Origin of the sequence: Paenibacillus tarimensis, from assembly GCF_021532315.1 — a bacterium.
Classification (GTDB): Bacteria; Bacillota; Bacilli; order Paenibacillales; family Paenibacillaceae; genus Paenibacillus_I; species Paenibacillus_I tarimensis.
This window is the reverse complement of record NZ_JAKGAO010000012.1, coordinates 1-57,671: the sequence shown is the minus strand read 5'-3', so window position 1 is coordinate 57,671 and position 57,671 is coordinate 1. Positions and strand designations below refer to the sequence as shown.

General features: G+C 52.5%; 53 protein-coding genes and 2 pseudogenes (1 of these 55 running past the window's edge). 46 read left to right on the top strand and 9 right to left on the bottom strand.

Annotated features, from left to right (window positions below; translation table 11 throughout):
- On the bottom strand, positions 1-1,026 hold the 5' portion of the coding sequence (locus tag L1N82_RS13390; protein ID WP_235287930.1) for a ParB/RepB/Spo0J family partition protein. Its footprint begins 153 nt before the window's first position; the window shows 1,026 of its 1,179 coding nt (coding positions 1-1,026); its start codon is at positions 1,024-1,026; the stop codon falls past the left edge of the window.
- A 580-nt stretch (positions 1,027-1,606) separates the two neighbouring features.
- On the opposite strand from L1N82_RS13390, the gene L1N82_RS13385 reads away from it, so the two are divergent.
- The 27 genes and pseudogenes from L1N82_RS13385 (at position 1,607) to L1N82_RS13255 (ending at position 28,891) form a co-directional block, all read left to right on the top strand.
- Positions 1,607-2,206 carry a TerD family protein gene (locus tag L1N82_RS13385; protein WP_235287928.1) on the top strand — a complete coding sequence of 200 codons (600 nt, stop codon included), beginning with the start codon at positions 1,607-1,609 and terminating at the stop codon, positions 2,204-2,206.
- A gap of 25 nt (positions 2,207-2,231) precedes the next feature.
- Complete coding sequence (locus L1N82_RS13380; protein ID WP_235287927.1) at positions 2,232-2,813, top strand: TerD family protein; 582 nt, start codon at positions 2,232-2,234, stop codon at positions 2,811-2,813.
- 120 nt (positions 2,814-2,933) lie between these two features.
- Positions 2,934-3,512, top strand: a complete 579-nt coding sequence (locus L1N82_RS13375) for a TerD family protein (RefSeq protein ID WP_235287925.1) — start codon at positions 2,934-2,936, stop codon at positions 3,510-3,512.
- Positions 3,513-3,550: 38 nt separating this feature from the next.
- Complete coding sequence (locus L1N82_RS13370) at positions 3,551-4,129, top strand: TerD family protein (protein WP_235287924.1); 579 nt, start codon at positions 3,551-3,553, stop codon at positions 4,127-4,129.
- Between the two features lie 57 nt (positions 4,130-4,186).
- Positions 4,187-5,431, top strand: coding sequence for a TerD family protein (locus L1N82_RS13365; protein ID WP_235287922.1), 1,245 nt, complete (start codon positions 4,187-4,189; stop codon positions 5,429-5,431).
- Positions 5,432-5,488: 57 nt separating this feature from the next.
- Positions 5,489-6,286 (top strand): TerC family protein, encoded by a 798-nt coding sequence (locus tag L1N82_RS13360; protein WP_235287920.1) that lies wholly within the window; start codon positions 5,489-5,491, stop codon positions 6,284-6,286.
- A gap of 115 nt (positions 6,287-6,401) precedes the next feature.
- Positions 6,402-7,607, top strand: coding sequence for an HpcH/HpaI aldolase/citrate lyase family protein (locus L1N82_RS13355; protein ID WP_235287918.1), 1,206 nt, complete (start codon positions 6,402-6,404; stop codon positions 7,605-7,607).
- A pseudogene (locus L1N82_RS13350) lies at positions 7,537-8,850 on the top strand (phosphoribosyltransferase family protein); the annotation flags it as partial. The gene L1N82_RS13355 and the pseudogene L1N82_RS13350, both read left to right, overlap by 71 nt.
- Before the next feature lie 69 nt (positions 8,851-8,919).
- Entirely contained in the window at positions 8,920-10,044 is a 1,125-nt protein-coding gene (locus L1N82_RS13345) for a cysteine protease StiP family protein (protein ID WP_235288217.1), read from the top strand.
- Positions 10,044-10,850: an HAD family hydrolase gene (locus L1N82_RS13340; RefSeq protein WP_235287916.1), complete on the top strand. Its 807-nt coding sequence runs from the start codon at positions 10,044-10,046 to the stop codon at positions 10,848-10,850. The genes L1N82_RS13345 and L1N82_RS13340 overlap by 1 nt, the downstream gene beginning before the upstream one ends.
- Before the next feature lie 32 nt (positions 10,851-10,882).
- The gene (locus L1N82_RS13335; RefSeq protein WP_235287914.1) at positions 10,883-11,896 is read left to right on the top strand and encodes an ATP-grasp domain-containing protein; all 1,014 of its coding nucleotides are present in this window, start codon (positions 10,883-10,885) and stop codon (positions 11,894-11,896) included.
- Positions 11,897-11,954: 58 nt separating this feature from the next.
- Complete coding sequence (locus L1N82_RS13330; RefSeq protein WP_235287912.1) at positions 11,955-12,662, top strand: hypothetical protein; 708 nt, start codon at positions 11,955-11,957, stop codon at positions 12,660-12,662.
- A 15-nt stretch (positions 12,663-12,677) separates the two neighbouring features.
- Positions 12,678-13,766: a toxic anion resistance protein gene (locus tag L1N82_RS13325; protein ID WP_235287911.1), complete on the top strand. Its 1,089-nt coding sequence runs from the start codon at positions 12,678-12,680 to the stop codon at positions 13,764-13,766.
- A gap of 229 nt (positions 13,767-13,995) precedes the next feature.
- On the top strand, positions 13,996-14,568 hold the full coding sequence (locus L1N82_RS13320; protein ID WP_235287909.1) for a hypothetical protein: 573 nt from the start codon (positions 13,996-13,998) through the stop codon (positions 14,566-14,568).
- Positions 14,569-14,752: 184 nt separating this feature from the next.
- The gene (locus L1N82_RS13315; RefSeq protein WP_235287907.1) at positions 14,753-15,718 is read left to right on the top strand and encodes a DUF1861 family protein; all 966 of its coding nucleotides are present in this window, start codon (positions 14,753-14,755) and stop codon (positions 15,716-15,718) included.
- A 149-nt stretch (positions 15,719-15,867) separates the two neighbouring features.
- On the top strand, positions 15,868-16,074 hold the full coding sequence (locus tag L1N82_RS13310) for a hypothetical protein (RefSeq protein WP_235287906.1): 207 nt from the start codon (positions 15,868-15,870) through the stop codon (positions 16,072-16,074).
- A 166-nt stretch (positions 16,075-16,240) separates the two neighbouring features.
- Positions 16,241-17,284: a sugar phosphate nucleotidyltransferase gene (locus L1N82_RS13305; protein ID WP_235287904.1), complete on the top strand. Its 1,044-nt coding sequence runs from the start codon at positions 16,241-16,243 to the stop codon at positions 17,282-17,284.
- Positions 17,281-18,444 (top strand): glycosyltransferase family 4 protein, encoded by a 1,164-nt coding sequence (locus tag L1N82_RS13300; protein ID WP_235287902.1) that lies wholly within the window; start codon positions 17,281-17,283, stop codon positions 18,442-18,444. The genes L1N82_RS13305 and L1N82_RS13300 overlap by 4 nt, the downstream gene beginning before the upstream one ends.
- Before the next feature lie 13 nt (positions 18,445-18,457).
- Positions 18,458-19,567 carry a glycosyl transferase gene (locus L1N82_RS13295; protein ID WP_235287900.1) on the top strand — a complete coding sequence of 370 codons (1,110 nt, stop codon included), beginning with the start codon at positions 18,458-18,460 and terminating at the stop codon, positions 19,565-19,567.
- Between the two features lie 255 nt (positions 19,568-19,822).
- Positions 19,823-21,778, top strand: a complete 1,956-nt coding sequence (gene pulA, locus L1N82_RS13290; RefSeq protein WP_235287898.1) for a type I pullulanase — start codon at positions 19,823-19,825, stop codon at positions 21,776-21,778.
- 47 nt (positions 21,779-21,825) lie between these two features.
- The gene (locus L1N82_RS13285; RefSeq protein ID WP_235287896.1) at positions 21,826-22,716 is read left to right on the top strand and encodes a PhzF family phenazine biosynthesis protein; all 891 of its coding nucleotides are present in this window, start codon (positions 21,826-21,828) and stop codon (positions 22,714-22,716) included.
- Positions 22,717-23,023: 307 nt separating this feature from the next.
- Positions 23,024-23,320 carry an antibiotic biosynthesis monooxygenase family protein gene (locus L1N82_RS13280; RefSeq protein WP_235287895.1) on the top strand — a complete coding sequence of 99 codons (297 nt, stop codon included), beginning with the start codon at positions 23,024-23,026 and terminating at the stop codon, positions 23,318-23,320.
- Positions 23,321-23,467: 147 nt separating this feature from the next.
- Positions 23,468-23,836, top strand: coding sequence for a phasin family protein (locus tag L1N82_RS13275; protein ID WP_235287893.1), 369 nt, complete (start codon positions 23,468-23,470; stop codon positions 23,834-23,836).
- Positions 23,837-23,867: 31 nt separating this feature from the next.
- Positions 23,868-25,544 (top strand): ABC1 kinase family protein, encoded by a 1,677-nt coding sequence (locus L1N82_RS13270; RefSeq protein WP_235287891.1) that lies wholly within the window; start codon positions 23,868-23,870, stop codon positions 25,542-25,544.
- 93 nt (positions 25,545-25,637) lie between these two features.
- On the top strand, positions 25,638-26,063 hold the full coding sequence (locus L1N82_RS13265; protein ID WP_235287889.1) for an organic hydroperoxide resistance protein: 426 nt from the start codon (positions 25,638-25,640) through the stop codon (positions 26,061-26,063).
- 231 nt (positions 26,064-26,294) lie between these two features.
- Entirely contained in the window at positions 26,295-28,331 is a 2,037-nt protein-coding gene (locus L1N82_RS13260; RefSeq protein WP_235287888.1) for a beta-lactamase family protein, read from the top strand.
- A gap of 218 nt (positions 28,332-28,549) precedes the next feature.
- The gene (locus L1N82_RS13255) at positions 28,550-28,891 is read left to right on the top strand and encodes a hypothetical protein (RefSeq protein WP_235287886.1); all 342 of its coding nucleotides are present in this window, start codon (positions 28,550-28,552) and stop codon (positions 28,889-28,891) included.
- Between the two features lie 103 nt (positions 28,892-28,994).
- On the opposite strand, the gene L1N82_RS13250 is transcribed toward L1N82_RS13255, so the two are convergent.
- Positions 28,995-29,177 carry a hypothetical protein gene (locus L1N82_RS13250; protein ID WP_235287885.1) on the bottom strand — a complete coding sequence of 61 codons (183 nt, stop codon included), beginning with the start codon at positions 29,175-29,177 and terminating at the stop codon, positions 28,995-28,997.
- Positions 29,178-29,369: 192 nt separating this feature from the next.
- Positions 29,370-29,636: a GlsB/YeaQ/YmgE family stress response membrane protein gene (locus tag L1N82_RS13245; RefSeq protein ID WP_235287883.1), complete on the bottom strand. Its 267-nt coding sequence runs from the start codon at positions 29,634-29,636 to the stop codon at positions 29,370-29,372.
- Positions 29,637-29,836: 200 nt separating this feature from the next.
- On the opposite strand from L1N82_RS13245, the gene L1N82_RS13240 reads away from it, so the two are divergent.
- The 3 genes and pseudogenes from L1N82_RS13240 to L1N82_RS23260 form a co-directional block, all read left to right on the top strand.
- Positions 29,837-30,142, top strand: coding sequence for a hypothetical protein (locus L1N82_RS13240; RefSeq protein WP_235287881.1), 306 nt, complete (start codon positions 29,837-29,839; stop codon positions 30,140-30,142).
- 116 nt (positions 30,143-30,258) lie between these two features.
- Positions 30,259-31,626 (top strand): cytochrome P450, encoded by a 1,368-nt coding sequence (locus L1N82_RS13235; RefSeq protein ID WP_235287880.1) that lies wholly within the window; start codon positions 30,259-30,261, stop codon positions 31,624-31,626.
- 63 nt (positions 31,627-31,689) lie between these two features.
- Positions 31,690-31,947: pseudogene (locus L1N82_RS23260) on the top strand (hypothetical protein); the annotation flags it as partial.
- 3 nt (positions 31,948-31,950) lie between these two features.
- Here the strand turns inward: L1N82_RS23260 and L1N82_RS13225 are convergent.
- Positions 31,951-32,847, bottom strand: a complete 897-nt coding sequence (locus L1N82_RS13225) for a LysR family transcriptional regulator (RefSeq protein ID WP_235287878.1) — start codon at positions 32,845-32,847, stop codon at positions 31,951-31,953.
- 183 nt (positions 32,848-33,030) lie between these two features.
- On the opposite strand from L1N82_RS13225, the gene L1N82_RS13220 reads away from it, so the two are divergent.
- Genes L1N82_RS13220 through L1N82_RS13205 form a run of 4 tightly spaced genes read left to right on the top strand, consistent with a single transcriptional unit; the run spans position 33,031 to position 38,108 of the window.
- Positions 33,031-34,038: an ABC transporter ATP-binding protein gene (locus L1N82_RS13220; RefSeq protein WP_235287877.1), complete on the top strand. Its 1,008-nt coding sequence runs from the start codon at positions 33,031-33,033 to the stop codon at positions 34,036-34,038.
- Complete coding sequence (locus tag L1N82_RS13215; RefSeq protein WP_235287875.1) at positions 34,010-35,092, top strand: ABC transporter substrate-binding protein; 1,083 nt, start codon at positions 34,010-34,012, stop codon at positions 35,090-35,092. Before L1N82_RS13220 ends, L1N82_RS13215 begins: the two co-directional genes overlap by 29 nt.
- Before the next feature lie 17 nt (positions 35,093-35,109).
- Positions 35,110-36,774 carry an ABC transporter permease gene (locus tag L1N82_RS13210; RefSeq protein WP_235287874.1) on the top strand — a complete coding sequence of 555 codons (1,665 nt, stop codon included), beginning with the start codon at positions 35,110-35,112 and terminating at the stop codon, positions 36,772-36,774.
- Between the two features lie 5 nt (positions 36,775-36,779).
- Entirely contained in the window at positions 36,780-38,108 is a 1,329-nt protein-coding gene (locus L1N82_RS13205) for an MBL fold metallo-hydrolase (protein WP_235287873.1), read from the top strand.
- Positions 38,109-38,298: 190 nt separating this feature from the next.
- Here L1N82_RS13205 and L1N82_RS13200 read toward each other — a convergent pair whose 3' ends face one another.
- Positions 38,299-39,099 carry a GNAT family N-acetyltransferase gene (locus L1N82_RS13200; protein ID WP_235287871.1) on the bottom strand — a complete coding sequence of 267 codons (801 nt, stop codon included), beginning with the start codon at positions 39,097-39,099 and terminating at the stop codon, positions 38,299-38,301.
- Between the two features lie 259 nt (positions 39,100-39,358).
- The gene (locus L1N82_RS13195) at positions 39,359-39,922 is read right to left on the bottom strand and encodes a CBO0543 family protein (RefSeq protein ID WP_235287869.1); all 564 of its coding nucleotides are present in this window, start codon (positions 39,920-39,922) and stop codon (positions 39,359-39,361) included.
- Between the two features lie 194 nt (positions 39,923-40,116).
- On the opposite strand from L1N82_RS13195, the gene L1N82_RS13190 reads away from it, so the two are divergent.
- The 6 genes from L1N82_RS13190 (at position 40,117) to L1N82_RS13165 (ending at position 46,470) form a co-directional block, all read left to right on the top strand.
- Positions 40,117-41,376, top strand: a complete 1,260-nt coding sequence (locus L1N82_RS13190) for a cytochrome P450 (protein ID WP_235287866.1) — start codon at positions 40,117-40,119, stop codon at positions 41,374-41,376.
- A 172-nt stretch (positions 41,377-41,548) separates the two neighbouring features.
- Positions 41,549-41,854 (top strand): hypothetical protein, encoded by a 306-nt coding sequence (locus tag L1N82_RS13185; protein ID WP_235287864.1) that lies wholly within the window; start codon positions 41,549-41,551, stop codon positions 41,852-41,854.
- A gap of 332 nt (positions 41,855-42,186) precedes the next feature.
- A complete protein-coding gene (locus L1N82_RS13180; RefSeq protein ID WP_235287863.1) occupies positions 42,187-43,245 on the top strand; it encodes a pectate lyase family protein in 1,059 nt (352 codons plus the stop codon).
- 233 nt (positions 43,246-43,478) lie between these two features.
- Complete coding sequence (locus L1N82_RS13175; RefSeq protein ID WP_235288216.1) at positions 43,479-44,462, top strand: tripartite tricarboxylate transporter substrate binding protein; 984 nt, start codon at positions 43,479-43,481, stop codon at positions 44,460-44,462.
- A 26-nt stretch (positions 44,463-44,488) separates the two neighbouring features.
- On the top strand, positions 44,489-46,018 hold the full coding sequence (locus tag L1N82_RS13170; protein WP_235287862.1) for a tripartite tricarboxylate transporter permease: 1,530 nt from the start codon (positions 44,489-44,491) through the stop codon (positions 46,016-46,018).
- A complete protein-coding gene (locus tag L1N82_RS13165; RefSeq protein ID WP_235287861.1) occupies positions 46,015-46,470 on the top strand; it encodes a tripartite tricarboxylate transporter TctB family protein in 456 nt (151 codons plus the stop codon). Before L1N82_RS13170 ends, L1N82_RS13165 begins: the two co-directional genes overlap by 4 nt.
- 40 nt (positions 46,471-46,510) lie before the next feature.
- Here L1N82_RS13165 and L1N82_RS13160 read toward each other — a convergent pair whose 3' ends face one another.
- Both L1N82_RS13160 and L1N82_RS13155 read right to left on the bottom strand, forming a co-directional pair.
- On the bottom strand, positions 46,511-47,536 hold the full coding sequence (locus tag L1N82_RS13160) for a cytochrome d ubiquinol oxidase subunit II (RefSeq protein WP_235287860.1): 1,026 nt from the start codon (positions 47,534-47,536) through the stop codon (positions 46,511-46,513).
- Positions 47,533-48,861 carry a cytochrome ubiquinol oxidase subunit I gene (locus L1N82_RS13155; RefSeq protein ID WP_235287859.1) on the bottom strand — a complete coding sequence of 443 codons (1,329 nt, stop codon included), beginning with the start codon at positions 48,859-48,861 and terminating at the stop codon, positions 47,533-47,535. The genes L1N82_RS13160 and L1N82_RS13155 overlap by 4 nt, the downstream gene beginning before the upstream one ends.
- A gap of 210 nt (positions 48,862-49,071) precedes the next feature.
- Between L1N82_RS13155 and L1N82_RS13150 the strand changes: the two genes are divergently transcribed.
- Positions 49,072-50,427, top strand: a complete 1,356-nt coding sequence (locus L1N82_RS13150) for a cytochrome P450 (protein WP_235287858.1) — start codon at positions 49,072-49,074, stop codon at positions 50,425-50,427.
- Here L1N82_RS13150 and L1N82_RS23480 read toward each other — a convergent pair.
- Positions 50,408-52,483, bottom strand: a complete 2,076-nt coding sequence (locus tag L1N82_RS23480; protein WP_328284485.1) for a LuxR family transcriptional regulator — start codon at positions 52,481-52,483, stop codon at positions 50,408-50,410. The genes L1N82_RS13150 and L1N82_RS23480 overlap by 20 nt on opposite strands.
- Positions 52,484-52,691: 208 nt before the next feature.
- On the opposite strand from L1N82_RS23480, the gene L1N82_RS13140 reads away from it, so the two are divergent.
- The 5 genes from L1N82_RS13140 (at position 52,692) to L1N82_RS13120 (ending at position 57,448) form a co-directional block, all read left to right on the top strand.
- Positions 52,692-53,375, top strand: coding sequence for a response regulator transcription factor (locus L1N82_RS13140; RefSeq protein WP_235287857.1), 684 nt, complete (start codon positions 52,692-52,694; stop codon positions 53,373-53,375).
- A 49-nt stretch (positions 53,376-53,424) separates the two neighbouring features.
- Positions 53,425-54,486, top strand: coding sequence for a sensor histidine kinase (locus L1N82_RS13135; RefSeq protein WP_407946756.1), 1,062 nt, complete (start codon positions 53,425-53,427; stop codon positions 54,484-54,486).
- A gap of 147 nt (positions 54,487-54,633) precedes the next feature.
- The gene (locus L1N82_RS13130; RefSeq protein ID WP_235287855.1) at positions 54,634-55,539 is read left to right on the top strand and encodes a M23 family metallopeptidase; all 906 of its coding nucleotides are present in this window, start codon (positions 54,634-54,636) and stop codon (positions 55,537-55,539) included.
- A 43-nt stretch (positions 55,540-55,582) separates the two neighbouring features.
- The gene (locus tag L1N82_RS13125) at positions 55,583-56,224 is read left to right on the top strand and encodes a hypothetical protein (protein WP_235287854.1); all 642 of its coding nucleotides are present in this window, start codon (positions 55,583-55,585) and stop codon (positions 56,222-56,224) included.
- Positions 56,225-56,479: 255 nt separating this feature from the next.
- Complete coding sequence (locus tag L1N82_RS13120; protein WP_235287853.1) at positions 56,480-57,448, top strand: tyrosine-type recombinase/integrase; 969 nt, start codon at positions 56,480-56,482, stop codon at positions 57,446-57,448.
- The last annotated feature ends 223 nt before the right edge of the window (positions 57,449-57,671 follow it).

The window sequence follows — 57,671 nt, the reverse complement described above, 5'->3', positions numbered from 1 at the left end:
CTCGACAGCAGCCAAGGCGGTAAGTATGTTTTCAAGCTCTGCTGCAATGCCGGGTATGTCCGAAGGCTGGCTATCGGATGGCTCCTTATCGATAGCAGATGATACTTCAGCTGTATCAATGCCGGCTTTACCTGTATGGGTGCCGGTCTCTGCGCAGGCTGAAGGCTGCAGCCCGGGCACTTGAGAGTGAGCGGCGGAGCCAGCCATTGCTCCAGCCTCCGCACGGCTTGTCTCCTTACGGTCAGCCTGTTCTTGACTTGCAGAAGCTTTCGCTTCAGCGGCTGCTTTCCTCTCCTCATCCGCCCGGGCACGTTCTGCCTTGGTCTGCTGATAAGAGGACCAGGTTTCAATCAGGTCGGGACCGTTCTTGTACAGCAGCTTATCCTTAACGCTCTGAGATATTCCCTTATCCTTGAACAGACGGGCGATCTTCTTCACATCGCTAACCGGCATCCCGTCTCTAGCCATGATAAGCGCGAGCGGATCCCGGTGTTCTATTGGCAGATCCTTAAGGGGCAGCAGCTGGTCTTCCGTCAGCTTATCCTTGCGGATTTGCGTGCCTGCCACGATAAGCTTCTTTACGGCTGGGCCAAACTTGAGCAGCTCAAGTTTATTGCGAATATAGGATTCGGGTTTGCCCAGCTTGCTGGAAAGGAATTTAATCGAGCTGCTGAATTTCGTATCATTCATTAGTTTATGGAAGGCTTCCGCTTCCTCAATTGGCGAGAAGCCCTCCCTGGTAAGGTTTTCAGCAATCTGCTCCAAATAGATATCCAGTTCACTCATCGCGGTCGAGATAATGCATGGAATTTTCTTCAACCCAAGTGACTGGGCCGCTTTGTATCGCCGGTTGCCGTATATGATTGTGTAGCGCCCGTTATCAGCTGTTCGTACCTTGATCGGTGAGAGCAAGCCAAGCTCGGCTATGCTGTTCTTCAGCTCCTGCAGTGCATCCTCATCGAACTGGTACCGGGGCTGATCCGCATCCTCGTCAATAAGTTCGAGCGGAAGTTCGGTAATATTCATCATCATTCTCCTGTCGTCAGTCAATATACGTTATTATAGCTCAACCGGTTTTTCATGAAAATATATTAAACCTCACTCGCCGGGCCAGGCTTTAACAAAACTTTATAAATGTGCGTTGGTAATCTGGTTTGGTTCTGCCATTGTGCTCACCCATACGAATCAGAATCAGTGAAATACCAGCAGGCGCAAGAAAAGTCCCGTCTACCCTATTTCAGAAACTCTATCGAAAATTGGTGCGTTTATAAATACTAAAGTATCCAGACCGTGGATTTAGACCTGTATTAGCAGCTGCTGGAAAAATACCAGCTATGCAAATCAATCCTGGTAAGCGATAATAAAGCACAATACGACAAAAGTTACCATTACGTTCGACACCGGCTAAAAATGTTGTTCGGAAAGTTTGGGCGCTCGCCGGTGGTATAAATTTCGAAGTTCAACATAATTATTGGCGGATTTGCTGAAACTTGTCAGGCCATAGAGCGTATTACTAGTATCACGATGGTTAATCGTGTAAATCCATCTATTCTTATGATTCAGTACCAAAAACAGCAAGTAATTTTGAGAAGGAGGTGCTCATACATTGACTATTTCTTTGGTGAAGGGTCAGAAAATTGATTTAACGAAGGGTAACGCAGGTTTGAACAAGGTCGTAGTCGGGCTTGGTTGGGATCCAGCGGAAAGTGAGTCCAAAGGCTTCTTTGGCATAAAGAAGAAAACAGCCAATATCGACTGCGATGCGTCTGCTTTAATGCTAGATGCTAACGGCAAGCTCACGGAAGAGCGCAACCTGGTCTGTTTTTATAACAAGCAAAGCGGCTGTGGTTCAGTTGTACATTCCGGCGATAACCTGACAGGGGAAGGCGCTGGTGATGACGAGCAAATCTTCGTGGAATTAAGCCGTATTCCGGCGAGTGTACATAAAGTTCTGTGTGTGGTGAACATCTATGAATGCGAATCACGGCGTCAGGATTTTGGCATGATCAAATCGGCTTACATTCGCATCGTCAACCCAGCTAACAACCAGGAGCTGGTGCGCTTTAACCTGACGGACAACTACTCCGGCATGACCGCGCTTATCGTCGGTGAGTTGTACCGCCATAATGGAGAATGGAAGTTCAACGCAATCGGCGAGGGCGCGCACGCTGCCCACATTAATATTCTTGCACAGCGCTACCAATAAATAATAGACGGGAGTTTGATATCATATGGCTATCAGCTTATCCAAAGGTCAGAAAATCGACTTGACCAAAACAAACCCGGGTCTGACGAAAGTTATCGTCGGTCTTGGATGGGACACCAACAAATATGACGGCGGCAAGGATTTTGACCTTGATGCTTCAATATTTTGCCTGAACGCTCAAGGCAAGGCCGGATCTGAGAAGGATTTCATATTCTATAACAACCCGCAAAACGCCAACGGTTCTGTCGTTCATACAGGAGACAACCGCACAGGCGAAGGGGATGGGGACGATGAGAAGGTAATTGTTGATCTTGCGGCAGTGCCGGCAGAAACCGAGAAAATTGCTTTCTGTATCACAATCTATGATGCTGATGCCCGCAGCCAAAACTTTGGACAAGTCTCCAACGCTTTCGTTCGGATTGTGGACGAGAACAGCGGCACGGAGCTGGTTCGTTATGATCTTGGAGAGGACTTCTCCATCGAAACAGCTGTCGTGGTTGGCGAGCTTTACCGGCACAACGGCGAGTGGAAATTCAGCGCGATCGGCAGCGGCTACAAAGACGGCCTGGCAGGACTTGCGCGCGACTATGGACTTGCTACCTCATAATTTCAAAGGTTAACGATGCGCTATGGCCGTTCACTGCGGCCGGCTAGAGGGGGGTCCATACGAATCTGATATGGACCCTTTATCAATGGCATAGATTCATCAATATACGGAGGGATACCGATGGCGGTTAATTTGTCCAAGGGACAAAAGGTGGATTTAACCAAATCCAACCCGGGGTTGTCCAGCGTAGTGGTTGGTCTCGGCTGGGACGTAAACAAGTATGATGGCGGCGGCGATTTTGATCTGGATGCATCGGCCTTTTGCCTGAATGAAACCGGCAAAGTCAACAGCGAGCAGGATTTTATTTTCTATAATAACCGCGCCAATACGAACGGATCTATCCAGCTGTCGGGGGATAACCGCAGCGGTGAAGGTGCGGGTGACGATGAGACCGTAACGATTAACCTCAGTTCCGTGCCCGCATCGACGAGCAAAATTGCTTTCTGTATCACCATACACGATGCAGCTCAGCGCAACCAGAATTTTGGGCAGGTGGCCAATTCATACGTTCGGATTGTGAATGCATCAACAGGAGAAGAGTTGATCCGTTACGACCTGGGCGAAGATTTCTCTGTGGAAACAGCGGTTGTGGTTGGTGAGCTGTACCGGCATGCAGGTGAGTGGAAGTTTAGTGCTGTAGGGAGCGGTTACCGCAACGGGCTGCAAGGACTTTGCAGCGATTTTGGCATTCAGACTTAACAGGCATATGTCAATAATTCCATTTGGGAGGCGATTTAATGTCTATCAATCTTTCCAAGGGCCAGCGCATCGATTTGACCAAGTCAAATCCGGGCTTGACGAGAGCCATCCTAGGTCTCGGCTGGGATACGAACAGATATACCGGCGGCGGGGATTTTGACCTGGATGCCAGTGCTTTCCTTCTTTATGAAGACGGCAAAGCAAGGTCAGAAGAGGATTTTGTATTTTATAACCACCTGACTGCCTACAACGGGGCGGTTGAGCACACGGGTGACAATCGTACCGGAGCGGGTGACGGAGATGATGAGCAGATCCGGGTTGATTTTACATTAGTGCCTCCCCAGATCACAAGAATCGGCATCACGGTAACCATACATGACGGAGATGCCCGCAGGCAAAATTTTGGCCAAGTATCCAATGCATTCGTCCGGCTTGTGGATGAGGGAAGCGGCCAGGAAGTGCTGCGCTACGATCTTGGCGAAGAGTTTTCTATTGAAACGGCTATCGTATTTTGTGAACTGTACCGGCATGGGGCAGACTGGAAGTTTCAGGCAGTGGGCTCGGGATTCTCCGGAGGATTGGCCGCGCTCGTTCGCAACTATGGATTACCGTTATAACGAAAGCGATCCGGGCGTGGAAGTCCCGGGTTCATCCATGTGAAAGGGCGGAAGTGCATGTCAGTGTCATTGGTAAAGGGACAGAAAACAGATGTAACAAAAAACAATCCCTCCTTGCAAGGGTTGGTTATTGGCATGGGCTGGCGGGTTGCCAGCGGTCTGGAGATTGATCTTTCCACATTTTTGCTTGGGTCCGGCGGCAAGGTATCGGGCGATCAAGACTTGATTTTCTACGGGAATCCCAGTGGTGCTGCAGGATCGGTCACACTGGCCGGCAGGAGCAAGCGGACTCTATCCGGGAAGTTGGATCACGAACAGATCATTGTACGTATCCGAGAGGTACCTGCGGCAGTAGAGAGAATCGCTTTCACGCTAACGATTTATGAAGGGGATGTGCGCAGGCAAAGTTTCTCTGGGGTAGAAGATGCTTATTTACGTATCGCGGATGAATCGACGGGAGCAGAGCTGATACGTTATGACCTTGGAAATAACTTCTCCGTAGAGACGGCGATTGTTGTTGGAGAATTATATAGATATAACGGCGAGTGGAAGTTTAATGCAATTGGCTCAGGGTATTCGGGAGGATTGGCGGCACTTTGCGGCAGCTATGGTATTGAGGTAAAGGCAGATGCTCCACAGGAGCAGCCAAAGCCGGTGCCGCTTCCTCCAAAGCCCGATTCTATTTCGCCGCCGGCACCTGCTGGTATCAACTTCAGCAAGATCAGCTTGACTAAGCGCGGTGATGTCATCAACCTGCAGAAGGGCTCCGGTTCTCTTGGTGAAATTCTAATTAATCTGAACTGGAACCAAAGGTCCTCCTCCGGCTTCTTCAAGCGAAGCGGCGTTGATCTAGATTTGGGCTGCCTATTCGAGCTCAAGGATGGAAGCAAGGGTTCGATACAAGCTCTTGGAAATTCATTCGGCAATCTGTCGCGGCCGCCGTACGTGGCGCTGGATGGTGATGACCGCACCGGGGCGATTAAAACAGGTGAGAACTTAAGGATCAACGGCAATAAAGTCGCTGAAATTAAGCGGATTGTAGTCTATGCCTACATTTATGAGGGGGCAACGAACTGGGCGGAGGCTGACGGCGTTGTTACCATTAAGCAGTCAGGCGGACCGGATATTGAGGTTCGAATGGACGAGCATAACAACCGTAAGGGCATGTGTGCGATTGCAATGATTGAGAATGTGAATGACCAGACTTTCAGCATTAAGCGGCTGGTTCAATATTTCTCGGGTCATCGTGAGGTAGACGAAGCTTACGGCTGGGGGCTGAAGTGGGTAAGGGGCAGCAAATAGCTTTCTTCCCATCGCAGTTAAACATTTAATCGGGAAGCACATTAGGAGGCTACATGAATGGCAGCTTTTATACAAAGCATGCTCGAGAACTTTGCAAGCTTTTTTAGCTGGGAGAACCTATCCATGGTTTTCAGCGACCCGGCAAACTGGGGGATAATCCTTACTCTGGTCATTCTTGAGGGACTGCTGTCAGCCGACAACGCCCTGGTCCTTGCTGTAATGGTTCGCCATCTGCCGAAAGAACAGCAGAAGAAGGCGCTATTTTACGGTATCATTGGTGCCTATATATTCCGGTTCATTGCCATTGGTGTAGGTACATATCTGGTTAAAATTACATGGGTTAAAGTGGCAGGCGGCTTATACCTGCTCTGGATTGCTCTCAGTAACCTCTTCGGCCTGGAGTTTAAGCTTGCGCGGGTTGGAGGTATTCCTCTTATCCCGTATATAGGCCGTAAAAAAGAGCAGGAGGAACAGATTGAGGGTAAAGCATATGGCTTCTGGCGTACAGTGCTGGCGGTGGAACTGATGGATATTGCCTTCAGTATCGACAGTGTGCTGGCCGCATTCGGCGTCAGTGAGCAGGTATGGGTTCTGTTCCTAGGCGGCCTGCTCGGCGTATTGATGATGCGTGGTGTTGCCCAGGTCTTCCTGAAGCTGATCGAGAAGTTTCCTGAGCTTGAGAAGGCGGCGTTCATTCTGATTGTCATAATCGGGGCTAAAATGATAGCGGGAGCATACGGGTTCCATGTATCCCACAACGTGTTCTTCGGCATTCTGATCGCAGTCTTCCTGGGTACGATGGTCTACAGTACCTTGAAGAAGAACAGAGGAAACGAAACGCACACATCGGTTTAAATGGTCTGGATTACATTTCTTGAAATATCCCTCATGGTCAATGAGGGATATTTTAACTTTACGAAAATATAAAGCAGCGAATAAATGCTTCGACAACCGATGAGGAGGGTGGGCAATGAGATATTTCAGCTATTTGACAGAGGAAGAGGAGCATTCCTTATTTCATTCATTACCGCTGCATTTCAATAACCATGCTGACCGTAATATCCTTGCGCACGCCGTTGGATCAGCCTTATATATGCCGGCGACCCGGGACCGGATAGCGGATGATCTGGTTGCTGCGAGGTATGAGGGGCTGGTCTCCATCGTTCTGGATCTGGAGGATGCTGTCGGGGACAATATGGTCTTGCTGGCAGAAGAGACGCTCCGCAACACCCTTCGGACTATTGACCTGTATGTTGATTCCGGCGACCTCGACTTGGAGCGTGTTCCGCTCATTTTTATTCGTGTTCGCTCTCCGGAGCAGCTGGAACGCTTGTTAATGCTCGGCGGGACGGCATTTACGCATGTGACCGGCTTTGTTCTCCCGAAGTTTAATGCTGTCTGCGGTTCTGCCTACTTCAGGCTGATTGCAGAGTTCAATGAGCATGATAACGGAATCTCTCACAGGCTCTACGGCATGCCGATTCTGGAGAGTAATGAGATCATTTACCGGGAAAGCCGCCTTGAGACCCTGCTGGCAATCAGGGAGCTGCTGGATGAGTACAAGCCGTATGTGCTGAATGTCAGGATAGGCGCAACCGACTTCTCCAGTCTCTTCGGTCTGCGGCGAAGTCCGGACAGTACAATCTATGATATTGCCGTTATAAGAGATTGCATTGCTGATATCGTTAACATCTTCGGCCGGGCGGACAACCATTATGTCATCTCCGGTCCGGTCTGGGAGTATTTCAAAAGTGACCGCGTGCTGAAGCCGCAGCTTCGACAGACGCCTTTCGAAGAGAGCATGGGCAGGAGCGGCCGCAAGCTGCGGATGTCTTACATCAACCGCTATGTTGACGGGTTAATGCGTGAGGTTTCACTGGACAAGGAGAACGGTATGATCGGCAAAACAATTATCCATCCGACTCATATCAAACCCGTTCAAGCCTTGTATGTGGTTACGCATGAGGAATATCAGGATGCTCTTCATATTATGGAGCATAATCACGGGAACCTGGGCGTTATGAAGAGCCGCTACTCGAACAAGATGAATGAAATCAAACCTCATCTGAACTGGGCAGAGCGGATCATAATGAGATCAACTATATATGGGGTGCTGCATGAAAATCAAAACTTCACCTGTCTCCTCTCAGAAGAACGGGAACCGGCAATTATTTAATATACTTGGTGACTTATCGGTCCAGATTGAGATAGCACATAATCCGTTAAACATTCCGCTGGACACGCTGTTTCAGATGGCTGCACGCATGAACAAGAAACGGGGCTTCTTGTTTGTGAGCAGGGTTCTTGGCAAGCATATTCCGGTTAGGCCGCAAGTATCGCTGTTATCCGGCATGATCTTAGGGCTGCTGTTCGGCCAGAGATTGAACCTCGAGCTTCCGCTGGCTGTTGAAGAGGCCGCCGAAGCCATGGCATCCGGAGATTGCGCGGATGTCATATATCGCCGAATGGCCCGGCACCCGATGCCGATCGAAGAAAACACGTTATTTATCGGGTTTGCGGAAACAGCGACTGCTCTTGGGCACAGTATGTTCAGCACATTCGGTGGAGCGGCCAGCTATCTGCATACGACACGGGAATTAATTGAAGATGTAAGCTCGTGCATTAATTTTGAAGAAGAGCATTCACATGCGACCGCACACCGCTGCTACGCGAGTGATCCCGAACTGTTCGCCAAGGCGGATACGATTGTGCTGGTTGACGACGAGATGACAACTGGGAAGACGACACTGAACATCATTTCGGATCTGCATGCGAAATACGGTAAGACCAGGTTTGTTGCTGCAAGTCTTCTTGATTGGCGCTCTGATGAGGATCAAGCACGCTTCCGCCGATATGAGGAAGAGCTGGGTATAACGATTACATGCTTGTCATTAGTAGCCGGGACTATACAGGTAAGCGGCAGGCCGGTTGAGCAAAGTAGCGGCAGCGTGACAGCCCCGCACCAGGATACAGTGGATCGCGCCCCGGTTATCCGTATGATTTCGCTCGCAGACTTATTCCCGCATGCTGCAGGTCAGGGAGGCGCCACGGCGTATTTGAGCGGAACCGGCAGGTTTGGCCTCCGCGCTGAAGAGGAACAATGCCAGCTGCAGGCTATCCGCAGGGCTGGCGAGGTTCTCACCCCTTACCGGACAGGGACGAGAACACTCTGCTTGGGTACCGGAGAGTTTATGTATCTGCCGATGCGCATCGCTGCGGAGATGGGAGAGGGTGTGCTGTATCAGTCAACGACAAGAAGCCCCATCCATCCGGCGCCGGATGAAGACTATGCGGTCAAGTCAGCTTACAGCTACAGTTCACCCGAGGACAAAAGTGTTCGCAATTTCATGTACAATATCACGCCAGGCCACTATAATGATCTGTTTGTGTTTATGGAACGGCGTATGAATGACGAACAACTGGCCGAAATGAAGTCGGTTATCCGGACACTGGATATCCCCGCGGTTTATTTTGTTTATTTTCAAGATATGACCAAGATTAGAGGCCCGCAGCCAATCGGCAGCTATAAGCCGGAGGATGTTATTTTTCTGCTCAAAGATATAAGCGGCGCACAGCTGGAGAGACCGACCGAGGACCGTGAGGAAGCCATCCAGTCAGGCGTTCACTATTCCGAGATGCTCCCTGTTGAGTACCGGCCGACAGAACGATACCTGTCCTTGTTCCACGAAACACTGAGCGAAGCTTCTTACCGGATAGCTGAGGCGGCGGGTACAGTGGCAGAGCTAATACTTCACAGGAAGGGGCCGGATGTCGTGCTGGCATCCCTTGCGAGAGCTGGAACGCCTGTTGGTGTGCTGATTAAGCGCTATCTCAAGCAGATACATAACCTTGATGTGCCGCATTACAGCTTATCGATCATCAGAGGCAAAGGTATGGACGAGAACGCGGTGCTCTATATCGCTCAGCAGCATCCTCACCGGAGGATACAGTTCGTGGACGGCTGGACAGGCAAGGGTGCCATCCGCCGAGTGCTCACCGAGTCCTGCAGGAAGCTTCGGGAGAAATATGGCTTGGAAGTGGAAGATGATCTGGCAGTGCTGGCTGATCCTGGACGCTGCGCCGAGACATTCGGGACGAGGGAGGATTACCTGATTCCGAGCGCTTGTCTGAATTCGACTGTGTCCGGGCTAGTTAGCCGCACGGTGCTCCGTGACGACTTGATCGGGCCCGGAGAATTTCATGGTGCCAAATATTATCGCGAGTGGATGGAAGAGGATCTCACCAATTATTTTGCCGATATGATAAGCGGGCAATTTGCTGCGGTCTTCCGCAAGGCCCAGCTTGCGGCTGAACAGCTGCTTGAGCAGCAGGATGACAGCAGGGTAACCTGGCAGGGGATGAAGGATGTCCGCCGTATCCAGCAGGTCTTCGGCATTCCTGATAGTAATCTGATTAAGCCCGGAGTCGGTGAAACGACACGTGTACTGCTCCGGCGTATTCCGTGGAAAATTCTTGTCAACCGGCTGGATAATCCGGACCTGAAGCATATCCGGATGCTGGCCGCAGAACGTAACGTACCGGTAGAGGAATTTCCGGGACTCAGCTATTCATGCTGCGGCATTATCAAGCCGCTGAAGGAAGGAACGGTCTAATGTTATTCGCAAGCGATCTGGATCAGACCCTAATCTACTCGGAACGCTCGAAGGGCAGTATAAGCCTGGATGATATGGTTCCGGTTGAATTATTCCAGGGCAGGCATATTTCTTATATGACCCGGGCTGCAGCTGCCAGACTGAGGGAGCTGAATGAGCTAGCCCCCTTTGTACCCGTGACGGCGAGAACGCCGGAGCAGTACCACCGGATATTCGCTTTCCGGGAGTGGGTGATTCCTGAATACGTCATAGTAAGCAATGGCGGGAATGTACTGATAAACGGGGAAATCGATCAAGAGTGGGACAGTCTGGTCCGGCAGGCGGTTCGTGAGGGGTGCTCGGAGCAGGGTGAGATTCAGGAGATGTTTCAGCGGATTGCAGACGACAGCTGGGTTCAATCATCCACCTTATGCGATGGTCTGTTCTACTCCATTGTTGTGGAACGGGACAAGCTTCCGGCGGAGAAGATAGACTCATTCAGGAAAGAGCTTGCAGCTCATGGGTGGAGCTATTCCCTTCAGGGCCGCAAGATATATCTGGTGCCGGAACAGGTGAGTAAGGGAGCAGCGCTCGTGTATGTGAAAGAAAAGCTTGGCGAATCCCGAGTCTTGGCAGCCGGGGACAGCCTGCTTGATGAGAGCCTGCTGCTTGCGGCAGATACTGCATTCGCGCCTTCACATGGCGAACTGAAGCGGCAATATAACGAGCATTCTCATATTGTATTTACCAGACGGACCGGTGCAGAGGCTGCGGAAGAAATTCTGGAAGCCTGTCTGGACGTAGCCCGCAGTCAGTTCTCTTGTTAGACCTCCCACAAAGAATGGAGAATCGTGAACAGATGACTAGAATTTATTTTAACCGCTGGTTTTCAGTGATGTACCACTACATTCGCGCGATTAGAGAGAACCCGGAGGGCGAATTGTTCGAATTTTTCGGGACTCATCCTGACCTTAACCATATGTCATTGCTGGAAACCGACTATAAGGAAGCAGAGCCGTCCATTACCGGACTGCCTTATGTGGAATATTGTGCGGACTTTTGCCGGCGGCACCGGATCGACGTGTTTATCCCCCGGCTGCATATGGAGGACATCGTTCGTCACATTCACCTGTTTGATGAGATTGGCACCAGGGTGATGGTTTGCCGCGATAGGGAACTGCTTGAGGCGATGATGGATAAGCGCACCTTCTATGAATCGGTGAGGAGCCGTAACCTGGTTGAGATACCCGACTACGAGGTTGTGCAGACTGCGGGGCAGTTTAAGGAGGCTTATGAACGGCTGGCGGCTGCTGGACATAATGTCTGCTTCAAACCTACGAGGTCTGAGGGCGGCATGGGATTCCGCATTATTAACAACACAACGGACCGGCTTGCTGAGCTGTATGGCTATGTTACGCTGTCTACAACATTCGAGGACGCCTATCGAACCTTGGCTTCACAGACCCGCTTCGGTGATCTCATGGTGATGGAGCATCTGGAGGGTCCGGAATACAGTATTGACTGCGTTGCTGATCAGGAGGGCGAGCTGCTCGTATCTGTTCCGAGGCACAAGGCGCAAGGCAGGATGTACAGGCTTGAAGACAATCCGGAACTTCAGTCGCTGTCGAAACGTATTGCTAAGGAGCTGCGAATACCCTATGCCTATAATATCCAAATCAGGTACAATAAAGGAGTCCCTAAACTTCTCGAAATTAACCCCAGAATGTCGGGGGGCTTGTTTATTTCATGCTTGTCGGGTGTGAATATGCCGTATCTGGCGGTTAATGCTGTTCTCGGCAAGCCGGCTGTTCCTCCGAAGCCTAGATTCGGCATTAAGGCAGGGTATATTGAACAGCCGCTAATAATGGAATAAGAAGCAGGATGATTCAAAAGCTCCGCTCCATCCTGCTAGCAGCATGAAGGAGGTAGTCATGAAATCGTACAGAAACTTGCTCATCCTAGCGGCAGGTAGTTATGCGGCAGGTCTAGCTGTGTATGCACTGTTCAATGCTTATGCTGGACTGGCTGTCCCAACGCTTGTATTGCTAGGGATTGCTCCGATCCTAAAGCGGGCAGGCCGAAAGACGGCTGCGGAGACCCAAGGCGAAACCGTAATCACGCAGCGGCAAGCATCGCCTGCTGTTCCGCAGGCCGCCTCACATGCTCATCCGCCAGCATCACCTGCGGCTGAACCGGCATCACCGGCACACGGGCAGCAGTCGTCTGCTCAGGCTATAGCCGATCCGGAGCTCGCTGCAGCCGTGGAATATATCGGGATACTGGAAGATATGATCCTGCTCGAAGGCGAGAAGAACAGCCTCGATGATGAGATCGTACAGAAGACCTTATCGCTGCTGGCCCGCGTGAACCGCCTGGTTCCCGATCTTGTAGCGCTGGGAGATGCTTCGATTAATTACAATATCGTCAGACTGATCAGACGGGATATTAACTCTGCTATTAATCCGTTCCTGCGTTTGAGCGGAGAAGCCAAACGCCAGAACCGCAGACTTCTGCTGGACAGCATCAAGGATATTAATTCGAAGCTGACCTTTTACACGCAGACCATCGAGCAGAAGGATATTATGGAATTGAGGACGAAGGCCGAGCTGATTCAACAGCGTTACCGGCTTGATGACTAGAGGAGGGGACGCATTATGGCACAAACGATGGTGCAACTGAAACGGGAAGATCTGGACAAGCTTGAGCAGGAAGCCGAGCGCACAATGCAGCGTGTGTCTACGACGGATGCTCTGCAGCTTGATACGCTTATGGATGAGATTGGACGTCAGGGCTCGAAGACGCTGGAGAAATCCGGTCAGACGCTGACGATGCTTGAACGCCCGCTGAATGATCTTATGAGCGGCAAACGGACGGATGTTGCAAACAACATGCTGAAGCTGCGCGGCGAAGTCGAGGGACTGAGCAAGAGCAAGCAGTTATCGCTAATGCAGAAGCTGCTCAGGAAAACACCGATAAAGCAGTATGTTTACCGCTATCAATCCGCTAAGACGAATGTTGAAGTGATTGTGAACTCGCTCCGTCACGGCCGTGAGAATCTTGAAGAGAATGTTATTCATATGCGCAACTTGAAGCGCAGCAGCCTGGAGAATGTATATGATCTGCAGCTGCATGTGGAGTATGGCAACCGGCTGAAGGAGCTGTTCGAGCAGGAGATTGCAAAGCCTGAGAATGCAGACCGCAAGCCTTATCTGGAGCGAGGCCTCCGCAAGGTTGTGACGAAGATTCAGACCTTTACCGAGATGATCATGCTCTATCAGCAGGCCATCGCCGCTACGGATATTATTAATGACACGAATGATAAGCTAATGGATAGTGTTGACAGTACGATTCAGAAGACGCAGCATCTGATGACCGTGTCTGTACTGATCGCACAGGCCATAGACGACCAGATGAAGGTAATCGATGCGGTTAATGCTACCAATGACATGATCGGTAACCAGTTCGCAGATAATGCACGGTTATTGAACGAATCCTCTGACAAAGCCAACAAAGCGCTGACACGCCCTGCTATGAGCATGGAGCTGGTTGAGCGTGCGATGGGGGATCTGTTCTCTGCAATGGATAAGTACGAGAATTCCAACCGTCAGATTATTCAGACTGTGTCCGAGCAGACGTCGAAGATGCAGGAAATCAACCAGCAGGTTGGCAAACGATTGGGCCTGAAGAGCGGGTCACCGAATCCCGAGCTGGAATCAGCGGCAGCAAGAAGCTTCCTGGACTAACCGTGTCATAACATCACCTTTGTCTTAATAGAATGGGTAGAAATTAAGACAGAGGTGATCATTATGCTCGGCTTTATCGGTACCTTCGTACTTGTCATTTTATTAATTATTGCGGCAGGCTCTGAAAGAGCGGAGTCTATTGCTGAACTGCTGCATAAGTAGGCTGCTTCTAGCCTGCGGCAGTGCAGGAGTTCGGGCAGGCTTTTCGACAGGGGAGAGGGGATCGTTAGTGGACTTTTCATTCGAGCATGTATCCGAAAGTTCAATTAATATGAAGTATAATTACGGAGGGGAATGGTTCACGTTCAATCTGTTTCTGCGTGATCATGAATGGGTTATTCACCCATTCGATTCCATGCTGATCCGTAATGAAGAAATGTGCCAGCTTGTTATGGCCGAGCTTATCAAGCATAAGGGCTTTCAGGTTATGCTGGCACGTGAGGGGATTTATCTGTCTTCTCTGCGGTCTACGGTGAATGTGTCCGGCCAGCAGAATTCGGAGGAAGAAGAGGATGATTATCCGGATTACTCCGGGGGACGGATTCGCGGCGGCGGCTCAGACATTGATGAGCTTATTGAGCATCACTCACTTGATGACCTGATACGTATGGAGATGGAGATTGTTGAAGACCGAATGTCGGTTTACAACCAGATTTTGCAGCGTATGTTTATGGAGGATCTCGGGCCGCATGATCCGGAATTCCAGAAGGTACAGCGTATGGTGAAGTCTTATGAGGCATGTAAGAGCGAGCTGGCTGCCCTTCTTGATAATTACGGTTTCGGTTCACGAAAAAGGTTTTAGCAGCAGGTTGATCTGCTGCCCAGATAAGGACTGCCGGCGCAGAGGGCCGGCAGTTTTTTTGTTTTTTGTTAAGACGTCTGCGTTCAAAACAAACTGGCTTGATTTTTTGTGAAGCTGTGAAAATAATAGAGTCGGATGGGGTATTGAGTAGGGACAACATTTCATGAAAGGCAGATGAGGAAGGATGCATAAGCAAAGAACAACTCTTAACTGCGACCTGCTTCTGAAGGAATTTCATGTGAAGGAAGTTCCAGTGCTAGACACCAGCAAGCTGACCTTCACAGGTGTTGGCAGCCGTGATGTTTATAATATAACCGCCCCGTTTACGGACGAAGGAATCGTACTGCTCGCAGGCCGGGTAGAATCGCGGGACAGCGAAAGCTCGGATGTCATGTTCTTTGCGCAGCAGGACAATGTGTGGGTACCTCAGAGGGAGCTTCCGGTATTCCAGCTGCAGGACCCGTTCATAACTAGGATCGGAGACGAGCTGATCATGGGTGGCGTTGAGACATACCCGCATCCTGAAGACGAGGGCAAGCTGATGTGGCGCACGGTGCTCTACAGAGGGAATAGGGCGAGCGAGCTTCATCCGTTCTTCACCGGCCCGGACGGAATGAAGGATATCCGGCTGGTCCAGCTTGATGACGGAGATATTGGTATATTTACCCGTCCTCAGGGCATCAAGGGAGGAAGAGGTAAAATCGGCTTTACCCGTACAGCCACAATTGAAGAGCTCACTATGGAACTGATCACAGAAGCCCCCTTGCTCGAAGGGCAGTTCACAGATGCGGAGTGGGGCGGTGTGAATGAAGCGCAAATACTGTCGAATGGTTTGGTTGGCGTACTGGGACATATAGCCCGGTTCGATGAACGAAATAACAGGCATTACTATCCTATGATTTTTGTATTAGACCCGGACACAGGGTGGTTCTCGGAAATCGAGCTTATTGCAGTTCGCAGTAATTTCCTGCCGGGACCGGCTAAACGCAAGGACTTGCACAATGTTGTGTTCAGCGGCGGACTGGTGCGGAATCCGGATGGGACAGCGGTCCTATACGCAGGGATAAGCGATGCGGAAGCCCACACCATTACCATTCCGGATCCCTTTATCAGGTATGAAAGCTCGGCAAGAAATATTGAGAAAAAGTAAGAAAACATGAATTTTATAAAGGTAGATTCTGCATAACAGGAATTAACGGATGTTTGCCGGGGTTGAGCAGTACCTCTCTTATGATTTATTAGTATTAATAGCAGTCAACGCTAGTGAGTGCTAATCTTTTGTGAGGAGGGATGCTTAACATGCTGCTTGAGAAGCCATTCATACGTAACAACTTGTTTATCCTGCATTGCAGGCAGTATGCGGCAGAGTCCGCTGCTTCCAAGTTTCCATCCGCAAGAAGAATGAAGGCATTCTGGTCCGGTGAAGTTCTGCTTGTTCCGCGGAGCGTTCGAAGCATTCGGAGACTAAGAAGAAGACTGAGAAGAGTCATTGCCCGCTATCCTTAACGATTGATAAAGCAATAATTATGCAGTCGTCAGTATCTTTTTTTTCATAACGGTAACCTGATAACCAAGCCGGTTGCGGCCGAATTATTTAGCGCTCATGGGAACATGATCGGTGAAGAGTTCCCATGCAGCAGGCTTATTTGTTATGTTAAGGAGGAGATTGCGAGTGAAAGCATTATTACTTGCCGGCGGCCTGGGTACACGTCTGCGTCCGCTGACTGAGCAGCTTCCGAAGCCGATGGCCCCCGTTGGTAACCGGCCGTGGCTCGAGCATCTGATCCTGCAGCTCAAGGAACAGGGAATAGAGGAGTTTGTCATTACCTTAAAGCATTATCCGGAGCTGATCCGCTCCCACTTTGGAGATGGCAGCCGGTTAGGCGTATCTATTGCTTATACAGTCGAAGAAGAAGCGCTTGGAACAGCCGGCGCGATTAAGAATGCCGAGCACTTGCTCGGCGAACGGTTCCTTGTGTTCAATGCGGATGTCATCCAGAAGGTTGATATCCTGCCGCTTATCGAATTTCACAAACAGCACGGCGGGGTTGCGACGATTGGCCTCACTCAAGTTGAGGACCCTTCACAATTCGGTGTAGTGGACATTACCCCTTCGGGCCGGATTTTAAAATTTATAGAGAAACCGCAGCCAGGACAAGCGCCATCGGATCTAATTAACGCCGGTGTCTATCTGCTTGACCGTCAGGCGCTATCCTTGATCCCGGCAGGCAAAGAGGTATCCATTGAACGAGAAACCTTCCCGCTCCTCATCCAGCAGGGACTAGGTGTCTACGGCTGTCACATGCGCGGTTACTGGCTGGATATGGGAACCCGGGAACGCTACCGCAAGGTGCATTGGGATATTCTAGACCGTACCTTCCCGCTCCCGATTCCAGGTTCCGAGCAGCGTAAAGGGATATGGGTAGGAGAGGACTGTGTCATTGGCTCGGGTGTACTGCTGATTCCGCCCGTCCTTATAGGAAACCGTGTGCATATTGGAGATAAGGCAATAATCGGGCCTAACACAGTCATCGGCAATGACTGCCGGATTGAAAGGGAAGCACGATTGTCCGAAACCATTCTTTGGGATAAATGCCGTGTAAGCCGAGGAGCACACCTCTACCAGTGCGTCTTCGGTTATGAGGCGGAGGCCGGGACAGGCCATGTGTTGTACGAAGCCGTTGTAAACCGAATGAAGGAGGCTATGACCGTATGACCAAGATCGCATACATCGGAACTTATGTCCCTCAAAAATGCGGAATCGCAACCTATACGCATCACCTTAGACAGAGCATACGTGCAGCGAAGGGATGGACGGGCATTGATCCTGTCATAGCCGTAACGCCAGCGGGCTGGGCTGAGGAGCATACGGACCCGGCGCTGCAGACGCTGGAGAAGGAGGATCGTGACGCCTACCGCAAGCTGGCTGAACGTCTGAACACAAGTGATGTGGCAGTCGTGTCGCTTCAGCATGAATTTGGTATTTTTGGCGGCGAGGCTGGAAGCTACATTCTGGATTTTATTGAACGGCTGGAGAAGCCTCTTGTGGTAACCTTCCATACCGTGTTTGAAAATCCGCAGGAGCCGTACCGCAGCATCCAGCGCCAGATTGCCGAGCAGAGCGACCTGATTCTGGTCATGAACCGCCAGGCCGGTTCTTATCTGGAGCGTTCGTTCCACATTTCCCGCGATAAAATCAAGTACGTGCCGCACGGCACGCCAGAGCCTGCACCGGGCAAGCGGGAAGCGTTCAGGGAAGCACATGGCTGGAACGGGCGAAAGGTGCTAATGACGTTCGGGCTGCTTAGCAGGGGCAAGGGCCTAGAGACGATCATCCGCGCGCTTCCAGAAGTAGTCAAGGAAATCCCTGATGTTCTGTATGCCATTGTGGGACAGACCCACCCAGAAGTGCGAAAACATGAAGGAGAAGCATATAGGGAGGAGCTGCAGGACTTGGCTCTTGAGCTCGGCGTACAGAACCATGTGGTAATGATAGACCGCTATGTGGAGGAGGACGAGCTGGTCGGCTACCTTTCGGCTTGCGATCTCTATGTGACGCCTTACCCGGGCATGCAGCAGATTACGAGCGGCACACTGGCGTATGCTGTTGGACTCGGGCGCCCTGTTCTCAGTACACCTTATGCTTATGCCAAGGATTTGCTCGGAAGCCATCCCTATCTCCTGCTGCCGCCAAGCGAACATCAGGTCTGGGCTTCCCGCATGATCTCCATATTGTCGGATGATCATGTGCTCAGCCGGTGGGAGGACAAGATGGCGAAGATTGGCGAAAGCATGCACTGGTCTAAGTCCGGCGCTCTGCATCTGCGATTGTTTGGACAGTTAGTCCGGGATTATCCTGTTCTTCAAGCCAACTAAGGGGGGATGAACAGTGGAAACAGCCAAGGCTTCGATTCGGCACCTTCGAAGGATGACGGACGATACGGGATTAATTGAGCATGCCCTCGGATTGCTGCCGAGGCGGAAGGAAGGCTACACCACTGATGATAATGCTAGAGCCTTGTGGGCATGTGTAGAGTGGATGAAGCTGAGCTCCGGGAAGGCAGATGAGTGGGATGAGCTTGCTGACACTTATCTTGCTTTCCTGCTGTGGATGCAGCGTGAAGACGGTTCCTTTCACAATAATGTTGCCTACGACCGGCAGCTGGAGCAGGAGGAACCGTCCGATGACTGCTTTGGAAGAACGGTCTGGGCAGCTGCCAGCGCGTGGCTTGGCCTGCCGGATGACGACCGCAGGATTGCGGCGGAATCCTTATTGACCCGCTCGGCACAGCAGGTGGAGAATCTCAAGTTCCCGCGGGGCTGGGCCTACACACTTGCAGCATATTCCGCAATTATGCGAGATCCGCTGCGGCAGCCCGTTCAGGGCAGCAGAGCGGACTGGGAACAACAGCTTAGGCTGCGTGAGAGAGTAGAATGGCTGGAGAGCAGGCTGCTGGATCAGTATAAACGGCATGCTGTTAAAGGGTGGAGCTGGTTCGAACCGTCTATGACTTACGGTAACGGTGTCCTGCCTTGGTCGCTGTTTATGTCCTATCAGGTGACTGGTTCTGAGGAAGCCCGCCGCGCAGCGCGCGAGTCACTGGATATGCTCCGAAAAATCATGACCGCCCCGGAGGGTTGGATCCGTCCGGTCGGGAACGAGGCATGGGCTACAGCAGATCACGTAAGTCAGTGGGATCAACAGCCTCTTGAGGTAATGAAGCTTGCCCTGGCAGCTAAGGAAGCTTATTTGGTGGAGTGGAAGAGAGAGGATGCGGATACGGTAAGGCGCTGCCGCGAGTGGTTCCACGGAAGCAACGATTGCTCAGTCAGATTGGCTGACATGGATGAAGGAAGCTGTTGTGACGGATTAACGCGGGGTGGTCCAAACCGCAATAAGGGAGCAGAATCTACGCTGTCCTATCTGCTCACGGAAGCCTTTTACAATGAAACAGTCTTCTTAACCCAGGAGAGGGAGGCACAGCTGTATTCTGGATAAAAGAGACTGTTATTTGAACAGAGCGATGGTTCGTAACGAAGAGTCTTGCGGATCATCGCTCTTCTTACATGCAGCTGCCTTATTCCCCGCTTGATGCCTGCGCGCCTAAATTATTTGGTAATGGTTACCCTCTAGCAGATTGTTCGCTATACTGATGAAATAGGCAATATACCGCGATAGGGTTACGATTCCCAAGGTTTTGTGGTAAAGAACAGTTAGACCTAACACGATAACTGTCATAAGGAGGAGAGGGATGTGGCCATACAGAGAGAGCAGGACGCACCAATAGACTACGGGGATGTTTCAGTAACGGGTGGTCTGTCCGTCTTTTCCGAAGAGTTTGATGACCATTTTTATTATGACGGCGATGATTTGGGGGTTGTCTGCGCAGAGGGGCAGACCCGCTTCAGGCTGTGGGCTCCAACGGCTTCCGAAGCTCAGGTTATGCTCTATGAATCCGCCAAAGGCTCGGCTGTTCGCGTATTCAAGATGCAGCGGTCCGTGAAGGGGACCTGGCTTGTTGAGGCAGATGAACCGCTGGAAGGCTTTTACTACACGTATCTGGTCAAGATAGGCTCTCAGTGGAATGAGGCTGCCGATCCCTATGCGAGGATGGTGGGGATTAATGGTGACCGTGCTTATATCGGCAGTATGGCACTCACCAATCCGGAAGGCTGGGGGGTAGAGAAGCCTGCTGTGCAATCTCCCCTGGATGCTATCATCTATGAGCTGCATATACGTGATCTGTCCATTCATCCGGACAGCGGAATTCATCACAAAGGAAAATTCCTCGGGCTTGCTGAGGAGGGGACGACAGGCCCGGAGGGCATACACACCGGCCTCGATCATATTGCAAGTCTGGGCGTTACACATGTTCAGCTGCTTCCTGTCTTTGATATCAGTTCGGTGTCCATTGATGAGACGAGTGATACGCCGGATTACAACTGGGGCTATGACCCGCAAAACTATAATGTACCGGAGGGTATTTATGCCACTGATCCTCATGATCCCATGTGCAGGGTACGTGAGCTGAAGCAGCTGATCCATACGCTGCACCGCCGCGGTCTGCGGGTCATTATGGACGTTGTATATAATCATGTATATGACGGGTTTCGCGCGAATCTGGCCAAGCTTGTCCCGGGTTATTATATGCGGCACTGGCCGGACCGTACACTGTCAAACGGGTCTCACTGCGGGAATGATGTGGCTTCCGAACGTCCTATGGTCCGCAAGTTTATCGTGGATTCAATCCTGTATTGGGCCAGGGAATACCGGATTGACGGGTTTCGCTTCGACTTGATGGGTCTTCTGGACATCGATACGATGCTGGAAGTAAAGCATAGGCTTCATGAAATCGACCCGTCTACTATAATAATTGGCGAAGGGTGGATTATGGACACTGCTTTGCCGGCAGAGCAGCGGGCCAATATGAGGCATGCCGGGCGGCTGCCAGGTATAGGCATATTCAACGATCAGTTCCGTGATACGGTGAAGGGGAGTGCACTTGACCCGGCGCGGAGAGGTTTTGTCAATGGAAGCTGGGATCACGGCTATGAAATGAAGAGAGCGGTTGTCGGCGGAACTGCGTACGATTCAGGAATGAAGGTGTTTGCGGAGGAGCCGGTTCAGTCGGTGAATTTTGTGGAGTGTCATGATAATCATACATTGTGGGATAAGCTTATTATAACCAATCCGGATGATCCTGAGCCCGTTCGCCAGCAGATGCACCGGCTCGCCACTTCCATAGTCTTGACCAGCCAAGGGATCGCGTTCCTCCATGCGGGACAGGAATTTATGCGAACCAAGCAGGGCATTGAGAACAGCTACAAGTGCGGCGATGATATTAACGCGATGGATTGGCAGCGTTGTGCCCGCCACCAGGATCATGTCGAGCAGGTCCGTACCTTGATCAGGCTTCGCAGAGAGCACCCGGCCTTCCGGCTGCGCACCACAGAGGCGATCCGGAGCCATCTGGTCTTTGAATCTACTCCGGATGCCAGGAGTCTGGCATTTACGCTCCGCAACCATGCCGGGGGAGATGCATCGAAGCATTTGCTGATCCTGCACCATGCCAGTCAGGACAAGATCAGCTTGCGGCTTCCGCAGCTAGGAGAGTGGAAGATGCTCTATACTGATATGCGCCTGCATCAGCTGGACAGCCAGCAGGCTGTAGCCGAAGGGATTGGCACTTTGATTCTTGCCATTGATTAAAACAGCATGGCAAGCGCTGCTATATAGTTGGAGAGGATGGTTGGAGATTGAAACAGGTGCAGGTCTATCACTATGATGCTTTCTCGAAGATTCCCGGGAAAGGCAACCCGGCGGGGGTTGTCCTGGATGCGGGTCATCTCACAGACGAGGAGATGCAGGCAGCTGCTAAAGCCATCGGCTTTAATGAAACGACATTTATCCTGCCTTCTGAAGCTGCTGATTTCACGTTCAAGTATTTTACACCCGGTCATGAAATGAATCTCTGCGGCCACGGGACCATGGGGGCGGTCAGGTGTATGATGGATCAAGGCCTGCTGGAGGGCAAATCGGTCGTAACAATTGAAACGAAAGCGGGAATCCTGCCCATTGAGCTTCAGCAGGTGCCGGAATATCCGCTCGTTATGAAGCAGGCCGCACCGCAATTCAAGTCCTATGCAGGAAACAAGCAGGCCTTAATGGAATCGATCGGGCTGACGCTTGACGATTTGGATGAGTCCATGCCGATCGTCTATGGCAGTACTGGAACCTGGACGCTGCTCATTCCGGTTAAGGAGCTGTCGGCATTTGCCGCGATGAAGCCGGATAACGCCCGGTTTCCAGCTCTCCTGGAGGAGATGCCAAGAACCTCTCTCCATCCATTCTGCATGCAAACCCTTCACGAAGATGCTGTTACGCACGCCCGGCATTTCTCATCGCCCTATTCAGGCACAATTGAGGACCCTGTTACCGGTACAGCTTCGGGCGTCATGGGCGCTTATTATTTGACCTATATTGAGCCTCAGCTCAATTCAGCCGAGCTTACGATTGAGCAGGGGCACGAGATGGGCAGAGACGGGAAGGTGCGGGTCCGAGTGAGCCGGTCCGAGAATCAAGCTATTGATGTCCAGATCGCCGGCAATGCCGTGTGTGTCCGGAGCTTTACGGTAGATATTGGTTAGAAGAATACTGTCATATCTGGCATGTCAGCCGAATAGTTATATAGCGGGAGACGTAAGCGGCAGTCAGACCAGGAGAGGAGAAGCCTGACAAAGGAGTATTACAGCAGTACACGGAGGGGAAAACAATGGGTGTCGATACGCTCATTCAACTGCTCATACTGATTGTAATGATCGTCGGGCTAACTGGTCGTTCTGGAAACTCATAAGATTTTTGTAAAAAACCGGGATACTTCGCTATTCCGGTTTTTTACGTGCTACAATATGGGAATTAAATGAAATCATCTATACATGAGGGAGCTGGACATCCATGATACTGGAACAAGCGGAATTGCAAGTGAAAGCGGGAATGGGACAGGCATTCGAAGAGGATTTTCGCAAGGCTTCACGTATCATCTCATCCATGAAGGGCTATATCAGTCACGAGCTCCACAAATGCATGGAGGTATCGGACAAGTATCTGCTGCTGGTCAGGTGGGAGACACTTGAGGACCACACAGAGGGATTTAGAGGATCAGCGGAGTACCAGGACTGGAAACAGCTACTGCATCACTACTATGACCCGTTCCCAGTGGTTGAGCATTATACCTCCATTGATCTGAAATAAGAAAAGCCGGAGGGTTAACGGTGCGATCCCGAATTGGGATTTTCAGCATTTTTGCGATATGATGGAGTCAGGCGCGCATTGCACCGCCATGTTAACAAGAGGACAACGGCTGAACGTTCACTACTAAAACACTGGAGGTTGAGGTTGATGAATGAACTGTTGAAGAAGGCATTGTCGCTAGGCGTAGGCATTACCGTCACGAGCAAGGAGAAGGTCGAGAAGTATGTAGACGAGCTGGTCCGCAAGGGTGAGGTCGCACCAACTGAGTCCAAGGCACTTGTTAACCGGCTGGTTCAGCGGGGCGAAGAAGAACAGACACAGATAAAGCAGATGATCCGTGAACAGCTTCAGCAGCTGCTGGTGGAGCTTAACATGGCGACAAAGGAAGATATTGCGCGTCTGGAGAAGCGGGTCGAGAAGCTGGAGCAGCCGCTGCCGCCGCTTGAACCATCATCTGCTTCCGCAAATACCGGGCAGGAGGCTTCTGTCGCACCTTCGGTAGACCCGCAGCCTTAATTGAACCAATACAGCGAAAGGAGCCTGCCCCATGATCAGGAAACGGATACGACATATTAACCGCTACCGGGATATCGCATCAGCGCTGATCCGTCATGGGTTTGGCTTCATCGTGCAGGAGATAGATGTCTTCCATATGCTGCCCCTGCCTGTCCGAATGTTTCAGGAGCCGGCCAGCGTTCCCAAAAAATCGGTTGCCCACCGCATTCGTCTCGTCATTCAGGAGCTGGGGCCGACCTTCGTTAAGCTTGGGCAGCTCGCCAGCACCCGTCCTGACGTATTTCCGGAGGAGATGGTGCGGGAGCTGGAGAAGCTTCAGGATCAAGTGGAGCCGTTCAATTATGAGGAAGTATGCAGGATCATCGAATCCGAGCTGGATATGCATATGGACGATATCTTCGCCCGCTTCAGCCAGACCCCGCTCGCCGCAGCTTCCATCGGCCAAGTTCATCTGGCGGAGCTGGCGGATGGCGAGCGGGTGGCGGTTAAGGTGCAGCGGCCGGATATCGAGGAGACGATACGGACGGATTTTGAAATTTTGCAAAACCTGGCGCTACTGGCCGAGAACCGTTTCGAATGGGCAAAGCGGTATCAAATCGTCAAGATGATTCAAGAATTCGGCAAGTCACTGCTCCAGGAGCTGGATTATACAATAGAAGCCAAGAACACAGAAACGATTGCGAAGCAGTTCGCTGACGATTCGAATATCTACATACCGGCTGTTCATTGGGCTTACAGCACGACCAGAGTGATGGTGATGGAGTATGTAGACGGAATTAAGGTCAGCCATGATGCCGAGCTGGTAGAGCTTGGCTATAACAAGAAGAAGATTGCCCAGCGCTTCACCCGCGCCATGCTTCACCAGATATTCATAGAAGGCTTCTTCCATGCAGACCCGCATCCTGGTAATATAATGATCCTCCCGGATGAGCGGATTGCCTTCATTGATTTCGGTATGATCGGGCGTTTGACACAGGAGATGAAGCAGCATCTGTCTTCACTCATCATCGCCTTGATGAGACAGAGTACAGATGGCATAATCAAGACGGTTCTGAGAATGGGAATCGTCAAACAAGATGTGAACACGGCGCAGCTGCGCAAGGATATTAATATACTGCGGGAAAAATATTACGGCGTTCCGCTCAGCGAGGTTAGCCTGGGCGAGGCAGTGAATGATCTCTTCGACACAGCCAACCGTCACCAGATCCAGATACCTGTTGATCTCATTCTGGTTGGCAAAGCGCTGCTTACTATGGAAGGGGTGGCCGAACGGCTGGACCCCGAAATCAGTATGGTAAAGCTGGCCGAGCCGTTCGGCCGGCGGCTGCTGAAGGACCGCTTCCACCCGCGCAAGATCGGTGAAACGCTGTGGAAGGATATGATGGACTATGGAGAGCTTCTGGTTCATTTTCCGAAGCAGCTGAGGGAGCTCATGAATGTGGTCAAGAATGGTCATATGCGGCTGGAAATCAGTGTGCCCGAGCTGGATGTGTTCCTCCGAAAGCTGGATCGGATCAGCAACCGGCTCTCGTTCAGCATTGTCATGCTTGCGTTCAGCATCATTATGATGGGTCTTATTATCGGCTCCTCCTTCACCCGCCAGCCTACTGTGCTTTCTAATGTTCCGGCACTTGAGATTGGGTTCACAATCGCGGTGCTGATGTTTGTCTGGCTGCTCTATTCCATCTTTAAATCCGGCAGGTTCTGACGGTTGGGAGCAAGCAGTACGGAGGGGCGTTTAAGGGTTCGCCCCAATAGGGTATACCTGTATTGTAGGCATAACCGATTGGAGGGATTAACAATGAACCCGCTTTACACAGCAGAAGTGACAGCGAAGGGCGGCCGTGAAGGACAGGTCGTTTCGTCAGATGGTGTAATTAATCTGGATGTGAAGATGCCAAAATCGCTTGGCGGAGCCGGGGGAGAAGGGACAAACCCTGAGCAGCTGTTTGCCGCCGGATATGCGGCATGCTTCGACAGCGCGCTTAACCTGGTCATCCGCAACAAGAAAGTACAGGGTGTGAAGGGAACAGAGGTTACAGCCAAGGTGTCCATCCTCAAGGATGAGACAGACAATGGCTTTAAACTGGAAGTATCCTTGAATGCCAAGGTGGATGGCGTCGATCAGCAAACCGCTCAGGATCTCATTGAGCAGGCGCATCAGGTCTGCCCATACTCCAAGGCAACAAGAGGGAACATCAAAGTAAACCTGCAGGCTGAAGGGTAATCCAGGTCTCTTGCGGGAACATAAATAGAGCAGCGTCTTTCTCTGTGGAGAGAGACGCTGCTTTTTTTCGTGCGTCAAGAGAGGGTATAAGGTCCAGTTCATTTTCCCGCCGCAGGTCGGATTCATAGGCTGGACCCCGGTCTGTGTTCCGGCGAAGAGGCTGCAGGTATGATGTGATTAACAGCAGGAGACGGACTACATCGTACGAACATATGAGAGGAGAGAGACAATTTGATCACTACGCTTAACACTGAGTTCAAGCCCGGAACCAACCGTTGGTTCCGCCGGGCCGCAGCCGGACTGCTGGCATTGTCGCTGCTTGCGGCGCCACTGGCCGCAATGGCGGAAGCGGCTTCCCCTGCTGCCGCTGGGGGGCCAACCGACCCGAAGGAGGTAGAGGCATTCGCGGATTCATTCTTCGAAACACCCGAGATCAAGGATAAGCTGACAGGCGCTGCATTTACTGTCGTAGCGGATGGCAAAGTAGTATTGAACAAAGGCTACGGATACGCCGATGTTGAGAGCCGCCTGCCGGTCGACCCTGACAAGACGATGTTCCGCATGGCGTCTGTATCGAAGCTGTTTACGGCAACCGCCTTGATGCAGCTGGTGGAGGAGGGGAAGGTCAGCCTTGATGACAAGGTGGAGCAATATTTGAACGGGATCACATTCCCGAACAAGACAGGCAAGCCGCTGTTAATCCGGCATCTGCTGACCCACACGACCGGATTTGAATTTACGGATTCGGTTGCCGCTCCTTCCGAACAGACAGAAAGCGGCTACTCGCTAGAACAATTTATCAAGGATGCCCGGCCCAATATCGTCATTCCTCCGGGTGAAGCTTACCGCTACGATAACTATGCTTTCAATCTGCAGGGACTGGTTGTCCAGAATGTGACCGGGAAGCCCTTCGAAGAGGTTGTGGAGGAGCGTATCTTCGATCCGCTTGGCATGGATGACAGCGACTTCGAGATCACCGGCCAGGTAACCAGCCAGCTTGCAACCGGTTATGATAAGAGCGGGAAGGCTTATCCAGTGTATCCGATGGTACCTGCGATCTCACCTGATGGCGGAATGTTTGCTACAAATTCAGATATCGCGAAGTATATGCTGGCCAACCTTAACGGAGGCAAGCTCGGGGATCAGCGGATTCTTAATGCGGACACAACTGCCCTAATGCATAAGGTGCATGTTGGCATCCATGAGGAGCTGCCGAACGCAGGACTCGGCTTCGAAATGTTCTTTCACCAATCCTTTAACGGCCAGGTGGTCATTGGAAAAGGCGGCGACCTTCAGGGCTACCATTCATGGCTCTGGCTGCTGCCGGAGAAGAACGTGGGCGGCTTCATTGTCACGAACACCGATGCGGTGGATGTGCGGGTTGCGCTGTTCGATGCCTTTATGGATCATTATTACCCGCATGCGGACCAGCCGCGGCAGCCTATAGATGCCAGCAAGTCAGAACTGCAGCGCTATGAGGGCATCTACCGGAATCTCCGGGTGCCTCTGTTATTCTATGAAGTAAAGCCTGAGCAGGGCTATCTGCTGGTTAAAGATATCTACGGAGAGAGCAAGCTGAGGCAGGTTGGACCGCTTCTGTTCCAGGATGAGCGTGGTAATCTCGCTGCTTTCAAAGAAGACGGCTCAGGCAAGGTGGCCTATTTTTACTACACTATCCCGGATTCCTGGGCAGCGAAGGCCCCCGAATTAGAGCCATATAAGGATGTGCCAGCCGGGCATGAGTACGCTGAATACATCTATAAAATGCGGAGCCTTGGCGCTTCATTGGACTTGGAACACGCGGAAAGCTACGGTCCAGCCGAGCCCGTAACACGTGCGGAGTTTGCGGCGCAGATACTGAAGATAGCAGGTATTAATCCTTCCAGAACACCGTCTGTCTTCAAGGACGTGAGGGGCCATCGCTATGAACCGGAAATTCAAACCCTGACAGAGCTTCAAGCCATACAAGGCACGAAGAACGGGAAGTTCAAGCCTGACCGGCCGATAACAAGAGAGGAAGCCGCCTACATGCTGCACCGTTTCGCTAAGAGCTTTGGCTTCCCTGATTTCACAGCCAAGCTGGCGGGTAAGACATCGGCCTGGGCGGAGGAGTCCGTACAATTCATCGTTGGAGCCGGCCTCTATGGACCAGAGGTTACGGTGGATGAGAAGGGTGCGGCACATTTCCGCTCGAAGGATCGTTTGCTCCGCCAAGAATCTGCTCTTATGCTGATAAAGTTAATTGATATCGTGAAAACCATTCTTTAATGAGATATAACGAGCTAACCGGGTCTGCGCAGGCAGGCCTGGTTTTGCTGATGATTCACCTTAGGAAGTGAGGCTGGGAGGGATTATAAGGGGAGTAAGGGAGCCGTCTGATCTTCTTATTGATGATCAATCTGCCGATAATAGAATTAGGCACCGATGGTATGTCAGCAAATGCTGACCATCAGCACCGATTAGACCGACAAACGGAGGGCTTCAACATGGCAATTACGAGCAGAGATATTGTAAAGACCCTGACAGATGCGGCAGGCTATACACTGGACACACGGGACTGGGAAACCTTCCGCAGAAGTGTAATGACCATATCCACATGTCTAAACCTTGAACCGGAGGTTGCCTGCGAGCTGCATCTGGCGTATATGTATACGCTGTGGGAGGGAGAATTTATGGAAACAATCCACGATATCTGTATCCGGATCCATGAATCTGCCAGAGAAGCCGAGCTGCCCTTCGAAATTCTGGAGGTCATTGCGCATGCTGCACAGCCGAAGCCTGTCTTCCGGGCACTGGTGCAAAAATATTCCGATTCTTATGCCGGGTAAACGAATGTAAACTGGATATCTGAAAATAGAGCATCCCGTATAAGACGTCTCTTGTCCTTGGCGTCTTGTACAGGATGCTCTTTGTTATAGCAGCAGGGATAAATCAGTTGCCGCCATAGCTGTCCGGGCTGCCGCCTTTACGTCCTTCAGAACCTACCATTCGGGTTCCTGTACCACTGGTAGCGTTAACGTTATAGCTTCCTTCATGCTTGCCGTCACTCGTCTTCTTAGGGTCCGTGACCTGCTTATCCTCGGGCTTGGACTGGTGATCCATATTTTCTGGCATCTGTCTCACCTCCATATCGATCGTCTAACATTTATTACCCGCCGGGCGGGTGAACGAAGCGCTGCTGCCCGGTCAGTGATTACTTATGGTCAAGCAACAAGTAGACCCTCGGCTTCCGGAGGGAAGCTTCGAGGGTCTTGAAGTTTACTATAGTAACAACAGGCATACATATTTAGATTCATTTAATCAGAATTAGCTGTGACCACGGTCCCGGCTGCGCATCATGCGCATGATGGCGCTCACGATAAGCACAAGGACGATTGCACCAATCAGAGCAGGGATTAAGTGGATGTCTCCTACCTCAGGACCCCAGCTTCCAAGCAGCAGGCCGCCGAGCCATGCACCGATAATACCTGCAATGATGTTACCAATAATACCGCCAGGAATATCGCGTCCTGTAATCAGTCCTGCGAGCCAACCAATGACACCACCGATAATTAGATACCATAGAAATTCCATGCTTTTCATCTCCCTTGCGTTTAGTATGGTTTGTCTGTCTGCCTCTAATTACCCCGTCATTCGGGAGTGAAACATGTGACTGTAAACCTATTGTTTGGTGGGAATATGAGTCTGGGGAATTTGGGATCGCTGCCTTGCAGATGTATAATAAGCCATACGGAGAACTGAGAAAATGGATAATGGATTTGGGGGAGAGGATCATGGAGTGTCTCGCGAAGCAGTCATATTACAAGGTGAAGCGTGTCGTTACAGGACTTGAGCAGCAGAATATAGTGGCTGACCGGGTCATGTATCTGTATGCGGATAAAATCGTCACCCAGCATAGGCAGTTTCCGATCCGGGAGGTGTTCGATATGTCATACCGCAGGCTCGGCGGAGGAGAAGGGGGCTTTCTATATCTGCATACAAGCAAGGGGGTATATTCGTATACAGTACACGAAGACCCGCAGCCTTTCATCCGGATCTTCAAGGATCATTCGGCGAAAGTATGGAAGGGGGACAAGTAACGGACAGCTTTGTCGTTATCCTAATTTTCCGAAGCCGGCATACGTATAAGAGATCAAGCTTCCGCTTCCTGTACAGACATAAGGGATAGCCAATCTGCTGCAGAGGAGTTGACGTTATGCGTAAACCGATGAATGCTGTGCCAGGTCCAAGGCCGATACCGATTCTGGGCAATTTCCTGGACCTAGGCGCAAATCCGCTTAAATTTTTCTCTAGCTGTACGGACAAATACGGCCCTGTCGTCAAGCTGACTCTTGAGAAAGACAGAGATATGTATATTCTCAGCCGTCCGGAGGACATCCGGTATGTGCTCGTGAATACGCAGAAGCAGTTCAAGAAGGGCTATCAGCGGGACCGTATATTGAATCTGGTCCTGGGCAATGGTCTGATCACGAGTGAGGGGGATTTCTGGCTGCGCCAGAGAAGACTGTCTCAGCCGGCTTTCCATCAGAGCAGAATTAACAGCTATGCAGCAGTGATGATTCAGAGCGCTTCGCGGATGCTGGAGAGCTGGCAGGATGGCGAAATCCGCGATATTCATCAGGATATGATGCACTGTACAATGGAAATCGTTGCCCGTACGCTGTTCAATGTGGATTTGTCTTCATCCGAGGATGCCAAGACAGTGGGAAGGGCGCTTGATCAGGTGCTGCATCAATATGTGAAGCAGTCGACCAGCGTCAGCAGGCGTCTGCTGGAGATGCTGCCGGTGCAGCTCCCGCTGCGCGGCCATGCGGAGCTGAGGCAGAGTGTCGAGGAACTCGACCGGATGATCTTCACTATCATCGAGCAGCGAAGACAGCAGGAAGACCAGGATCATGGCGATCTGCTGTCCATGCTGCTGCAGGCACGTGATGATGATGGTACAGGCATGACAGATGAACAGCTGCGCGATGAAGTGATGTCCCTCTTCCTTGCCGGTCATGAGACAACGGCGAATGTGCTCGGATGGAGCTTCTATGCGCTCGGCCAACACCCTGCTGCTTACCGCAAGCTGACAGATGAGCTGGACAAGGTGCTTCAGGGCCGTCTGCCCGGCATGGAGGATATACCGCGGCTGGCGTATACACAGTCTATTGTGAAAGAGTCCATGCGCCTTTATCCGCCGGTGTGGATGATATCCCGCGAAGCGCTAACGGATGTGGAGTTTGACGGCTGCACGCTTCCCGCAGGGTGCGAGATCGCGTTAAGCCAGTGGATTATGCACCGCCACCCGGATTACTTCCCTGAGCCGAAATCATTCATACCCGAGAGATGGACCAGCGAGTTTGAGGAAAATCTCCCGCCTTACGCCTATTTTCCATTTGGCGCAGGTCCACGCGTATGTATTGGCAGTAATTTTGCCATGATGGAAGCGGTGCTTCTGCTCGCGGCAGTCGCGCAATCGTATACATTGGAACTGCTCCCCGAGCATGCTGTCGTTTTGGAGCCGTCTATTACCTTGAGACCGCGGAATGGAATCAAGGTCAAGCTGACGACCAGATGACATGAGAGCAGCAAAGGCTGCTGAAGATCACTATATAGAGCAGATGGCCGGCGAAAGCCGGTACAGCTTCAAGCGGAATCCCTCCAGCTGCAAAAAGAAGCAAAATCAGGCATGTCTCTGGATGTGCTGCTTCCGGATGCCTATGCACTTGTTTGCGAGGCAGCCAAGAGAACGTTGGGATTACAGCCCTACAAAGTCAAGATCATGGCTGCCATCGCTATTGTCAAGCCAAGTACGATAGTTCCTATGAAAAGGATTCGTCAGCGGTACTCCACCCCAAAGCAGGAGCAGAAGCCATCCTGTTCTAGCAGGGAAATCTGACAACTAGCCGGGGGTTGCACCTGTTCCACCAAGCAGCTCCAGCAATGTGCGGATCGGGGAGGTCAACCAGCGGTCACGCTGGCAGCAGGCAAAGATGAAACGTTTGGTGCTCAGCTCCGGAATCGGGCGGTACTTCAGAAGCCCACGGTCCGCTTCTTCTTCAATGGCCATCTGCGAGATGAAAGAGACACCCATTCCTGCACGGACAGCCCGTTTGATCGTTTCCAGCGAGTCGGCTTCCATATTAACCCTAAGTTTCATACCGTGGTGCTCCGCCCACTCTTCAGTTATCCGCCGCGTCGTTGATTGACTGTCATGCAGGATGAACGGTTCCCCGGCAATGTCGCGCGGGGTAATGGTCCCCCTGCCCGAGAACGAATGCGTGTTGGGAAACGCCAGGACAAGATCGTCCGAGCGGACCGGATTTATGTGAAGCGACGGATTTTCAAATGCCGGATAAGAAATCAGTCCGACGTCGATGCTGTGTTCTTCGAGCATGGCCAGCACGGTTGGTGCGGGGTTTAACTTTAAACGGACGGTAATGCCCGGGTACATTTGAGCCAAGCGGTCAATCGCTTCAGGCAGCAAATAGGTTCCGGGCACATAGCTGGCGCCGATGGTAAGGGTGCCGCGATCAAACGTTTGATATTCCCCGAGCACTCTCTTGGCCTCCTGAGACAGCGCCAGTATTTTTGAGGCATAGTGAAGCAGTGCGTTTCCCGCTTCTGTCAGCAGCACTTTGCCGGCACGGTGCTCAAACAAGGGAACCCCCATCTCTTCCTCCAGACTTTTCATATGAAACGTAACAGAGGGCTGCTTTATGCCCAGATGCTCAGCGACCAAGGTTACCTTCTTGTAACGCGCTATACCCACAACGACCTCCAGTTTCTTAGTATTCATTTCCAACTTCCCCCTCTATTATCTATCCATTCCATCCGACTATGTATTGTTCTAATTATAGATAAAATCTATGAAAATATATATCTATTAATAAAATATTTAACTCTGCTTTTACACCCGTTTAATCGTTCGCTGCTCGTCCGGTGATACGATGACAGAAGTACAAGGAGAAAAGGAGCAGACATGGAAATCACAATCCGAGGCATATCCAAATCGTTCGGAGACACGCAGGCGCTTCATCCGCTGGACCTTTCCGTTCGCTCCGGTGAGTTTCTCACATTACTCGGCCCATCGGGCTGCGGCAAGACGACGCTGCTTCGTCTGATTGCGGGGCTTGAAGAACCGGATAAGGGTGAGATTTATTTCGGCGATAAAACGGTATTCTCTTCGGGTGCACGTAAACGCATGCCAGTGCAAAAGCGGAATCTGGGCATGGTTTTTCAAGATTTTGCCCTTTGGCCGCATATGACGGTCTTCGAGAATGTCGCTTTTGGCCTGAGGGCGCGGCGGCAGACTGAGCATCTGAAGGAAAGGGTCGATGAAGCGATCCGCTTTGTTCGCTTGACCGGTATGGAAGGCAGGTATCCGCATGAGCTGTCCGGCGGTCAGCAGCAGCGAGTCGCCTTTGCAAGGGCAATAGCGGGACGGCCTGAGATCATCCTGTTCGACGAGCCATTAAGCGCACTGGACGCCCTGCTGCGTGAGGAGATGCGGGAGGAGCTGGTCCGTCTTGTCCGGGAGCTAGGCGTGACCGCGGTCTACGTCACTCATGATCAGACAGAGGCGATGTCGATGTCCGACCGTATTGCCGTTATGCGCCAAGGGAAAGTTCTGCAGCTGGGGACATCCGAGGACATCTACCACCGCCCTCTGAATGAGGATGTGGCCCGCTTTGTCGGCAAATCGAACTGGCTGGCGGGGGAAGGTAAAATGTTCCGTCCAGAGCATCTTGCCTGGACCAGCACGCCGGGGTGCCGAAGCTGGCAGGCCGTTGTCCGGCAGATTAGCTACACCGGCGAGCGTTATGAGCTCGAGCTTGAGCTGGAGGATGGTACCAGGTGGACAGGGTACCGCATGGTCCGGGCATCCATCGGCGAGCAGACAACCGTATTCGTCCCCGAGCAGCATATCTATGATTTTCAATCCAAGGAGGATAACAAACATGAAAAAACAAGCTCTTATGCGGGGTAAATGGGCCTCGCTGCTCATGATTGCCATGCTGACACTCAGCGCCTGCGGCGGACAAGCTTCTACGCAGTCATCTAATCAAGGGGCACCGGAGCCCGCTTCTGCCCAATCAGCGGAAGCACCACCGAGCGAAACGAAAAAGCCGAGCGGCAAAGTCGTTGTTTACACTGCTGGCCCTGCAGGTCTTGCGGACAAGATTCTGGAAGGCTTTCAGGCAAAGACCGGCTTGACGGTTGAACAGTTCCAAGGAACAACAGGCAAGGTTCTCGCACGCTTAGAGGCGGAGAAAAGCAATCCTGTCGCTGATATTGTCGTTCTGGCCTCATGGCCGTCAGGCATGTCCATGAAGCAGGAGGGCTGGACGCAGGCATATACTGAAGCTGTTCATGCCGATCGTCTCTATGACGGCTGGGTCGACGAAGACCGTCACCTGTTCGGCTACAGCGCTTCTGCGCTGGGCATTACCTATAATACCAAGCTAGTGGATAATCCCCCTTCCGATTGGAGCGATCTGACGGACGCACAATGGACCGGTGCCGTGAATATTCCAGACCCGTCCTTATCCGGCTCTGCGCTTGATTTTGTATCCGGCTATCTGAATCAGTACGGCGAATCCGGCTGGAGCTTGTTCGACGCACTCAAACAGAACGGCGTCACGATGGCCGGTGCCAACCAGGAAGCACTTGACCCCGTCGTAACGGGTGCTAAGAGCGTCGTTATGGCAGGCGTTGACTATATGGCATACAGCGCCAAGGCCAAAGGAGAGCCTGTAGATATCGTTTATCCTGCTTCGGGTACGGTTATCAATCCACGCCCGGCCATGATTCTGAAGGATGCGCCGAACCTGGATAACGCCAAGCTGTTCATTGATTACCTGCTGTCGGATGAAGCACAGGCGCTGGTTGCCAATGCTTATCTGCTTCCCGGCCGTACAGACGTACCGGCGAAGGAAGACCGTACACAGGTGGAAGAGATCAAGCTGCTTCAATATGACTGGAATTGGATGTCGGAGAACGGAGATGACATCACAACACAATTCATGAATGTCTTCAAATAAGGAAGTCGGTGATACACATGCAGGTCCGATCGGGACGTACGCGCTTCTCATGGGGAACTAGCCTTGCCATCGGACTGTTGGTTCCGGCAATTGTCATTCCTCTCTGCCTGGTCATTCTGAACAGTCTTATGGTTGACGGGCAATTCGATCCGCTTACAGCGCTGGGTGTGGTGCTCGCACCCGGCGTAGCAAGCGTGTTAAGCAATACCTTGTTATTAGGCCTGCTGGTGGTGGCTGGGGCAACAGCCATCGCCTTTCCTATGGCTTATCTCGCGGCAAAAACCGAGCTTGGGGAAAAACGCTGGCTGGATGTTGTCATAATCATCCCCTTCATGACACCGCCCTATATCGGATCAATGGGCTGGATCCTGTTTATGCAGCCAAGGGGTTTCCTGGAGGAGCTGGCCCCTTGGACAGCTGCCCTTACGCCGCAATTTTTCAGTCTGGGCGGATTGGTCACCATTATGAGCTTCCACCTGTATCCCTTCCTCTATCTGATGCTGCGCAACTCAATTCAGCGGATCGGTCAAGGCTATGAAGAAGCGGGGGCCCTTCACGGCGCGGGATTTGGCTACCGGCTGCGCCGCATCGTCATCCCGCTGCTATTCGGCAGCTATCTGATGGGTGCCCTGCTGGTATTCGTCAAGACGATTGCGGAATTCGGTACGCCGGCTACCTTTGGCCGGAAGATTGGCTTTTATGTGCTGACAACGGAAATTCACCGGCTGACGTCCAGCTGGCCAATTGATTTTGGCAAAGCAACGGCGCTTGCCTCGATCTTGCTGACGGCAAGCTTGACTGTGTGGTATCTCCAGAGTGTAATGTCCCGGAAATTCCGTTATCAGACACTCGGCGGTAAGGGCCTGCGCACACGCCCGTCACGCCTGCGATTGCTGGGCAAAAGCTTGTCTTGGGGATATGTAGGCATTGTACTGCTGTTATCCATCGGAGTGCCCTATTTCTCGATCATCGTCGCCTCGCTGCAGAAGCTGCGGGGAAACGGCCTGGCATGGGGCAATTTTACACTGGATCATTATGCCCGCCTGTTATCCTGGGGCAGCCCGGGTTTCAAGGCACTCACGAACAGTATTGGACTCGCACTGCTTGCCGCTACATTTGCAGCTGTCATCGGCACGTTTTTGGCGCTTCAAATTCGAGGATCAGCAACAAAAGGGCAGAAGACAACCGATCTGTTCAGTCTCCTGCCGAACACTGTTCCAGGCATCGTCATTGCAGTGGGTCTCGTCCTGTTCTGGAACGCGAAGTGGATGCCCATCCCGCTGTACAATACGTACGGAATGGCAGTTCTTACATACGTGGTGTTTTTTCTCCCATACACCGTGCAATATGTGAAGGCCAGCTTCAGTCAACTGGACGATAAGCTCTTTCAGGCCGGCAGGGTTTACGGGGGAACGGATTGGTACATCTTCCGGCGCATCGCACTGCCGCTGCTGCTGCCCGGCATTGTGGCCGGCTGGATGATGACCTTTACAATCTCGGCGAGGGAGCTTGTCGCTTCATTAATGCTGCTTCCGCCGTCCATGCATGTATCGGCAACTTATATTTTCTCCCAGTTCGAGCAAGGTGAGGTGTCGATGGGCATGGCAATGGCTGTGCTGACTGTCAGCTTGACGACTATCATCTTGGTCATCATGAATCAACTAGAATCGTACAGGAAGTGATGAGTTTGGCAATATTGGAGGTCTGGGGAGGTGCCGGAGAGCACGGGCGGGCGTGTTATCGTATCGCAAACGGGCCGGTCTCGGTTATGCTTGACTGCGGCGGGAAGCGCAGCGGCAGAGGCGAATATCCGCTCTGGAAGCCGGAGCTCGTACCACAGCTGACAACCGTATTCTTATCGCATGCCCATGAGGATCATACTGTCGGACTGCCCGCTCTATACCGGATGGGCTACCGCGGGGAAATCTGGACAACTCGGGCGACCGCCACGCGCATCGCCTCTAACTTTCGCATGTGGAAAGGTTACCTGGCTGAACAGGGTTCAGCGGCACCCTACAGCGCAGAGGAAGAAGAGCTGCTGCGCTTTCGTTACTTGGAGGATAGCGCTGAAGAGGGAGAATGGTTTGAGGCTGCGCCCGGCGTTCGGGCATGCTGGGGGCCAAGCGGCCATTTAGCCGGCTCGGTATGGATTTTGCTGGATATAGAGGGATGCAGGGTGTTTTATTCGGGTGATTACACCCATGAATCCAGCCTGCTTCGGGCCGAGCTACCAAAGCCGGAGTACTGCCGCAACCTCTCAGCGGCCATTGTCGATGCCGCCTATGGTGCCCGAACGGAGAGCCAGGCAGAGATGATGGCACAGCTGATCGGCACGATCCGGCAAGTCAGTGAACGAGGGGGGCATGTCTTCCTGCCGGTACCGCTGCACGGCCGTGGACTCGAGCTTCTTGCCCTGCTTCGGGAGGCGCTTCCTGATACGCGCATTGTCGCCGAAGCTTCCCTGCTTCAAGGGGCGGCTAAGATCAAGGAGGACGAAGCATGGCTGCATCCCTCAGCGATCGAACGAATGAATCTGGCGCTTCGCGGCTTGCAGACTTCACCTTTTAATGAAGCACCCTCGGGCCTGGCGATGTCCGGCGCGCCCGCTGTGATTATCGGGCCTGATGCCCAGCTGCAGACAGAGGGGGCGCAAGCCTGTTACCGGCAGCTCAATCGTGGGGAGAACGCAGTGTCTAATGCCATTATTTTTACCGGACATGTTCACAGCGGCAGCTGTGCAAGCAAAATCATTGCTCGCCACGAAGCAGATCCGGAGCACGGACACTGCAGCGTTTACCGTATCCCTTACAAGGTTCATCAGGGATTGCCGGATGTCTGGCGCATGCTGGAGCATTTAAATCCGCGCGTTCTGCTTCCGGTGCATACGGATAAGGAGAAGACCGACCGGCTGGTCTCTGAGTTAGCCTCACGAGGCTACAGTGGAGCACACTCGCTTACTCCGGGGCAGACGCTTATATTAACTGCCGAAGCTGAATATGAAAGGGAATATCGTTAAAAAACGCCTGAAGCGGGTTCGCTTCAGGCGTTTATTTTGTGAGCCTCCACCTGTCTGGGTATCCACCAGTTGTCACCGGAAGAACGGAATCAACATAGACCTGCGCGCTCTTTCCAATACGACCAGGCACGCAGATATCCATCAGCCTCCAGCCCGTATTTCAGGCTTGTAGCAATTCTCATATACAGCATCAAGAGCACATCCGCAGCCAGCGCCCGGACTGGCCATCCATATAATCGTATACGAAATACCGGTACTCCGGGTCAATATGGCGAACCACAGGCATCCACCCCTGAGCTCCGGCTTCCTGCAAGAATGAAGCTGCATGCCGGTTTGCATCGGTGTTGTCATATTTGAGGACATATAGAGGCTTGCCATCCGCGACAACCGGGTAGACGCGCGCGTCGGTTCTTCCCGCCGTGCGCGGCGCCAAAACACCCGCCTCCGGAACAGTTCCCCTCTCCTTGAGCACAGCCAGTACACTTTCCGGCTCCGGCGGTTCCGCTTGCTGGGCCTCTCCATACTCATGCGCCAGGATACTCATGATTAGTAGAGACTCGTATCCTTCCTTCGTACGGCAGACATCCCGCATTGTTCCCTCGACCTTGAATCCGCAGGAGGCATAGAGCCGCCGGGCCCGCGCATTCCGTTCCCTTACATCCAGCCACAGCCTGCGGGCAGAACGCTCGCGGAAAGCGAAAGCCTGCACAGCTTCCAGCACGGACCTCCCGTAACCTTTTCCTTTATCTGTAATCACCAGCCTAAGCAGTTCCACCGTGCTGTGCAGCCCCGCCGCTCCAAGCACAATGAGGTATCCGACTCGGACCCCGGCGGCATCTTCCACAATACAGTGCAGCATGTCCTCGTCATCCAATGCTTCTCTGTGCCGATCCAAGCTCCATGAGGTGACGTACGGCCTGTTAGCCTCATCCGTCTCTGCTGCGACGATGAACTGCAAATCCGCTTCATCCCTGGTTCGTCGTATGAGCATCCGTTCATTCTGGCGTCAATAATACCACTCTTGCTGTTGACCACTCCCAGACCGGGCAGGTCAACAATTACGTTAGTCAGGGGAAATACCCCTACCCGGGGGATTTATCTAGAGTTTACACAGAATTCTTGACAGACCCCCGAATGCTCTTCTGCCACGAAGCTTAAGTTGGGAGGAATATACAGCCGCACTGAAATACAACATAAAGGAACGTTTTCTCCCTTCATCTTGTTATGTCCGCAGCTTAGATGATCCTTGCTTATATTTCCCGCTTCATGCGGAGGAACAGCCGGGTCAACCAGTAGGCCAGCACGAACAAGACCAAATATATCAGGAAGATGAACGGATAGTTAACCCATTTATACATCTCGAACAGGTTCAGCGACACAAGCAGCGGCTTGAAAGCAAAGCCAAAGGCAATAGCAGTTAGAAAAGCGTACAGGTAAAAATTCTTGCTATGCTTCACTGTCCACTGATAGACCAGCATGATGGCTACCGGGATGATGGCAGCATCCAGGGATAAGCTTGGCAAAAACGGGAGTACCTGATACGGATATCCCCAGAGGCCATAGCGAATGCCGGAAGCATCAAAATAAGCAAACAGAACATGTACCGCAAATCCGAAGAAGCCAATATGGAAAATTCTGCGCCTGTCGATTGTAAAGTAGATAACAATGATCGGTCCCACCATGATGGCGAGACAAGCCCAGAACTGCCAGGTGTTAAAACCGGAATACAGCTTCCAGTAGTGGATGGAATCCTGTGATAATTTCTCGTGCAGGGCTACCAGCTTCTCAAATAATTCCTGGCGTGTCGTTTCCACATACATTCACTCCTGCCTTAAGGTTCTATGCTCCTCCTAACTTCCCCTTATTTAGCTGATTTATGCGGATTTCCATCAAGCCAAGATATCGTTTGTCTGCTGCCTTGGCCGGGTAATATATGGTATCAGCTGGTTTCTTCATACATAGATGCTCGAACTAATGAATCATAAGTAGATAAGGAGGAACTGCACAGATGCCGGCAAATCAATCGATCCCGCATGAGAAAACACTGGACAGCTCTCTAGCCCTGCTCAACGAGGGCTATCTGTTCATAACGAACCGCTGCCGTGAATTGGATTCGGATCTGTTTCAAACCCGTCTGCTTGGCGAGAAGGTTGTCTGCATGAAGGGACCGGAGTCAGCGAAGCTGTTCTATGATCCGGAGCGGTTTCAGCGTAAGGGCGCAGCTCCCAAGCGCATTCAGAAGACTCTCTTTGGCCAGAATGCAATCCAGACCATGGATGGCAAGGCTCATCAGCACCGCAAGCTGCTCTTCATGTCCCTGATGAATCCGGCTCGCGTGGAGCTTCTAAAGATACTCATCAGACAAGAATGGCAGCACAAGTTCGGTGCCTGGAAGCAGGGAAGGGTGGTGCTTTTCGAGGAAGCTCAAGATGTGCTCTGCCGGGCGGCCTGCGCCTGGTCAGGGGTTCCGCTGAAGGAAGAGGAAGTGCGTGAGCGTGCGAAGGATTTTGGCGATATGGTGGATGCCTTCGGTGCAGTCGGAATGCGGCACTGGAACGGCAGGCGCGCGAGGAGAAGAGCGGAGGCCTGGATTCGTGAGATCATCGGACAGGTACGGGAGGGGAAGCTGACGGCCGAGGAAGGAACGGCTCTACATGCGATTGCCTCGCACCGCGACCTGGAAGGGAATATGCTGGACACGGAGATGGCGTCAATCGAACTGATCAATGTGCTTAGGCCGATTGTAGCCAACGCCACATTCATCGCGTTCGGCGCGCTTGCGATGCATGATTATCCGGAGACACTGCTTAACCTGCGGACCGGAGACGAGGCATACAAGGAACAGTTCGTGCAGGAGGTGCGCCGCTTCTATCCGTTCGGTCCATTCCTGGGCGCCCGGGTGAATAGTGATTTTACTTGGGCCGGACATGAGTTTGAAGAAGGGGATCTCGTGCTTCTGGATCTGTATGGTACGAACCATGACGAACGTGTGTGGGAGAACCCGAATGAATTCAAGCCCGAACGCTTCAAGGAGTGGGCCGGCAGTCCATTTGACTTCATCCCGCAGGGCGGCGGTGATGCGTATACGGGCCACCGGTGCCCGGGTGAAGGGGTTACTATTGAAGCCCTTAAGGTGACATTCGATCTGCTCGCGAATGAAGTGGAATACAACGTGCCGGATGATCAGGACCTGAGCGTCAGTCTGGTCCGCATGCCTTCGCTTCCTGAGAGCGGTTTTATCATTGAGCAGGTCAAGCCGCGCAGCTGATTCGATCAGCAGATTTAATCCTGTCAGCCTGGTCCTTACAACAGACCGGGCTTTTTTATGCGAATCATCTTCGAAAAAGCACCCTCCCTGCCGATAGTATAGATAGGGCTGACTTCGCACCAATGTGGGAGCCGCACACTATTTAGGGATAAAATACAAGGGAGGACATCAGATGAGTGACAGCTATAAGGTGATTCAGCAGGTAGAAATAAAGGATATAAACAATGAACCTATCTTGACCGTGCTTTTTACCTATGGTACGACCACCTTTCCTTTCCAGATCGGCGGTCTTGTAGTAGTTCCCAAGATCGGACTGCGTGAATTTGAAGTCGTATACGATACGCGGACCGATGAGGTAGAACGGATCGAGATCATCAGCGTTGAGTATGATCTGCGTACCAGGCCGCAGGGCGGCACGATTATTCTAAAGCCGACAACCCTTATCGTCGGTCTGCATGATGTCGGACAGCCAACCTGATTGTAACAGAGCAGTACCAGCACCCAAGCCGCATTATGCGGCTTTTTTCCTTTGAACACACGATATTCAGCCAAGGCCTGATAATTGTCGACAGCGCCTTAACCCCAAACAAGCCTGTTGGTTCATCAGCTGTCCCGGTTATCGTTCGGAATGGGTACTCTTACCCCATACTAATATTGAATAGGTTCGGTTAAACTGAAGCTATCCTGCTTGCAGGATGAAAGTTACCAACCGGACGGAAAGGAGGTTGAGCCAGCTTTATAATTGATAACGCTTACAATGTGTCGGTCATCCGTCGTACACAACTATAATTTTGAAAGGGAGTGTATGTAATGAAGAAATCTTTGAAAGCGATTGCAGCCGGTGTGCTGCTCGTATCTCTGCTGCCGTCTGCCGCATGGGCCAAGCTGACGGAGTCTGGAGAAGGCTCGCAGCAGAGTGTCTCCGCCTATAAAGTGGACAGTTTATACGATCCGGATAAGGGCTTAACCGGCTTTGCCACAATGAACGGAGGGACGACTGGCGGAGCAGGCGGTGACGAAATCACGGTCTCGACCGGAGCCGAGCTGGAGGCTGCGCTGAAAGCGAAGAAGAGCTCTGCTGTTCCCTTGACGATTTATGTTACAGGCGTAATCACACCGTCTAATTCGATTGATAATAAGATTAATGTCAAGGATGTGTCGGATGTCTCGATCATCGGAGCGGGAAGCGGAGCAGAGTTCAACGGAATTGGCATTAAAGTATGGCGCGCCAGCAATATTATTATCCGGAATCTCAAGATTCATCATGTCAATATCGGCGATAAGGACGCGATCTCTATCGAAGGACCGGCGTCGAATATCTGGGTGGATCATAACGAGCTGTATAACACGCTGGATTCGGATAAGGACTACTATGACGGCCTATTCGATGTGAAAGGGTCAGGTGCGGAGTATATCACGTTCTCTTATAACTATCTGCATGACAGCTGGAAAACGATGCTGGTCGGCTCCTCAGACGGAGACAGCTATGACCGCAAAATTACGATGCACCACAACCGGCTGGAGAATGTGAATTCCCGTCTGCCGAGCTACCGTCACGGACAGGGTCATATCTATAATAACTATTACGCTAATGTGCTGGGCTCAGGCATTAACTCGAGGATGGGCGCGAAGCTCAGGATTGAGCATAATGTGTTTGAGAAGGCCAACAATCCGATCACGTCGCAGGACAGCAGTCAAACTGGTTACTGGGATGTCCGTAACAACCTGTTCGTGGACAGTACAGGCAGCATGCCGACTACATCTACGGTCAGCTACACGCCGCCGTACGCGTACAGCCTTGATGCGGTGGATAATGTGAAGAGTAAGGTGCTCGCACGGGCAGGTGCAGGAAAACTGCAGGCAAGTTAAGAAGGCGGCAGGACAACAAGCTGCAAGTGCTTCATGACTTTACGATTCTGAGCTCCGCACAGCAACATGCACAGAAGCCTTCGGCCAGTAAACTGGAGAAGCCTTATCCCGCTATGGGATGGGCTTCTCTTTTGTTTTATTGATTAAATTATCAGGCTATAGTGGAATGTCACGGTGTTCTGCGTATGCTGTAGTAGGACTGTCATGAAGCGGAGGGATTGAAGTTGCGAAAAATGAAACTGGCAGCAATTATGCTGCTGGCTGTTCTGCTGACCGGGCTTGCGGGATGCTCGGCGGGGAGCGGACCAGCAGCAGAGGGAAAGGAAGGGGATACGAAAGGCTACCCCAAGCATCCCATCACCTACAGTATTCCGTTCGATCCAGGGGGGCAGTCCGATCTGGAGGCCAGGCGGCAGCAGCCCCATCTGGAACGTATTCTGGGCACATCAATTGTTATAACTTATAAGATTGGCGGAGGCGGGGCAGTAGGGTGGACCGAGCTTGCGGGCAAAAAGCCGGACGGTTATTTTATGGCAGGGATTAACGTGCCTCATATTATCCTGCAGCCGCTGCTGCAGAGGGATGCAGGATACAAGACGGAGCAGCTGGAGCCTGTGGCGATTTTTCAATCAACGCCTGTCGGGCTTGCGGTGCGCAAGGACAGCAGCATTCAGTCGCTGGAGGATCTGATCCGGATGGCGAAGGATAAGCCTGGAGCCCTTACAGCGGCAGGCGTAGGTACGTATACGGGTCATCATATGACTCACCTCCTGTTCGAAGAGAAGCTGGAAGCTGCGATTCAGTATATACCCTTCACTGGGGCTGCGGCTGCAATGCAGAGCTTCCTTGGCGGCAACACGGATCTGCTGTGGGGGAATTCCAATGATCTTGTTTCGTATAAGGATGAATTCCGGCTCATTGCGATCGGATCAGCCGAACGATTCACTGCTCTGCCGGACACCCCGACCTTCATAGAGCAGGGGGTTGATCTGATCGCAGGCATCGACAGAGGGGTTGCCGTGCCGCAGGGTACTCCTGAGAAAGTTGTTCAAGAGCTGGAGAAGGCGTTCCTTAAGATCGCAGCCGATCCGGAGGTTATCCGCCAGATGACAGCAGAAGGCTTCGAGCCCAAAGCGATGGGTGCCGCAGAGTCGAAAGCTTATATTAAGCAGCTGAAAGCGGAATATGAGCCCCTTGTAGCAGAGCTACGACCTTAACCTATTCAGGCAGCGGAGGGATTGATTTGACCGATTATATACCTGTTGTGATTGAGGTGTTGTCCAACCCGCTTAACTTGCTTCTTCTGGTTGCCAGCCTCATTGCCGGCATTATTGTTGGCGCGCTACCCGGGCTTACGGTAACGATGGCGCTGGCACTGCTGCTGCCCTTCACCTTCTCGCTTCCGGCGGATACCTCGCTGATCGCGATGGGTGGCTTATATATCGGCGGTATGTTCGGGGGCTGCATATCCGCTATTCTGATCAATACGCCAGGCACGCCTTCAGCTATCGCTACAACCTTCGACGGCTATCCGATGGCAAGGTCTGGCAAACCGCATCATGCGATAGTCACAGCAGTCCTTGCGTCTGGAATAGGCGGGATTATCGGGGCGCTGGCGCTGCTCTTCCTGACCCCGCTGCTCTCGAGCCTGTCGCTCGCTTTCGGTCCGCCGGAGTACTTCTGGGTCGCGATGCTTGGCCTCAGCATGATCGCCACCTTATCAAGCGGCTCCATGCTGAAAGGGCTGATTGGCGGCTGCCTGGGTCTCTTGCTCGGCACAATCGGGATTGCCCCGATCGGCGGAGAGAGCAGGTTCACCTTCGGGCTTGCTCCGCTGGTTGCAGGACTGGAGCTGACCGTTGTACTGATCGCCTTCTTCTGTATACCCGAGGTGCTGCGGATAGTGGAGAACCGGATTACAGGAGAACGCATCGCATACCGGAAGGAAAAGGGTGTCGTCGCGCAGATGTGGAACCGGCTGATCCGCCGGCCGTTCCTCTTGCTGCGCTCGTCTGTCATTGGGGTCATCGTCGGCATTATACCGGGAGCTGGAGGGAATGTGGCCTCTATTATTTCGTATGATGCGGCGGTGAAATTTTCGAAGGATAAGAAGGCATTCGGAAAAGGCAGCTATGAAGGCGTTGCCGCTTCAGAGTCCGCGAACAATGCAGAGGTTGGCGGATCACTGGTGCCGCTGCTGTCGCTGGGCATACCCGGCGCTCCTCCTGCGGCGATCATGATGGGCGCCCTGATGATCCACGGCATTACGCCCGGCCCCGGGTTGTTTACTTCCCAGGCCGGCCTGGTCTATACATTCTTATGGGCTTTTCTGCTGGCGAATGTTCTGTTAATCGTGCTGGGACTGTACTTGTCAGGGCCTATCGGGCGAATTATTAATATCCGGATGGATGTGCTGATTCCCGTTATTATCTTCCTGAGTACGATTGGCGCTTTTGCGATCCGCAATAATTTCACTGATGTTGTGATGATGGTGATTATCGGTCTGGCCGCTTATCTGCTCTCGAGATTAGGCTTTCATCCCGCGCCGATCGTGCTGGGTCTTATTCTTGGTCCGATCGCGGAGGTTGGTCTTACCCAGTCCATTCTCATCGGTCAGGCGAAGGATCATGTCTTTGCTTTCTTCTTCACGCGACCGGTGTCGGTAGTGCTCATGGTGCTGTGCGCGCTGTCCATTGCTGTTCCGCTGGCCGATAAATGGCTGCGAAGCAGGCGCGGAAGCGGTCAGAGACAGGGAAAGGAGGAAGCGGAATGAGACTGCTGAACAAGGATGTCTTATCAGCAATCGTCCTGTTGGCTGTCAGCGCGGTCGTCTATCTGGAAACAGCGGGGCTGAACGAGATGAGTGCTGTCTTCCCCCGCTCCATCGGACTTCTGCTTGGTGTATTAAGTGTGATCTATCTGGTGTTTAGTCTGCTTAAGCCTTCGGCAAGCGGGTTGTGGGAAGGGACGAATAAAGGCCGGTTGGCCGCTGCTGCTGCCGGAATAGCCGCCTACGCGGGGTTGATATGGCTGTCAGGATTCCTGATCGCCAGCATACTGATGATGTTCAGCTTCATCAGCCTGCTCGGGGGTCGGGAGAGCCGCCGGCCGCTGCGTCTGCTGCAGGCTGGAGCCATTGCGATCCTCGTAAGCGGATTCTTCTTCGTTCTGTTCAAGTACGTGTTCATCGTGCCGCTTCCAGTCGGAATCTTGTTCGGCGCCTAGGCCTGGGCGGCCGGCATTTATGGCTTAACGGCTAGGCTGCTTAGTCAGGTTTAATATAACGCTTGTCGGTCAGGAACAGCCGCCAGAACCAGACGAACACCGGGAGCAATACTAGGGTGCTGACCGTATACCCGATGAGCAGTGACCGGAACATCAGGGGATTCGTAAACCCTTCTTCAACTGTGAGATACGGATAGATCAGGTAGGGCAGATGGGCGCTGCCGTAACCGATGCTTGCAAGCGTATATTGGGCAGCCGTGAACAGCACCGCCACACGCGGAAGGCCTCGGCTGCCCCTGCTGTTTCTCTTCCACAGGGCGAGATAAGCGGCAACAAATGCAGCGAATGACAGGATAAACCAGATTAAGTTATCGCGCATCCTCAGTACGATCCATTCCGCTTCAGGCAGCATGGCATAGGTCGCCAGCACACCCATGGCAAGGGCTATCGGACCAAGCGCCGCTGCGGCCTCCCGGTATTTGCGGTAGGTCTGTTCATCCTCGGCTTCCCTCGCGTAGTCCGAGAGGAAGAGGGAGGACAGATACAGCTCGGATGCAATCCCGAAGCCGACATAAGCATAGACGGTAGGGCTTGTGAACACCTTGCCGAGCAGCAGGTGGGGGGCCCCGTCTTCCATTATGATGAAACCGCCGAGCGTGACAGGCAGTACGGTCATCAGCAGGCCGGGTATGAGCAGGCCGGTAATACCCGAAATCCAGAGCAGCGGTATCGTGTACTCCTGTGACGTATAAGCAAACACCATGAAGGCGCTGCGCAGGGTCAGCAGAATCAGAACGAGGCTTACCGGTACGAGCAAAGCGGTCCCCAGCACAAAGGCGCCGCGCGGGAAGAAGCCGATTACCGCTACGACAAGCAGAACCAGGAAAGTGTTAGTCACCTTCCAGGAGGGGGAGAGGAAGCGGTTGGCAATCTGTCCGGCCCGGGTATCATTTTGGCGCCCATAGATCAGCGCCCAGAAGCCGGCCCCCATATCCACCGAACCGGCTAATGCATAGAGGAGCAGGAAGAACCAGATGAGCGATATGGCGATATTCATGTCGCTCATAGTATTTCTCCCTTCTGAAGATCCACCGAAACGGGGAACTTCCGAAAATACAGCCGCATGAAGAAGCCGGTAACTACCAGTAAGAATAGATACAGGGACAGGAACAAGAAGAATAGGGTTCCTACGTTATCCGCCGTTGTTGCCGCCTCATGCGTGTATTGAACATGATAGATTGTCCAAGGCTGCCGGCCTGTGCAGCTGAAGATCCAGCCGGTCTCAATGCCAAGAATGGCCAGTCCGCCGGTCGGGACAAGCATGCGGAGCATCCAGGGGTTCAGCCTTTTACGGAGCCACTGCACGAACAGCGCGAATACCGCAATGAAGATCAGGAGGCTGCCGATGCCTACCATCAGGTTGAAGAGGACATGCACATGAAGAGGCGGCCAATGCTCACGCGGGAATTCATTCAGGCCCTTCACTACGGTGTCCAGTCGGTTGCCTGCCAGGAAGCTCAGCATGCCCGGGAGATGGATGGCTCCGATGATCCTCTGGGACTCGCCATCGACCCAGCCGCCGATCGCAAGCGGCGCATAAGCCTGCGTCTCAAACAAGCCTTCCGCCGCCGCGAGCTTCTCCGGCTGGTACTCATGGAGCATCTGGGCAGTGGCATGCCCGTTGAAGGCTGTGCCAAGGCTCATGGCAAGCCCGACGAAGAGTGCAAGAAACAAAGCCTTCTGATGGAATTTGCGCTCCCGTTCCTCGCGCTGGCCGCGGAGCAGCTTATATGCCGCGATGGATACAACGGCGAATGCGCCGGTCATATAAGCGGACAGCAGGACATGAGAGGCTGTTGTCCATACACTCGGATTAAAGACCGCAGCCCATGGATTGACGTCAAGTATCTGACCGTTCTCAATCCGGAATCCCCTAGGCGTGTTCATCCAGGCATGCGCATCTGTTATGAGGACGGCGGAAGCGCTGGCGCCAAGCGCCACGAAGCCGACGCTGATGATTCTCATGACGGGAGTAAGCCGGTCGGCGGCATATACATAGATCGCCATGAACAAGGCTTCAAGGAAGAAGGCCCAGATTTCGATCTGGAAGGGAAGCGCGATGACCTCGCCGACAATCTCCATGAAACCAGGCCACAGCAGAGCCAGCATAACGCCCACGATCGTACCTGACGGGATGGCGACGCCAAGCAGAATAGCCTGCGCGCGCGTCCATCTTTTTGCCATCAGACCGAAGTCCGCATCCTTCTTGACATAATGGATGAGCTCAGCCAGCAGGATCATGAACGGAATGCCGACACCCAGCGTTGCAAATATAATGTGAAAGCCGAGCGATGAGCCCATCAGCGCCCGGGACATGGTTACCGTATCCATCCGTAAAAGCCCCCTATGACTGGAAAATTTCGACACAGGGGTTATTTTGTCTAACATTTACCAGCTTTATTCGGCTAGCGCGCGATTAGCTTGAAGACTTCTGCAGGTGAACATGTAACCATCCGGTGACTAAATTGTAGACGTTCGATTACTACTGCTTCGTCTGCCGGGGTGCCATAATGATAGAAACTTGATCAGGAGGTACTTTATATGAGCAGTGTACATGTGGAGCCGGTGATAGCCGGTGCCGCCCGGGAAACGTGGTTGGGCGGGTCTTTGAAAGCCTTTCGGGAGGACCCGTTAGCGCTGCTGTGCGAGCTGCACAGAGCTTCGGGGGATGTAGCGAAATTCCGCCTCGGACCCAAGAAGCTTTATGCCGTATTCAATCCCGATATGCTTAAGGAAATTATGGTAACCAAGGCTGAAGCATTCTGCAAAGGGGGCACATTTGCGGAGATTAAGCGGTTAACGGGTGAAGGGCTTGTTCTAAGTGAGGGTGAGCTTCATAAGAAACAGAGACGGCTCATTCAGCCCAAGCTGACCCGAAGCCATATCAACCGCTATGCCGAGCAGATGGTGGCTAGTACGCTTGCCCATCTCGAGACATGGGGGGATGGTCAAGAGAGGGATCTTGCGGTTGATATGATGAAGATTACCTTCGACATTATAGCACGGACGATGTTCAGCTATGACTCCAAGCATGCACAGGATCAGATTGCCCGGGCATTTGACTCAATCAACCATATCGCCACACGTAAAATACGGGCACTCGTCAAGCTGCCGCTGTTCATTCCGACTAACGAGAACAGAGAATATATTCAGGCGCTTCGCGTATTGGACGATACGGTATACGGGCTCATCAGGCAGCGTAAGGCAGAATCCTCCCTTGAGAGAGAAGATCTGCTGTCCGTCCTCATGAGGGCCACTGATGAATCCAGCCAGGAAGGGATGTCGGATGAACAGCTGCGGGATGAGATTATGTCTATGTTCCTGGCCGGGCATGAAACGACGGCACACTCGCTGACCTGGACCTATGATTATATTCTGCAGAATCCGAACGTCGAAGAGAAGCTTATGAATGAGTGGAAGCATGTTCTGAACGGCCGGAGGCCAACGGTGAACGATTACCCTGCGCTTACCTATACACAGAATGTGATCTGGGAGACACTGCGGCTGCGTCCATCCGGTTACGTAACCTCCCGGACAGCTCTTCAGGATGTAGAGATTGGATCATTACAGCTAATTAAGGGGGATACCGTCATGATCAGCCCCTATCCGCTGCATACCAGTGAGCGATATTTTGATGATCCGTTGACGTTCCGGCCTGAGCGGTTCGAGCAGGATCGGATGAAGGAGCTGCCGCAGATGGCTTATTTTCCATTCGGGGCAGGTCCGCGTTCGTGTGTGGGCCAGCATTTCGCAATGCTTGAAATGGTCCTTATTCTGGCGAGTATCGGGCAGCAGTACCGGATCAAGCGGAGTTCCACGCAGGGAGCGCTCATACCTGAGGCGCTGCTGACCTTAAGCCCCAAGGGCGGACTGCGTGCTACGGTTCATCGCTTATAAACCCGGGCAACCCTTGGATCATACTGACCAGCTGAATTCTTCTCGTAATGCCCAGCTTGGCAAAGATTGCAATCAAATGCTTCTTCACGGTAGCTTCGGAGACATAGAGCTGTTGTGCCGTTTCGGCATTCGAGAGCCCTGCCGCGACAAGCTTGACTACCTCGAGTTCCCTCTTCGTCAGCTGTTTCAACAGCTTGGACTGCGCGGCTGGCTGAGAGGGAGGAGCAGGGGTCTGCTTAGATGGCGGACGGTTCCACTGCAGGCCCGCGTTATGAAAGTGCTGGTCAATGAATGAACGCAGGTTATCTCCCCGGGTATCCAGAATGTAGGTCGGCGTGAGCGTCTTTCGGTCATAATGCGTATGCTCGGCTCCGGGTACCGGTACAAAGCCGAAAGCCGGATATACCTTCTTCGTGATGTCGTTCGGAAAAGGGGAGGTGACGACTATGCCGCCCCGGCACATAAACGAGTAGATCAGATAGACACCCTCGGTCCGAACGGCAGGATTGAGCAGTTCCTTGAAATCGTAGGATAGCATAAACCATCCGGATGGGTGGTCTGCAGGCGTCGCCAGCTTCGCGATTTCCTCATCCGATAAAGTGCTAAGGAATGGCGAAACTAACGGATGCTCCCTCAGCCATGAAATCGTACCTTGGTGAAAGGGAACGGTAACGGCCATGGCCGCCGCCTCACCTTGCTGATCGCGCAGCAGCTTAATGCCGCTTGGATCAAGGGCGAAGATGGCTTCTACGTCAACCATGGATGAATTGTACCTTACCTCTTCAGCCGAGTAATGAATCTGATATTCTGTCCCTGTCTCGGGATCAATCTCTATGCCGGTTATCGGCTCATGATTATGCTTGCGCCACTCCAAGTAAGCAAGCGCCTCCGGCAGCGATGATTCTGTGACGGTCTCCCAATAATAACGCGGCCCGCTCTGCTCGCTTGTAAGCGCCCTGGCGATCTTGTTGCCGGCGAAGCGGAACAGCTCGCCAACCTCCCAGCCTGTGCTGCTTCTGAGGCTGGACTGAAGGATCGCCTCGGCGTAGTAAGAGGCCGCACGTTCCCGCAGCTTCTTGTGCAGGCTCGGCTGCCGTTCCCGCAGCCGCGCTTCCGTCGTTTCCCTCATTAAATCGTGGAGCTGCCAGCCCCGGTCTGACTTGCGGACGTAGGATAACGAGATCAGACGGTCAAACAAGCCGGAAGGTATCTGTTCATCCATAATGAAGGAGAGCATCTCCTGATTAAACACCCGCAGAACGGATGCCGCCTCAATATGTCTCCGAAGGTCCTCATCGGGAACTTCCTGGAGCCACAGATAGACAACCTCATCAAACCAGCTCATGCCTTCCTGCTGCAGCGGACCAGGATGATGCGCGTGTGAAGCCGCGGCTAATGACATGGACAAAGCATGGCCGCGGGTCTGTCTCCACAGCCGCTCTATGTCCCGTTCCCCGGTAATTCCGCACAGCTGAAAATATCGGGAGCAGGCCTGCCGGTTCAGAGGCTGCAGCTCGATCTGCTGCAGTCTCTCCCTCCACGCCGGCGAATGAAGCCAGGCGCCTTGCAGCGGATACCGGCCAGCAAGCAGCACCAGCACACCGGCAGGAAGCCAAGGCAGCAGCCGGTCCCGCATCCAGGCCTCCATGTCCTTCATTTCCTCAAAGGTATCAAAGGCCAATATAAGCCGCTCACCATTAGACGGAAGCTGCTCAGACAGCAGAGGCCAAGACAGAGCGCCCGAGGGCAGGTTTTCTTCCGTCTGCATACCCGCTCTTAGGTGTCTGATCAGCGCCTCAAGAATGCCTTGTTCGGTATGGACAAAATCACGGCTGTCCAGCAAAGCGGCTCGCAGCCCTGCATGTTGGGCCATCAGCACGCACTGGCGCAGAAAGGTGCTTTTCCCCGTGCCTCCCGTACCGTGGATGTGCAGAATTTGGGGCTGTATACCTGTATCGCGCAGCTTGCGGTTCATGAATTGTTCGAAGGAAGCAAGCTCCGCTTCCCTTCCCACCACGTAATCAAGCTCTCTAACCGTTATACGGTTGTCTTCCATTGCTGTTATCACCGTCCAATATTTTCCTGTACCTTGCATTATAGCAGAAACATAAAATTCTAGAAGCGCAAAAAGAGGGGCTCTGCTTAAAGATTGGATGAAAAGTCCTGCGCAGCGGGGTGGAGGCAGCTTGTTAGGTTCACAGCCTGCCATGTAGAATGGGAGTAGAAGTGACTAATACCTGTATGTGGTAGCAGAGGTGTGTGTAATGACAACCATTCTCGCAGCAGACGATGACCGAGATATTATTGAATTATTGAGAGATACTCTTCTGCCTGAGGGGTTCAGCGTGATCGCCTGCCGAAGCGGGGAGGAAGCGCTGACCAGTCTTGGCCGGAACAAAATTGATCTGGCTATCATTGACTGGATGATGCCGGGCATGGACGGGCTGGAGCTGTGCAGACAAATCCGGATGAAGTGGAACATACCGGTGCTCTTCCTTAGTGCGAGAGCTTCAGATGTGGATAAAGTGATCGGGCTTGGCAGCGGGGCTGACGACTATATGACGAAGCCTTTCAGTCCGCTTGAGCTGACTGCCCGGGTGAAAGCGCAGCTGAGACGGTTTACCACCTTTAACACATCCGGCATTAACCCGGCTGTCGTCACCCTTCATGGTGTAGCGATACACCCCGACAGCCGGGCCGTGCAGGTTGGTGAACAGCCTGTGAAGCTGACGAAGACCGAGTATGATATTCTGCTCCTGCTGGCCAGTAACCGCGGCAGGGTGTTCACACTGGAGGAGATTTTCGCGAAGGTGTGGAAGGATGCTTATTACGAGAGCAACAACACTGTGATGGTCCACTTGTCGAGGCTGAGGGAAAAGCTGAAGAAGAGCGGCAGCCCGGATCTGATTCAGAACGTTTGGGGTGTTGGTTATAAAATCGAGGCCTAGCGCTTTTGCCGGCATCCGCCTGAAGCTGTTTGGTTATTTTGTGGTGAGTATGGCCGCAGCGGGAGTAACGATCATGCTGCTGCAGTACCTGCTGGGGGCCGCAGGAGCGGATGAAGCAGCCCTTGTCCAAGCTGAGGAGAGGTATGCCTTCGGGTACTTTACCGGTTTTCTGCTGCTTACGCTGTTCTTCTTCCATCTGCTGGCTGGACGGATGATCGCCCGGATTGAACAGCTGCATACATATGTGGAGCAAATGAAGCAGGGGGATCTGAGCATCCGGATTCCGGCAGGTCCGGCAGATGAGATCGGCAAGCTTGCCGGGCATATTCATGATATGGCAGGAAGCCTGAAGACAATGCGGGAGAAGGAGCGGGCTAGCGAGCGGGCAAAAAACGAGATGATCGCCGGACTGTCGCATGACCTGCGTACCCCGTTAACGTCATTATCCGGCTATCTGGAGCTGCTGGATAAGAAGCTGCAGGAGCAATCGGCTGATGACGAGATCCGGCGGCCTGTAGGCATCGCAAGACGCAAATGTGCGGAGATGTCTGAGCTGCTGGAGGAGCTCACGGATTTCAGCAGTCTGGCAGATGCGCTGCCTGTACAAGCCAAGCAGCTGCTGTCTATACGTGAGCTGGTTGAACAGGTGCTGGTGGATCATATTCCACAGATGGAGCGGGCAGATATGTCGTATACCATTCAAGAGCGGACAGCAGGAATAATGATTATAGCGGACCCGTCCCTAATGGCGCGGCTGCTGGATAATTTGATCAGCAATGCGGTTCGTTACGGCAAGGACGGCAAGCGGATTGTTATTGATCTTGACGGCACAAAAGGTGAACTGGTGATATCGGTTACCAGCTACGGAAATCCGATACCGGCGGAAGCATTGCCCCGTCTGTTTGAGCGATTCTACCGGGTTGATCCGTCGAGAAGCCGCAAGCATGGAGGCCGCGGTCTTGGCCTTGCCATCTGCAAGCATATTACGGAGCTGCATAACGGCAGCATAGAGGCAAGCAGCGGCCCGGAAGGCACTACGTTCACTGTGCGCCTGACACGAGCTGCGGATGGAAGGGTGAAGGACCGGCAGCAGAATGGCAGTGTAGTCTGATCTGGATGACACCTTGATATGCCGGTTCTGTTAAATCGTAAGAAAACCTTTATAATGAAGCAGCAGGTTTCGTTAGAAAATTCTCCTACAATGAGGGTGCATAATCATTGCGGGAGAGTGATCGGATTGACTCGGGTGAAACGTTATATGGCGAGAGGTTTGGCTGCCGGCTACAGCATGCTGCTGTTTATTCTGTGGGTGTGTATTCTGGGCGTTAAAGGGACGGCTGGGGTTATCAGCTGGTGGCTGGTGCAAGCGGCGGGCGTTCTTGGGGTTATCATGCTGCTTGTGACGGTCGTGCAGGTGGTTCAAAGGCTTCTGACAAGGCGTCCCATTCGCCTGCTGCAGGTGGGGATGATGGCGGTATCGTTATTGGGGAGCTGGCCGCTTGGCTGGCTGATGGGTATAGGCCAGATTGCTTATCCGGCGGATGTGAACGACACGGCCCCTGCTGCCTATATCCGCCTTCCTGTCGATGCAGAGGTCCGGGTTGGCTGGGGAGGGGACACCCTCGCCGATAATTACCATGTATTCGCGCCGAATGAGCGGTGGGCTTATGATCTGCTGGCCGAGCCTGCCGCTGTGAGAAGCAGGCGCTTAACGGATTACGGGATCTATGGCATGGAGGTGGTGGCACCCGCTTCTGGTACGGTAGTGGCCGTACAAGATGAGGAAGCGGATCTTGTGCCTGGAACGGAGGATTATCAGACCATGGCTGGCAATCACATTGTAATTCAGCTGGATGATACCGGAACGTATCTGTTCATTGCGCATCTGAAGCAGCACTCGGTTATTGTCCGGGAAGGACAGCATGTGGAAGAGGGTATGCCAATTGCCGAGGCCGGGAACTCGGGGAGCTCAAGCGAGCCGCATATCCATATCCATCACCAGCGTCAAAATCCCGCGACTACCCCGCTGTTCCTAGCAGAAGGGCTTCCGCTATTCTTTCGGGACATTGAGGGACCGGCTATGCCTAGAGGCGGGGTGGCAGTCGTAGATGGCGTGGAGAAGCCTGTCGGGGATGTCATTAAGCCGAAAGGGTTCATAGAATAAGCTGGTGCGGATGAAGGTAAAGCAAGTGCCGGGAGGAATGGTAATGAAGATATTGATCTGCCAGCCCAAGCTGGAGCCGCAGCTGCGGCAGCTGCATAATGAGCTTACTGCTCATCCGGGTATGGATGCCGTTATTGTGCCCGAAGGGTACCTGAACGAAAATGTGGAGGAAGCCTGCAGTCTTGCGCGGGAGTTCAAGGTGGCGATCATCGGCGGTTACCGCAGAATGCAGGAGCGTCCCAAGGACCGGGCAATTGTGATTGACCGGCAAGGACGAATCTTGCTGGACCGGATCAAATACAGCGACACGGCCTTCACTGAGGTAGAAGGATGGCGGGTCGGCCACATACTTTGCGATGAGCTGATCCGGCAGGGTCTGCGGTCTGAAGACCAGGGAGCCGCTGACTTGATCGTTCACCCGATTGGCGTCGGCATGTACAGCGAAGCACAGTTCGACGAATGGATTAATGAGGCAAAAGCCATCGCTGTCGCACATGCCTGTTACATGATCGGCGTTAGTCACGCTGACGGCTCCTATGGCGACACAGGTGTGTCGATTCCCATCGCCTACTGCTTCAACAGACAGGGGGAGATCATTTTTATTGCGCGCGGGGATGTAAAGAGCCGGGTTGTTGAGCTGGATATGGATAAAAACACTTTTTCTTGCAATTATTCCGAAGTATAATGACAACATACATAGGCATACATTCACACCGAAAGCATCGGGAGGATACAAAGTCAATAGGACTTTGCTATCCTCTTTTTTATTTCCAGAAAATAGATGCGGTGCTATAATTGGAGGAACCTTATGGTTAAACTCATCGTTAGTCAATTTGACGAATTAATCCTACATATCAAGATTGAGAACTTCAATAGTAAAGATTTAGACGGTGTACGAAGTATTAAAGGGAGAAAATGGAATCCAGATTTAAGCGTTTGGATGATTCCATATACGCTCGAGGCAGTTGAACAGCTGCTGGAGTATTATGGTGAGGATTCTCTTCAGGCGGATACAAGCTTGCAAGCGGATTTCTCGCTGTTAAGGGATCCGTACACGCCAGTTGGGGAGGTGTATAGGGACTGGGAGAAGCCTATGCGGGAGGCGTTAGCCCTGCGTGGATACAGCTTCCGTACAGTTAAGGCTTACTGCGGCCATGTTGAGAGATTCTTGAGCGATAGAGAGATACAAGGAGATCTGCTGAAAGCAGGATGGGACGGCCGGGCAATTCAGCGTTATTCGCTGAAGCTGCTGCAGCTGAAACGTTCGCATTCCTATGTGAACCAGGCCATCAGCGCCTTAAAATTTTATGGCAAGCATGTGCTGCATGGCAAGCAGTCGGATACGGCATATGTGCGGCCGAAGAGGGAGCAGAAGCTGCCCAACGTACTGTCGCTGGGGGAAGTGAAGAGGGTGTTGACTGCGGTTGCTAACGTGAAGCATCAGGCTATTCTATATTTAACTTATTCCTCGGGACTGCGTGTAGGCGAGGTCGTACGGCTGAAGGTGCAGGATCTCGACCGGGAGCGAAGAACGCTTCGGGTGAAGCAAGGAAAAGGCAGGAAGGATCGTCTGACATTATTGTCTGAATCAGCCTTGGAAATAGTAGAACGCTACATGAGGCAAGAGAGGCCGGACAACTGGTTGTTCACTGGACAGACGGCAGGAAGCCATCTTACAGAACGAACTGTGCAGAAGGTGTTCGAGCAGGCTGTTCGAGCATCGAAGATTCAGAAGAAGGTGAGTGTCCACGCGCTGCGCCATTCCTTCGCAACTCACCTGCTTGAAGGCGGCATCGACCTGCGCTACATTCAGGAATTACTGGGTCACCAAAGCAGCCGGACAACAGAGCGGTACACCCATGTAAGTGTAAAGGATATCAGGCGGATCAAGAGCCCGCTGGACGAGTAAGCTAACTCGGGCTGTTGGGTAGAGCGGTGAGTGATTGTAGGCTGGCTGGGGGAGAGTTGCGAGGGAGCTGAGATAGCAGTTGCGGAGCCAGATGTTCAGGAACACACCGTTAAGCTGGATGTACACGAAGTACACAGAAACCGTGTATGTGCTGGTTATGTGACGTTCGTAGATAAGATGTTATACGACATACTCCCAAATCCTAAATAGAAAAGAGGTGGTA

Bases quoted from the DNA above. Each gene is read 5' to 3' on its own strand.
- L1N82_RS13125 (WP_235287854.1), top strand. From the start codon at position 55,583: ATGAAGATATTGATCTGCCAGCCCAAGCTGGAGCCGCAGCTGCGGCAG.
- L1N82_RS13330 (WP_235287912.1), top strand. From the start codon at position 11,955: ATGAAATCGTACAGAAACTTGCTCATCCTAGCGGCAGGTAGTTATGCG.
- L1N82_RS13150 (WP_235287858.1), top strand. From the start codon at position 49,072: ATGAGCAGTGTACATGTGGAGCCGGTGATAGCCGGTGCCGCCCGGGAA.
- L1N82_RS13255 (WP_235287886.1), top strand. From the start codon at position 28,550: ATGGCAATTACGAGCAGAGATATTGTAAAGACCCTGACAGATGCGGCA.
- L1N82_RS13225 (WP_235287878.1), bottom strand. From the start codon at position 32,847: ATGAATACTAAGAAACTGGAGGTCGTTGTGGGTATAGCGCGTTACAAG.
- L1N82_RS13370 (WP_235287924.1), top strand. From the start codon at position 3,551: ATGTCTATCAATCTTTCCAAGGGCCAGCGCATCGATTTGACCAAGTCA.
- L1N82_RS13175 (WP_235288216.1), top strand. From the start codon at position 43,479: ATGAAACTGGCAGCAATTATGCTGCTGGCTGTTCTGCTGACCGGGCTT.
- L1N82_RS13355 (WP_235287918.1), top strand. From the start codon at position 6,402: ATGAGATATTTCAGCTATTTGACAGAGGAAGAGGAGCATTCCTTATTT.
- L1N82_RS13210 (WP_235287874.1), top strand. From the start codon at position 35,110: ATGCAGGTCCGATCGGGACGTACGCGCTTCTCATGGGGAACTAGCCTT.
- L1N82_RS13365 (WP_235287922.1), top strand. From the start codon at position 4,187: ATGTCAGTGTCATTGGTAAAGGGACAGAAAACAGATGTAACAAAAAAC.
- L1N82_RS13340 (WP_235287916.1), top strand. From the start codon at position 10,044: ATGTTATTCGCAAGCGATCTGGATCAGACCCTAATCTACTCGGAACGC.
- L1N82_RS13300 (WP_235287902.1), top strand. From the start codon at position 17,281: ATGACCAAGATCGCATACATCGGAACTTATGTCCCTCAAAAATGCGGA.
- L1N82_RS13335 (WP_235287914.1), top strand. From the start codon at position 10,883: ATGACTAGAATTTATTTTAACCGCTGGTTTTCAGTGATGTACCACTAC.
- L1N82_RS13130 (WP_235287855.1), top strand. From the start codon at position 54,634: ATGGCGAGAGGTTTGGCTGCCGGCTACAGCATGCTGCTGTTTATTCTG.
- L1N82_RS13280 (WP_235287895.1), top strand. From the start codon at position 23,024: ATGATACTGGAACAAGCGGAATTGCAAGTGAAAGCGGGAATGGGACAG.
- L1N82_RS13245 (WP_235287883.1), bottom strand. From the start codon at position 29,636: ATGGAATTTCTATGGTATCTAATTATCGGTGGTGTCATTGGTTGGCTC.
- L1N82_RS13265 (WP_235287889.1), top strand. From the start codon at position 25,638: ATGAACCCGCTTTACACAGCAGAAGTGACAGCGAAGGGCGGCCGTGAA.
- L1N82_RS13160 (WP_235287860.1), bottom strand. From the start codon at position 47,536: ATGAGCGACATGAATATCGCCATATCGCTCATCTGGTTCTTCCTGCTC.
- L1N82_RS13200 (WP_235287871.1), bottom strand. From the start codon at position 39,099: ATGCTCATACGACGAACCAGGGATGAAGCGGATTTGCAGTTCATCGTC.
- L1N82_RS13310 (WP_235287906.1), top strand. From the start codon at position 15,868: ATGCTGCTTGAGAAGCCATTCATACGTAACAACTTGTTTATCCTGCAT.
- L1N82_RS13140 (WP_235287857.1), top strand. From the start codon at position 52,692: ATGACAACCATTCTCGCAGCAGACGATGACCGAGATATTATTGAATTA.
- L1N82_RS13270 (WP_235287891.1), top strand. From the start codon at position 23,868: ATGATCAGGAAACGGATACGACATATTAACCGCTACCGGGATATCGCA.
- L1N82_RS13375 (WP_235287925.1), top strand. From the start codon at position 2,934: ATGGCGGTTAATTTGTCCAAGGGACAAAAGGTGGATTTAACCAAATCC.
- L1N82_RS13120 (WP_235287853.1), top strand. From the start codon at position 56,480: ATGATTCCATATACGCTCGAGGCAGTTGAACAGCTGCTGGAGTATTAT.
- L1N82_RS13180 (WP_235287863.1), top strand. From the start codon at position 42,187: ATGAAGAAATCTTTGAAAGCGATTGCAGCCGGTGTGCTGCTCGTATCT.
- L1N82_RS13325 (WP_235287911.1), top strand. From the start codon at position 12,678: ATGGCACAAACGATGGTGCAACTGAAACGGGAAGATCTGGACAAGCTT.
- L1N82_RS13220 (WP_235287877.1), top strand. From the start codon at position 33,031: ATGGAAATCACAATCCGAGGCATATCCAAATCGTTCGGAGACACGCAG.
- L1N82_RS13235 (WP_235287880.1), top strand. From the start codon at position 30,259: ATGCGTAAACCGATGAATGCTGTGCCAGGTCCAAGGCCGATACCGATT.
- L1N82_RS13155 (WP_235287859.1), bottom strand. From the start codon at position 48,861: ATGGATACGGTAACCATGTCCCGGGCGCTGATGGGCTCATCGCTCGGC.
- L1N82_RS13360 (WP_235287920.1), top strand. From the start codon at position 5,489: ATGGCAGCTTTTATACAAAGCATGCTCGAGAACTTTGCAAGCTTTTTT.
- L1N82_RS13135 (WP_407946756.1), top strand. From the start codon at position 53,425: ATGGCCGCAGCGGGAGTAACGATCATGCTGCTGCAGTACCTGCTGGGG.
- L1N82_RS13215 (WP_235287875.1), top strand. From the start codon at position 34,010: ATGAAAAAACAAGCTCTTATGCGGGGTAAATGGGCCTCGCTGCTCATG.
- L1N82_RS13380 (WP_235287927.1), top strand. From the start codon at position 2,232: ATGGCTATCAGCTTATCCAAAGGTCAGAAAATCGACTTGACCAAAACA.
- L1N82_RS13165 (WP_235287861.1), top strand. From the start codon at position 46,015: ATGAGACTGCTGAACAAGGATGTCTTATCAGCAATCGTCCTGTTGGCT.
- L1N82_RS13345 (WP_235288217.1), top strand. From the start codon at position 8,920: ATGACCAAGATTAGAGGCCCGCAGCCAATCGGCAGCTATAAGCCGGAG.
- L1N82_RS13185 (WP_235287864.1), top strand. From the start codon at position 41,549: ATGAGTGACAGCTATAAGGTGATTCAGCAGGTAGAAATAAAGGATATA.
- L1N82_RS13250 (WP_235287885.1), bottom strand. From the start codon at position 29,177: ATGCCAGAAAATATGGATCACCAGTCCAAGCCCGAGGATAAGCAGGTC.
- L1N82_RS23480 (WP_328284485.1), bottom strand. From the start codon at position 52,483: ATGGAAGACAACCGTATAACGGTTAGAGAGCTTGATTACGTGGTGGGA.
- L1N82_RS13275 (WP_235287893.1), top strand. From the start codon at position 23,468: ATGAATGAACTGTTGAAGAAGGCATTGTCGCTAGGCGTAGGCATTACC.
- L1N82_RS13315 (WP_235287907.1), top strand. From the start codon at position 14,753: ATGCATAAGCAAAGAACAACTCTTAACTGCGACCTGCTTCTGAAGGAA.
- L1N82_RS13240 (WP_235287881.1), top strand. From the start codon at position 29,837: ATGGAGTGTCTCGCGAAGCAGTCATATTACAAGGTGAAGCGTGTCGTT.
- L1N82_RS13190 (WP_235287866.1), top strand. From the start codon at position 40,117: ATGCCGGCAAATCAATCGATCCCGCATGAGAAAACACTGGACAGCTCT.